This window comes from Pseudarthrobacter sp. NPDC055928 (genome assembly GCF_042270935.1).
Lineage (GTDB): Bacteria > Actinomycetota > Actinomycetes > Actinomycetales > Micrococcaceae > Arthrobacter.
Map to the genome: position 1 here is coordinate 510,594 of NZ_JBHJZH010000001.1, position 56,852 is coordinate 567,445.

Here is a 56,852-nt window from a genome sequence, read left to right on the forward strand (position 1 = left end):
ATGCGGCCAGTGCTTGGGCTTGCGGAGCTCGGCCTTGGTGACCTTCATGCCCTCGAAGTAGTTCTCGGCCTCAATGATGCGCTCGTCCGTGTGGATTTCAAGGTGCAGTGCTTCGGCCGTGGGCACTGCTGTCTCCTGGGCCCTGGTCAGCGGAGACGCCGCGAGATAGACAATCCGTGCGCCAAGGGCCGCACGCTCGCTGAAGTGCGCGGCGAGCGTCTGTGCCATTTCCCGTCCCAGCTCTGAGAGGTGGAATTCGGGCAGCCTGCCGTACAGAACGCCGTCGGGATTATGGACCTCGCCGTGGCGGAGCAGATGGACAGTGGCTTGGGGCATGTTTACCAGTTTCTCAAAGATGGCGTGCTATCCGAAATCTTCTACATCCAGTAGAACTGAAGATTCTCAAAAAATGTTCCGGAAGTGGGAACAAAAGATGCAAATGCATGTTTATACTGGATGCAGCAGTTAGTTGAGACTTCAACAAATGAAGCGTCAACCATTCCCAGTACTACCCGACACACTCCCAAGGAGAAACACCATGTCACTTCCCGCAGACGTCACCACCGGCACCTGGACCCTGGACAACTCACACAGCGAAATCGGCTTCACTGTCCGGCACGCAGGAATCAGCAAGGTCCGCGGCCAGTTCAAGGATGCCGCAGCAACCTTGGACCTGGCTGAGAACGTGGCGGACTCCAAGATCAGCGCCACCATCAAGACGGCCAGCTTCGACTCCGGCGATGTGAACCGCGACGGCCACGTCCGCGGCGAGGACTTCTTCGACGTGGAGAACTTCCCGGAAATCTCCTTCGTTTCCAACGGCCTGGTGGCCAAGGGCAACACCTACGAGCTGACCGGCGACCTGACCATCAAGGGCGTCACCCGCCCGGTGGCCCTGGAAACCGAGTTCAACGGCGTGGCCGTGGACCCGTTCGGTAACACCCGCGCCGGCGTCTCCGCCGAGACCACCATCAGCCGCAAGGACTTCGGCCTGACCTGGAACGCCGTGCTGGAAGCCGGCGGCGTGCTGGTCAGCGACAAGGTTGCCATCAACCTGGAGCTCGCGTTCATCGCGCCCGCTGCCTAATTTTGCCTGCTGCCGCCCGGCCGCCGGATCCACTGAGTGGTCCAGCTGCCGGGCGGTGGCGTTTAAACCGGCATACCGGAGTGCCGCGGCTGTGAGGGATGCCCTGTGTCCGGCGTTCGTGCCCGTAGGTCTATCCTGTGGAAAACCCCTGCCGTTCCCTGCGATTTCGCCGCAAATCTCCTAGATAACAGGGAACCTGCGGTCTACAGTGAGAGCCATGACCAACCCTAGTGAAGTACCGCAGCCTGAGCAGCCGGGCGCCCAGCCGCCTGCCAGCAACGTTCCTCCCGCCGGTTACCAGCCGCCGCAGGGTTACCAGCCACCACCACAGGGATACCAGGCCCCGGGCCAGGCCTACCAGCAGCCCGCTCAACCCGGCCAGCCCCACAGCCAGCCGGGCCAGCAGGGTGGCTTCCACTTCGAGATGCCGACTGACGGCCCCCGAAACTTCAACGATGTGCTGCCCACGGGCGGGTTCTCCGGCATGTTCAACGTCACAGGGCTGCCCACCGAACTCAAGGTGTCCTACTGGATCTGGCTCATCGGCGGCATTTTGGGCGTGTTGGGCGGCCTCCTGGGACTCTTCGGGGCGCTGGCACTGTTCACGGTTGCCCCCGCGGCGGCCATGTTGGTCCTCCTCCTGGTCCTGGTGGCACTGGCCATCGGTGTCGCCCAAATTATCCTCGCGCTGAAGATGAAGGAAGGCCGGGAGTGGGCCCGGCTGGCCCTCACCATCGTGGCCGGTGTCTCGCTGGTCCTCGCCATCATTGGCGGCAGCGTGGGCGATGGGATCGGCAACAACTGGCTCGGCTTCCTGATCAGCGCCGGGGCAACCGTTCTGATGTGGCTGCCCAACTCGCAGGCATGGTTCACCGCAGTCAAGGGCCGCGCCTGACCTGCCGGTTGAGTTGTTTACCGAAGGCCGCAGCCGGCGTACCCGCCAGGCTGCGGCTTTCCCAGCGCTTCGCGCTCTCACCGACTAAGGCGGAATGAAGCCGGAATACCTCTCCGGAATGACCCGCTACGGAGCCGCCCGGGGGTACGGTGGAAGTAAGCCTTGCTGGGGGTAGGGCCAGTGCACCGATCCCGGCAGCCGATCCGCACTTCGACCTGCAAAGGACCGCTCATGAGTACTCCCCCAGTCCAGCCTCCCAACGAGCCCGAATCCGGCGGCCAGCCCCCCACTCCGCGCTACGGCGAGAACGCACCGCAGTTTGGCCAGCCCACGCCCCCTGCCCCGCAGTACGGGCAAAACGCGCCGCAGTACGGACAGAACGCTCCGCAGTACGGCCAAAACACCCCACAGTATGGCGAAACTGGCACACCGGCACCCCAGTACGGCCAGAACCCGCCGGCGTATGGTCAGAACCCGCCGCAGGCCCCGGCCTACGGCCAGCAGCCATTTGGCCAGCAGTACGGACAGTCTCCCTACGCACAGTACCCGTCCGAACAGCCGGCGGCTACGAGCAGCAACGGAGTCCCCCAGCTGGTCAACATTTCCTTCTGGCTCCTGATCGCCTCGGGCGTTATTTACGTCATTAGCATGCTGATCGGCGTTGGCCAGCTGGATGACCCGCTGATGCGAAGCACCTTCGAAGATGCCATGCAAAGTGGCGGCGCCGGCGGCGAGATCCCCTACGAGGACATCAAGGGCGTTATTGCCGGCACACTGGTGGTCTTCGCCATCATCGGAGCAGCGCTCTACGCATTGGTGGCTATCTTCATCCGCAAGGGCAAGAACTGGGCCCGGATCCTCGGAACCGTATTCGCGGCACTGTCCATCTTTGGGCTCTTCCAGGTGCCGAACATCGGAACACTGGGAACGCTGATGGGCATCGCAGCCATCGTCCTGCTGTACCTGCCGGCAGCGGCTCCGTACTTCCGCAAGCAGCAGCCGTTCGCCAACCCCTACGGCCAGCCGGGAAACCCCTACGGCCGCTAGCCTTACGGTCAACCGGAAGACATGCCGGCGCTGACCAACAATAGAAACCACACCCAGCGGGCGTGGATCCCGGAGCCGCAGGATTGCTAGGCGGTCTGGCCCGGGGTCTGCGCCCGCTGCGCGTGGTAGGCCAGGATCTGGAGTTCGGTGGCCATGTCCACCTTGCGGAGGTTTACGGTGTCGGGCACCTGGAGCATCACGGGCGCAAAGCTCAGGATGCTATGGACGCCGGCGGCGACGACGCGGTCACACACGTCCTGCGCCACTGCGGCGGGCAAAGCCAGAACCACCATGTTGGCGCCCGTCCGCTGCAGCACGGTTTCGAGGTCTGCAACGTCGCTGACCCGCAGCCAGCCCACCTCATTGCCCACCACCATCTGGTCGGCATCAAAGATGGCTACGACGTCGAAGCCCCGGGACTCAAAGCCGCCGTACCTGGCGAGCGCCTTGCCCAGGTTACCGGCGCCGACGATAGCCACTTTCCAGTCGTGGGTCAGCCCGAGGGCTGCAGCGATGTGGCGGCTGAGGTACTGGACTTCGTAGCCGACGCCCCGCGTGCCATAGGAGCCCACATGCGAGAGGTCCTTGCGCAACGTGGCGGAACTTACGCCGGACAATTCCGCCAGCGACTCCGAGGATACGCGCTCCACGCCTTCGGCCAGCAAGGTATTAAGCGCCCGAAGGTACAGGGTCAGCCTGGCCACGGCCGCCGGCGGAATCTGCTTGGCAGCGGTTTTGTCGTCCTGTACGCCCGGCGCAACCGACTCGCCTTGGACAGACTGGGGAGATGAATCCAGTGAAGTCACTATCCCCTCCCTTGCGTCGCGTTGTGACTCCACTCTAGAGCCCTGCGCTTGCTGCCAACAAAGCCTGAACCATGGCCCGGAACCAGCCCTACTCCGCCATGGCGCGCCGCAGGACGCGCTCCAGCCGGGCTTCGTCGATCTTCCAGAAATCACGCTGGATGCCGTCCACCAGCACTACGGGGATTTCCTCGGCATAGCGGTCACGCAACTCGGGCAGTTGGTCCACGGGCTGTTCCGCCCACTCAAGCCCCAAGGAGGCTGTTACCCGCCCGACGGCGTCGCGCGCGTCCGCGCACAGGTGACAGTCGGCTTTGGTGATCAGGACAACCTGCGGTTTTGGCATGGTTTAACCGTATCCCCCTTTAGTGGCGGACAGCGCGGCGCACGGCCACGCGGCAGGAGGGGCCGCACGCATTGACTAGACTCGGGGACATGCCCGAGGAGAAGTACGTCGCAGTTCTCACACAGCCGGCTGCGGTACCGCAGACCGGCGAGGCGGCGTTCTTCGACGTCGATAACACCCTCATGAAGGGCGCCAGCCTTTTTCACGTGGCACGCAAGATGCACCAGCGCGGAGCGTTCACCTTGGTCCAGGCCGCCGGATTCGCGTGGAAGCAGTTCAAGTTTGTGACGCGCGGCGAGAACATGGATGACGTCCATGCGGTCCGCGACTCCGCCCTCAACCTCGCCGCTGGAATCACTGTTGAGGACGTGAAGGCTCTCGGCGAAGAAGTCTATGACGAGATGATCGCCTCCAGGATCTGGCCGGGAGCGAAAGCCCTGGCCCAACAGCACCTGCGGGTTGGCCGGCGGGTTTGGCTGGTCACGGCCACCCCCATCGAGGTGGCAACGGTCATCGCCACGCGACTCGGGCTGACCGGTGCGCTGGGCACCGTCGGTGAGGTGGCGGACGGGATGTACACCGGACGCCTTGTGGGCGACATCCTGCACGGCTCTGCGAAGGCTGTGGCCGTCCAGGGCATTGCTGACGCCGAGGGACTGGACCTCAGGCGCTGCTGGGCCTACAGCGACTCCTACAATGACATACCGCTGCTGACCCTCGTGGGACACCCCGTCGCCATCAACCCGGACGCCAGGCTCCGCCGCCATGCCCGGGACAATAACTGGCCGGTGTATGACTTCCGCTCCGGCCGCCGCGCCGCCACCCTGGGCCTCAAAGCCGCCACAGCCGGGGGCGTCGTGTACGGCCTCTGGCGCGGCTTCTCCCGCATCCGCGGCCCCCGCATCTAGGTAGCAGCAGATGTCGTTATGGGCCCTCAAAACGACATCTGCTGCTACCTAGTTGGGTGGGGCAAAACAAAATGCCCGCTGCCGGGAAGGCAACGGGCATTTCACGCAGTTCGAAGTATCTCTACTTCTTATTGCGGCGCTGGTGGCGCGTCTTGCGAAGCAACTTGCGGTGCTTCTTCTTGGCCATACGCTTGCGACGCTTCTTAATAACTGAACCCACGAAAGTTCCTCACAAACTAGATGCAGTACCTGTCTGATGGAAAGGTCCGTGGACAGAGCTACAGACTGAAACAACCGACAGATTCTTACAATGACGTAAAACGTTCCTTAACAGGGTACCGCTTATCCGGGGCACCCACTGACAGGGCCGCTCAGGCGGTCTCGGAGTGGCCGTCCACAACGGCGCCTTTAAGATACTGTTCAACGGCGCTTTCCGGGACCCGGTAGGAACGGCCGAAGCGCACTGCGGGCATTTCACCTGAGTGGACCAGCCGGTACACGGTCATTTTGGAGACGCGCATGACCTCGGCCACTTCGGCCACGGTCAGGAACTTCGCGTTTGAGAAGTTCTGTTCTGCGGACATTTCCCTTATTCCTTTGCTGACGGATGGACAACAGTGACCCCAGGTTTATGCCATTGCGGTGTGCCGATGCTGAGCCATCCACCAACCATGTGCTAGATACTCTAGAGGTTCATGGGGCTATTGTGAAAGTCACTGGGGGTAATCATTTCCCCGTACGGCGCTTGCGTGCCGACGAGGCGAGCTGGTCCAGCACCGACACGGAGACGTCCCATTCCATGCAGGCGTCCGTGACACTCTGGCCGTACACCAGTTCCGAGCGTCCGGCGGCGTGTTCGTTGACGTCAAGGTTCTGCGCACCGCCCACGAGGAAGCTCTCCAGCATAACGCCGGCGATGGCGTCGGCAGAGGGTCCGCCATCCTCCAGCTGCGCACCGATCTCCAGTGCAACTTCGGCCTGGCGGTGGTGGCTCTTGCCGCTGTTGGCGTGGCTGGCATCCACGATCAGTCGTGGGTTCAGCCCCTTGCCGGCCAGCTTGTCGGAAGCGCTTTCGACGTCGGCCGCCGAGTAGTTGGGCCCCTTGCGACCGCCGCGGAGGATGACGTGGGTGTCCGGGTTCCCGGCGGTGGCCACCAGTGCTGCCCGGCCGTCGCCGTCGATGCCCAGGAAAGCCTGCGCCGCCGCGGCAGCTCCGCAGGCGTCGATGGCAACCTGCAGATCGCCGTCGGTCCCGTTCTTGAAGCCGATCGGCATGGAAAGGCCCGAGGCCAGCTGGCGGTGGATCTGGCTTTCCGTGGTGCGTGCCCCGATCGCGCCCCAGGAGATCAGGTCCGCCATGTACTGCGGACTGATGGGTTCCAGGAACTCCGTGGCCGTGGGGAGTCCAAGGGCGGTGACCTGCTGCAGGAACTGGCGAGCCGTCCGGAGCCCGGTCACCATGTCATGGCTGCCGTCCAGGCGCGGATCGTTGATGAGGCCCTTCCAGCCCACGGTGGTCCGGGGCTTCTCGAAGTAGGTCCGCATAACGATCAGCAGGTCTTCCTTGTGCTTCTCGGCCTGGCTGACCAGCCGGCGGGCGTACTCCAGGCCGGCCTTGGGGTCGTGGATGGAGCAAGGGCCCACGATCACCAGGAGGCGGTCGTCCACGCCGTCCATGATGGCCCGGACTTCATCGCGTCCGCGTTCGACGACGTCAGTCACCCGGGCGTCCAGTGGCAGCTCGGCGATGAGCTCCTGGGGCGTGGGCAGGGCCGTGAACTCGCTGACGCGCAAATTGGACGTGGATTTTGCGGCCGGCGTGCCTGCCTGTGCGGCGGCGCGTAGTGAGGGCTCTGTGGATGTGGCGGCTGTTGCGGTGCTCATGGTGGGTCCTGTTCCGGGAAAGGAAGGCGGACCCAGATCAGAGCCCGCCGGGAAATGGCGAAGGGCAGAGAATCATCTCTGCCCTGCTGGCTCTGAAGGAAAGTTGGATGCGTGTCAGTTAGACGCGGGCCCCTCCAGAGCCAACGAAAAATACGCATACCAACGGTTAGTCATAGCCAAGACCATAACCGCACCCGGTGGCCGCCGCAAAATCGTGCCGTAATACAGGGCTCCCAAGCTTGTTCGCAGATCCGAACCGTGAGGGTCAGGATCCGCGAACAAGCTCAGTATTTACCGCTTACACCGGCTCAACCCGCGAGCTTCCGCAGGAACTGCAGCTGCTTAATCCAGTGGTACTCCTGACCGCCTTCGTGGTTGTTGAACCGGTAAACCTCGATGTCCTTGGCCGCCCCGGTGCCCGAGGAGTCAGCCGTGCCCGAGCCGTAGGCGTTGAAGCTGGCAAACACTGTCGAGGGCGGGCAGATGTCATCCATCTGCGCGGCCGAGTAGAGTGCCGGGGCGGTGGCTGAACGGGCCAGGTTGACGCCGTCGAAGTAGTTCAGCACGGCGAGCATGTGCTCGTACCGGTCCCGGTGCCTGCCCAGGAAAGCAGCGATCTCCGGGTAGGGCCCACGGGGCGTGATGTCGATGGCGCGCGGGAAGTCCTGCAGGAACGGGACGTCGGGCAACGCGGCGATGACGCCGTCGAGCCGTCCTGCCACGAGCCCGGCGACGGCCACCACAATGCCACCGCCCTGGCTGACGCCGGCCAGGACCACCCTCGTGGAGTCCACCTCCGGATGGGACTGGGCAGCTTCCACGGCCCGGAAGGCATCAACGTAAACGCGGCGGTAGTAGTAGTCCTCGCGGCTGCCCGCTCCCCTGGTCATCAGGCCGGCGTGCGCCACCTCGCCCGCGGAGGGGTGCGGATCCGCCGTCTCCCCCAGCGTCCCGCCGTAGCCCTGGCCCCGGGTGTCCATGATGAAGTGCGCGTATCCGGCCTGCGCCCACTTGGTGTCCTGGTTGACCAGGCCGCGGCCGCCCGAGTAACCGATGTACTGCACGACGACGGGAAGCTCGCTTCCGGCCGGACGGTTCGCCGGGAGATGCAGCCAGCCTTTGATGGGAGCGCCAGCGTATCCGGCGAAGGTCACATCGAAGGTGTCGATGACCGTCAGGTAGTTCTCTACTGGCTCGAAGGCTGCGTTGAGCGGGAAGGTCCTGGCCTCATCGATGGTGGCGTCCCAGAACTCCTGGAAATCGGACGGCGGCGTGACCTCGGAGGTGTAGCCGCGGAGCTGGGCAAGGGGGAGGTCGAAAAGGGGCATGCTGAAGGTCCTGTCAGATCTGGTTTGGCTGGAACTTTTGGGAATCGTATGTCATGCGGGCTCTCCCGCGGGGATAAAGGACGCCACGTTCAGAATCGTTGCCTGATGCGGCTCCAGATGAAGCTCGCGGGCAGTCCCACGATGGCGGACCAGGACGTCTCTTGCCGTCGGGGAGGTCAATGCTGCGCCGGTCAGTTGGCCGTCGTGCCATTCCAGGTCCACCTCCACACCCGGGCGTGCGCGGAGGCGGTGCGCGGCGCCGTCGGGCAGTTCCCGGGGCAGCGCCGGCAGCAGCTCGATTTCCGGCATACCGTTCGAGGTGCGGTGGCTCTGGACGAGGCATTCTGCCAAGCCGCCCACAAAGCCGAGGTTGCCGTCGATCTGGAAGGGTGGGTGCGCCCCGAACAGGTTGGGGTACAGTCCGCCGCTTTGGCCGCCGCGGTCCGTTGCCATGTCCCGGAAGTACAGCCTGAGGAGGTCACTGACTTTGTCCGGCTGGCGGAGGCGGGCCCGGAGCAGGATTTTCCAGGTAAGCGACCAACCGGTGGATTCGTCGCCGCGGCCGTCCAGGCTGGTACCCACAGCGGCTTCGAGGGCGGGCGTCAGGGGCGTGTCCCCGGGGTAGGCCAGGTACAGGTGACTGACGTGGCGGTGTTCCGGCTCCCACTCTTCCGGGTCGGCCAGCCACTCGCGGAGCCTGCCGCCACGGCCGGGTACAGGCTCCGGAAGGCGCGACAGGGCAGCTTTGGCCTCGGCCAGTACCGGGTCCGCTTCAACTCCCAGGTCCTCGGCGAGGGAGCCCAGCATGAGGAACACGTCACGGATCAGCGTCAGGTCCATGGTGGACGATTCCGCGGCCGCCGCCCGAGCATTGCTACCGTCCGGGCCCGGTGCCGTGAAACTGTTTTCCGGCGAAGTGGAGGGGCTGGTGCCCAAGGTACCGTCCGGGAACTCCAGCAGCAGATCCAGCGCGAATTCGGCTGCGCCCCGGATGGCGGGCCAGGCAGTGTCCCGGGCGAAGCTTTCTCCGGCAGCGGTGTCGGCTTTTGCGGAGTCGAGCCTTGTGCTGTCGGGTGCGCCAAAACGCAGGTGCTCCCACAGGTGTCGGACCAGCCACAGCCCGGCCATCGGCCAGAACGACCATTCCGGCGAGTGCGAGCCATGGCCCACGGGCTTGCTGTAACCCCAGATATCCGAATTGTGGTGCACCGCCCAGCCGCGGGCGCCGTAGTACTCCCTGGCGGTGGCCGCGCCGGTCTCCTGCAGCGCCTCGATGAGTGCGAACAGGGGCCCGGCGCACGGAGCGAGACCTGTGGGTTCGGCTCCCCAGTAATTCATCTGCAGGTTGATGTTGGTGGTGAAATTGGAGCTCCACGGGGCCTGCAGCTGGTGGTTCCAGATGCCCTGCAGGTTGGCCGGCGTCCCGCGCCAGGCCGTTCCGCCGCGTGCTCCCGCCGCCCCGGTCCGCGAACTGGAAATCAGCAGGTAGCGCCCGTAGTTGAAGAGCAGCGCCGCCAGCCCGGGGTCCGCGGCGAGGGGCCCTTCAGGGTGGGTGTTGGCTGCGGCCAGGCGTTGGGCGGTGTTGACGCCCGCCCAAGCCGGTCCATTGATGGTGACGCTGCAGGCATCGTAGAGCTCCGCGTGGGTGTTTTCGTGGTGGGCAAGCAGCGCCTCCGGCCCCGCAGCCATGGCAGTGGCGAGGGTTTTGTGGGCAGCGTGCGCCGCCTCTGCCGCTGTACCCTCGGGCTGCCGGCCCAGCCCGCGGAATGTAGTCTCCGTGGTGACATACAGGACGGCGCGGCGTGCCCCCATGGCGGCCAGGCCGCCGTCGTCCGTTGCTGCTTCGGTGCCGTTATGCTCCCAAGCCGCCACTACCGTGCCCTGGAGGCTCAGGGAATCGTCGTCGGAATACTCCACGGCGCCGCCGTCGTGCGAGGGTGGGACATCGCTGGGAAGCTTCAGTTCAAGGCCTGTCGACGACGGCCCCGCCGTGGGTGCCCCGGTCCGCCGGAGGATGCGAAGCTGTGAGTCCAGGCGCAGGGTCAGGTCCAGGCCCTGCGGTGCCTCTGTTTCCACCATAATCACCAGCACGGACGGGTCGTGGGAGGCAAAGGCCTCCACGCTGACGTTGCGGCCATCCACTTCGTAGCGGGTGGAATTGACGGCGCGGGCCAGGTCAAGGGATCGGCTGTAGCCGGCATGGTCCGCTGCAGCCGGGCTGCCCTGATCGCCGGAGAGGGCAATGGTGAGGAAAAGGTCCGCGAACGGCAAGTAGGACTGCGCATGGCGGTGCTGCAGTTCTTTCAGTGTTTCGTGGGCAGAGGTGAAATCGCCCTCCTGGATCAGCCGCCGGGTTTCGGCAAGGATACGGTCGGCCCGTTCGCGGCTGAAGTGTGGTTGGAGGTCCTGGCTGTGCGGTGATCCGGACCAGGCGGACCCGTCGTTCAGCTGGAAGAGATGCTCCCGCGCCCCGCCGGCTGCCCCTTCCGCAAGCGCCCTGCCGCCGAACACCATTGCTCCGAGCCGCCCGTTTCCCAGTGGCAGGGCTTCGAGCCAGTTCGCAGCCGGGGAATCGTAGGCGAGGGTATGTTCTGTACGCACGGGATTAGATCCTAGGGGAATAAATCACACGAAAATAGGGGTTTGGGCAAGCGATTTCCCGCCGCCGCTCCCGCGTCCTGCGGGAACGCGCAAACGGGCACCACGCCCTGCGCGCGAACGTACACTTGACGCCCCGGCCCGGAAGGCCCAAGTGTACGTTCGCGTCAGTGTCGCGGACCGGTCCTAAAGCCTCGAGAGCTCCGGGCTGAACGTCTGCAGCGCATGCGAACCACCCACCAAACTGCGCAGTTCCCTCAGCCCACCAGTGACCTGCCCGGCTGCCCTGGCCTGGACCAGGACGTTGCCGAGGGCGGTGGCTTCGACGGGTCCGGCGATCACGGGCTTGCCCGTGGCGTCGGCCGTGAGCTGGCAGAGCAGCCGGTTCTGGGAGCCGCCGCCCACCACGTGGACCACGTCCACGGTGCGGTCGGCGAGGCGCTCGGCGTCTCGGATGGTGCGTGCGTAGCCGATGGCGAGGCTGTCCATGATGCAGCGGGTGATGGCCGCGGGGTCGTCGGGGAGGATGTCCCCGATGCGGCGGACCGCTGCGCGGATGCGTTCGGGCATGTTGTCCGGGGCGATGAAGTAGGAGTCGTCCGGATTGATCTGCGGCCCGCCCGGGGGCAATGCCGCCGCGGCCGTGAGCAGCGCCGGGAGGTCCGGGGTGAATCCTTCTGCGGCCCAGGTCCGCTGGCACTCGCTGAGCAGCCAGAGCCCGCCCATGTTCCGAAGGTAGCGGATGGTGCCGTCCACGCCGCGTTCGTTGGTGAAGTTCGCTTCCCGGCTGGCCTCAGTGAGGACCGGGTGCTTCAGTTCCAGCCCCACCAGCGACCAGGTGCCGGAGGAGATGTAGGCGAAGTTCTCCTCTTGGGCGGGCACGGCGGCGACGGCGGAGGCGGTGTCGTGCGAGCCGACGGCCACCACCTTGGTGCCGGCCGGCAGGCCGATCTGTGAGGCGATCCCGGGCAGCAGTGTGCCGACGGTTTCGCCCGGCTGGACCAGCGGCGGAAACAGCTTCCGGGGCAGGCCCAGGGCGGTGAGGAACTCCGTGGCCCACTCCCCCGCGACGGCGTCGAACAGGCCGGTGGTGGAGGCGTTGGTCGCCTCAGTGCGGCGCTGACCTGTGAGGAAGTAGGCGATCAGGTCCGGGATGAGCAGCGCCTGCACCCCGGACAGGTCCGGCTCGGCGGCCAACTGGTAGAGGGTGTTGAACTGCAGGAACTGCAGTCCCGTGGTCCCGTAGAGGCGCGCCGGGTCCAGTTTCCGGTGCACGGGTGCGACGGCGGCCCGGCTGCGGTCATCGCGGTAACTGTACGGCTGGGCGATGAGTTCCCCAGCCTTGTTGACCAGGCCGTAGTCCACCGCCCAGGTGTCGATCCCGATGCTCGTGATCGTTTCGTCCTGCACGGCTGCCACGGTGGCGGCCGCCGAGAGGCCCGCCAGTACCTCAGCGAACAGGGCGTCGAAATCCCAGCGGAGGCCGCCGTCCATCTCCACCACACCGTTGGGGAACCGATGTACCACTTCCAGCTCAACGCTCCGCGCGCTCCCGGGATGACCGGCGTCGTCCTTGATCCGGCCCAGGATGACCCGGCCGGAGGAGGCGCCAATATCGACGGCGGCGAAGACACTGCCGGCGGAAGTACCGCCGCCGTCGACATCGCCAAACGATGTGCTCATCGGAGGAAGGCTGCTGCCACTCCGGCGTCCACGGGGATGTGGAGTCCGGTGGTGTGGGACAGCTCGGCGCTGGTCAGGACCGCGGCGGCGTTGGCCACGTGCTCGGGCAGGACTTCGCGCTTGAGCAGGGTGCGCTGGGCGTAGTACTTGCCCAGTTCCTGCTCGTCCACGCCGTAGACCGCGGCGCGTTTGGCGCCCCAGCCGCCGGCGAAGATGCCTGAGCCGCGGACCACGCCGTCGGGGTTGATGCCGTTGACGCGGATGCCGTACTCGCCCAGTTCGGCCGCGAGGAGCCGGACCTGGTGGGCCTGGTCTGCCTTGGTAGCGGAGTAGGCGATGTTGTTCGGGCCTGCGAACACGGAGTTCTTGGAGGAGATGTAGATGACGTCCCCGCCCATGTCCTGGGCGATCATGACCCTGGCCGCGGCCTTGGCCACCAGGAAGGAGCCCTTGGCCATGACGTTGTGCTGCAGGTCCCAGTCTTTCTCGGTGGTTTCCAGCAGCGGCTTGGAGATGGACAGGCCGGCGTTGTTGACCACCAGGTCCAGTCCGCCGAAGGCCAGCACGGCGGCGTCGATCGCTGCGATGACCTGGGCCTCGTCCGTGACGTCGGCCTGGACGCCGATGGCGACGTCGGAGCCGCCGAGCTCCTCGGCGACGGCCTGGGCGTTCTCCAGGTTCAGGTCAGCGATGACCACGCAGGCGCCTTCCGCGGCGAGGCGGGTGGCGATGGCCTTGCCGATGCCCGATGCCGCACCCGTGACCAGTGCGATGCGGGTGGCGTGGGACTTGGGCTTGGGCAGGCGTGCCAGCTTGGCTTCCTCCAGCGACCAGTACTCGATCCGGAACTTCTCTGATTCCTCGATCGGGGCGTACGTGGAGATCGCTTCGGCACCGCGCATGACGTTGATGGCGTTGATGTAGAACTCGCCGGCAACCCGGGCGGTCTGCTTGTTCGCACCGTACGAGAACATGCCCACGCCAGGGACCAGCACGATGGCCGGGTCCGCGCCGCGCAACGCCGGGCTCTCCGGGGTGGCGTGGCGGTCGTAGTAGGCCTGGTAGTCCTCGCGGTAGGCGGTGTGGAGCTCCTGCAGCCGGGCGATCGAATCCTCGACCGAGGCGTCCGCGGGGAGGTCCAGGATCAGCGGCTTGACCTTGGTGCGCAGGAAGTGGTCCGGGCAGGACGTACCCAGCGCACCCAGGCGTGGGTGCTCTTCCGCGGCCAGGAAGTCAAGGACGACGGCGTCATCGCTGAAGTGCCCCAGCTGCGGCTTGTCCGTGGACGCCAGGCCGCGGATCACCGGTGCCAGCGCGGCGGCCTTGGCTTTCCGTTCGGCTTCGGGCAGCGCGCCGTAGCCCGGGAGTTTGGGCCCGAAGGGTTCAGCCTTGCCATTGTCCTTGATGTACTTCTCGGCCTGTTCGATGATCCACAGCGAATTCTGCTCGGCTTCTTCACTCGTGGCGCCCCAGGCGGTGATGCCGTGGCCGCCCAGGATGGTGCCGATGGCCTGCGGGTTGGCGTCCTTGATCGCGGCGATGTCCAGGCCCAGCTGGAACCCGGGACGGCGCCACGGAACCCACACCACCTTGTTGCCGAAGATCTTCGTGGTCAGGGCCTCGCCGTCCACCGCGGTGGCAATGGCGATCCCGGAATCCGGGTGCAGGTGGTCCACGTGCGCGGCGTCCACCAGGCCATGCATGGCGGTATCGATCGACGGGGCGGCGCCGCCCTTGCCGTGCAGGCAGTAATCAAAAGCGGCCACCATCTCATCTTCACGTTCAACGCCCGGGTACACATTCTTCAGGGCGTTCAGCCGGTCCAGGCGCAGCACCGCAAGGTTCCCTGCCTTCAGCGTGCCGAGGTCCCCGCCGGATCCCTTGACCCAGAGCAGCTGGACGTCCTCGCCCGTGACCGGGTCCTTCTCCGCGCCCTTGGCCGAGGTGTTGCCGCCGGCGAAGTTGGTGTTCCGCTTATCCGCGCCCAGGCGGTTGGAACGCGAAATCAGGTCTTCAACAGTCTTGTTGCTGGTGTTTTGCATGTTCATGCCTAAGCGCCCCATCCGGCTTGCTGGCCGCCGACGCGGTCCTCGTTGATCTGTTTCTGGTAACCGCTGGCCTTGAACGCGGCCATCGGGTCCGCGGGCAGGCCGCGGGATTCACGCCATTCGGCCAGGATGGGCCGGACGTCGGTGTAGAAGGCGTCGTTGAACACGGCGTTGGCAGCCAGGACATCCCCGGTGCGCTGGGCCTCGCCCAGGGCTGCAGTGTCCACAAGCAGGGCCCGGGCAGTCATTTCCTGGACGTTCAGGACCGAGCGGATCTGGCCCGGGATCTTCTCTTCCAGGTTGTGGCACTGGTCCAGCATCAGCGCGACGCCGGAGTCTTTGCCGAAGCCGCCGCCGCGGATGACCTCGTACATGATGCGGAACAGCTGGAACGGATCCGCCGCCCCCACGATCAGGTCATCATCGGCATAAAAGCGGGAGTTGAAGTCAAAGGAACCCAGCTTGCCCAGGCGCAGCAACTGCATCACGATGAACTCGATGTTCGTGCCCGGCGCGTGGTGCCCGGTGTCCAGGCAAACGAAAGCCTTCTCGCCCAGGGCAAGGGTCTGCGCGTAGGACGTGCCCCAGTCCGGAACATCGGTGTGGTAAAAAGCGGGTTCGAAGAACTTGTACTCCAGCACCAGGCGCTGTTCATCGCCCAAGGCCGAGTAGATCTCCTGCAGCGACTCGGCCAAACGGTCCTGGCGGCCGCGGAGGTCGTCCTGGCCCGGGTAGTTCGTGCCGTCCGCCAGCCAGATCTTCAGGTCCTTGGACCCCGTGGCGTGCATGATCTCTATGCAGTCCAGGTGGTGCGCGATCGCGCGGCGGCGGACGGTCTCGTTGGAGGAGGTCAGGGAGCCGAATTTGTACTCGTCATCCTGGAACGTGTTGGAGTTGATCGTGCCCAGACCCACGCCCAGGACCTCCGCGTACTCCTTCAGGGCGGCGTAGTCATCCACCTTGTCCCACGGAATGTGCAGAGCCACAGTAGGGGCCAGGCCAGTGAGCTCATGCACCTTCGCGGCGTCAGCGATCTTCTCCTGCACCGTCCGCGGCGTGCCCGGCGTACCGAACACCTTGAAACGCGTGCCTGAATTTCCATAAGCCCACGAAGGGACCTCAATGGCAAGCTCCCCGAGCCTGCCCAGCGCCGTTGCTACGTCATTCATGATGGGTTCTTTCCGGTTTTATGTGTTGCTGTGGTCTGGATGGTGTTGCAGCGGCCCCGCTGCTGGGGCCGGTGAGGTTCAGCGGGCGGCGGACTCCGCTGCCGCCAGCTGGTCGTCAAGGTTGAAGACTTCTTCGAGGACCTGGAACCCTTCGTCGGGTGCCTGGTCCGTGTTATTGAACAGACTGGCCATCTCGGCCTGCCAGCGGGTGTTGACCTCGGTCAGCGCCATCCGAGCCCGGACGGCGTCGAAGTCGTCGCACTCCACGTAGCCCACAAGAAGCCCGTCCTCGCCCAGGAACAGCGAGTAGTTGTTCCAGCCGGCGTCCTTCAGGGCACGGAGCATCTCAGGCCACACGGCAGCGTGCCGCCGCCGGTACTCGTCGATCAGTCCCGGCTGGACCGAGGAGCGGAAACACACCCTCATCTGCGACTCTCCTGAACTTTCCGTTGTTTGAATCGTTTCATTGTTACGATTCAAAGTACTCTTGAAGGCAAGTAGGTGTCAAGCAATTTCCAGACCGCAATCGGGGACCACGGGAAAAGTGCTGCACACGGCATACAAGCCATGGAGAATGATGAATCGCTCAGCCAGCATCAAGGACGTCGCAAACCACGCCAGCGTTGCCGTGGGCACGGTCTCAAATGTCCTGAACTATCCGGACAGGGTTTCCCAGCGAACCAAGGAGCGTGTGCTCCGTGCCATCGACGAGCTGGGCTTCGTCCGCAATGACGCCGCCCGCCAGTTGCGTGCCGGCCAGAGCCGCACCATCGGACTGATCGTCCTCGATGTTGGCAACCCCTTCTTCACGTCCGTGGTGCGCGCCGCCGAAGACGCCGCGGCGCTCCTTGGCAGTGCCGTGCTGCTCGGCGACAGTGGCCACAACGCCAGCCGCGAATCCAACTACATCGACCTCTTCCAGGAACAGCGCGTCCAGGGCCTCCTCATCTCCCCCGTCGGCGACGTTACCGACCGGCTGGACCTGCTCCGTGAACGCGGTGTGCCCACCGTCCTGGTGGACCGCCTGGCCGACGAGAGCAAGTACAGTTCAGTCTCCGTGGACGACGACGCCGGCGGTTACCTGGCTGCGCGGCACCTGTTGGACACCGGCCGCCGTCGGCTCGCCTTTGTGGGAGGCCCCACCTCCATCCGCCAGGTAGCCGACCGCCTGCAAGGCGCCCAGCGGGCGGTCAAGGAGGAACCCGATGCCACCCTTGAGGTCCTTGATTCCGACGGGCAGACGGTGTTGGCCGGCCGGAGCGTTGGCAACATGCTCGTGGAGCGCGGAGACCTGCCGGATGGCATCTTCTGCGCCAACGACCTGCTCGCCCTGGGCGTGATGCAGTCGCTGACCATGACGCACACGCTGAGGATTCCCGAGGACATCGCCCTGATCGGCTACGACGACATCGACTTTGCCGTCTCAGCCGTGGTGCCGCTTTCCTCTATCCGCCAGCCCACCGAGGCGCTGGGACGAACCGCCATTGAACTACTGGCCGAAGAAGTGGAATCCGAGAATCCCAGGCACCGCGCCGTGGTGTTTACTCCGGAACTGGTGGTCCGTCAAAGCACCGGACCGGCGGAGCGGTCCACCGCCGGCTGAGGAGCGAGCACTTCGAGCAGTTCTGGAGAAGCCACTGCGGCGTACGGACACTAGCGTGGGTCCCACCAGACCATGACGGAAGGAACCCGAAGTGACGGAAAAACCAGCCACCACCAAGTCCTACGAAGGCTTCGATGCGGAAGAACGCGCGGCAATGAAGGAACGCGCCCAAGAGCTCAAGACCGAGTCGCGAAAGGGTGCGCGCAGCGCCAAGGCAGACGGAGAGGGCGAAGTTCTCGCGAAGATCGCCGAAATGTCGGAACCGGATCGGGCCATCGCGGAGCGCCTCCACGCCATCATCAAGGAACACGCACCGGAACTCGCGCCGAAAACCTGGTACGGGATGCCTGCTTACGCCAAGGACGGCAAGGTGGTCTGCTTCTTCCAGCCCGCCGACAAATTCAAGGCCCGCTACGCAACGCTGGGATTTAGCGACCCCGCGAACCTGGACGATGGCAACATGTGGCCCACTTCCTACGCACTGACCGAACTCACCGCCGCCGATGAAGCGATGATCGTCAGACTCATGAAGAAGGCGATCAGCTAGAAACGTAGGGGCGGTCCTTCGCGCGGCGTGCATGGGCTGCTTCAGTTCTCTCTTGCCAGTTCGTCCCAACGGTGGGATTCTGCTCGAAGGAGAGAGAGGTCCGTGAGTCCATGGCACAGGGCACGAAGATCGACGACGGCGCTGTCGGCGAGCTGCAGGCATCCTTTCAGGGCGAACTCGTCCGTCCGGATGATGCTGGTTACAACGAGCATCGCAAGGTGTGGAACGGATCGATTGATCGCCATCCCGCCTTGATTGCCCGCTGCACCGGCGTTGCAGATATCCGGGCCGCGCTCCGGCTCGCCCGCTCACAGGATCTTCTCGTCGCCGTGCGGGGAGGGGGTCACAGCTTCCCTGGCCTGTCAGTGTGCGACGACGGCATGCTCATCGATCTCGGGCCGATGAAGGGGATTCGAGTAGATCCTGAGGCACGAACGGCACGTGTCCAGGCCGGTGTGCTGCTTGGCGAACTCGACAGCGAGACGCAGGAGTACGGTCTCGCGGTTCCTTCCGGGATCGTCACTCATACGGGAGTGGCTGGCCTTACCCTGGGCGGCGGCATCGGGTGGGTCATGCGCAAGTACGGACTCACCATCGACCAGCTGTTGTCCGTAGACATGGTCACCGCTGACGGCGAGGCGGTCAGGGCCAGCGCGGATCAGAACTCCGATCTCTTCTGGGGGGTGCGGGGCGGCGGCGGGAACTTCGGCATCGTCACTGAGTTCGAGTTCCGCCTTAATCCTGTGGGCCCCTACGTCATGGCGGGCCCGGTCTTCTGGGCGATGGAAGATGCCCCGGAAGTGCTGCGGTTTTATCGCGACTGGATCGCGGACTGCCCCGATGAACTAATGACGATTGCCGTGCAGCGCAGGGCGCCGGCGCTTCCGATTGTGCCGCCCGAACTGGTGGGCAAGCTCGTCCTGGCGGTCACTGCATGCTATGCGGGACCGGTCGAGGAGGGCGAACGGGTCCTGCGGCCGCTCAAGGAATTTGGTTCACCGGTTCTCGATCTTTGCCGGCCAAAGCCGTTTCTGGAGCATCAGAAAACATTCGATCCGTCCTACCCCCACGGCTGGCACTACTACGTCAGGTCCTGCGACGTCGCAGCGCTCAGCGACGACGTCATTGACATCGTCGTCGAGCACGGCAGCCGCATCACCTCGCCGGTTACCAGCATCGCCCTCTGGCAGATGGGCGGCGCGGTGGGGCGCATCGACGAGGGTGCCACCGCGTTCAATGGCCGCCAGGCCGGATTCACCTTCAACATCAACGGCAACAGCAAGACCGCCGAGGGCTTCGCCGCTGAGCGCCAGTGGGCCCGGGACTATTGGTCGGCCCTCGCCCCCCACCACACCAGCGTCTACGTGAACTTCCTGATGGAAGAGGGCGAGGAGCGGGTCAGGCAAGCTTATGGCGCAGCGAAGTACGACCGGCTCAAAGCACTCAAGCGCAAGTACGACCCCACGAACTTCTTCACCTTGAACCAGAACATCAAGCCGGACTGAGCCCTTTCTCCTGACGGAAGCCGCCTAGGAAGCGCTTGGGATCGGACGTGCGGGGCGGCTGTCGGGGACAACGAGGACTGGCCGCTGCTGGTGGCGGGCAAGGAACGCGGACACTGATCCTTCGAGGAGGCGGTCCACCCAGGCCAAGGACCCTGGCCTATCGGCGCCCACGATGATCAAGGATGCTCCTGTGTTCTCGGCCAAGCGGCTTAGTGCCTTGGGAACGTCGCCGTTCAGCACTCGGAAGGACCAGGTCTCCCCCGGCTGCCCGAGTAGCATTTCGAGTTTCCCTTGCAGCTGGTTGGCGGGATAGTCGGTTTCCTCGTTGACGTTCGGGTCCAGCGACAGGGCTGTCAGTTGGCCTTCAGGCTCCCATTCTGTGAGGTAACTGGCTGGGTCCACGAAGGCGCAGACAAGATGCAACCCCAGGGCGCCCGCGAGCTCAGCGGCGGAACGGACCAGGTGCTTCGGAAAATTCCAGCCGACACCAAGCACGAGCGGCCCCTCCGGCCATCCATCATCGGGCACGGGTGGTTCCTGGGCTCGGGGTCAGCGCCGCGCCGGCCATCGCTAGTTCCCGGAGAGCTCCGCATAGAGCTTCTGGACCCTGGCTTTGATGTCGTCCCGGACCAGACGCATGCGTTCCATGCCTTCTATGCCGCGCTCGGAGGGTTCATCGGTCTCCCAGACCTCAAAGCGCGTCCCTTCGCGGGGTTCGAGCTTGGCTTCGGTTCCCAGGACGATGACGGCATCCACGGCGTCCAGGACGTCATCGGTGACTGGCTTGGGGTGTTCCCCGGTGATGTCGACGCCGAGTTCGGTCAGGGACTCAACGGCCTGGGGATTCAGGGCCTTGCCGGGTTTGGTGCCGGCGGAGTAGACAATGATGGACCCGCCGGCCAATTGACTCATAAGGCCCGCGGCCAACTGGGATTTTCCGCCGTTCTTGCTGCAGACAAAGAGCACGGATGGGGTCTTCGTCGCGCCGGACGTTTCCTGGGTCATGAGTGGGTGGTTTCCTTTGTGAGTGAGGCGACCAGGGCTTTGACCCGGTCGTGGATCTGGTCCCGGATCTCCCTGACCACATGGAGGGGCTGGCCGGCCGGGTCGGGAAGGTCCCAGTCCTCGTACCGCTTTCCGGGATAGATCGGGCAGGAATCTCCGCAGCCCATCGTAATCACCACGTCGGAGGCGCGCACGACGTCGTCGGTGAGCGGTTTGGGGTAGTTCTGAGAGAGGTCAAGGCCCATCTCGGACATCACGGTTACCACAGCGGGATCAAGTTCCGCCGCAGGCAGGGAGCCGGCGGAGCGGACGTGGATCCTGCCCTTTGCTTCAACCGTGAGCAAAGCGGCGGCCATCTGCGACCGTCCGGCGTTCTGCACGCAGACGAACAGGGCCTCCGGAACCTCGGCGGTGATGGCGCCCTTGGATTTTGCCAGGGCGTTGAGCCGGTCGCTGGCGAAATGCTCGGTGGTGGCGGGCAGGTACGTGGTGATCTTCGCGGTGCGGGCCAGTGCGGTGTAGGACTCGAAAACGTAGCGTTCGACGGTTTCGACGGCGAAGACTCCGGCGAACCTCTCCCCAAGGCGGCTGCTGATCCGCTGCAGGAGCTCAGTGTTGTCCTGCAGGCCCAGGCTGGTTTCGCGGTGTTCGGTCATGACATCACTCCAAAATGGTGGTTTCCGACGGACGATGTTCAGTTATTGCCGGAGCGTCCATGGGACAACCCGGTAGGGAAGCCAACCAGCACCGGTTCGGGGGCGGAACAACAGCCTGCCTCTGAACCGACACTGCCTGCGGAGGAGACAGCCGGGACGTCGCAGCTGGTGCCGCCGTCGGTGGAGCAGACGCCCGTCTCGGGGAGTTCGAGCTGGACTGTATCGGCCGCTTCGCGGTCTCCGGCGAGGGCTGCGACGACGGACCGCACCTGTTCATAGCCGGTGGCCAGCAGGAACGTGGGCGCCCGGCCGTACGACTTCATTCCTACGATGTAAAAGTCCTGGTCAGGGTGGGCCAGCAGCTTGGCTCCATGCGGAGGGACGGTGCCGCAGGAGTGGAATTCAGGGTCGATCAGCGGGCCCAGCGCCTTGGGAGCCTCGACGGCCGGATCCAGGTCGAGGCGGAGTTCGCGCAGGATCTCCAGATCGGGGCGGAAGCCGGTGCAAGGGACCACGACGTCGGCGTCAAGGGTCCGGCCGTCGACGGCTTCGACGGTGACGGCGGAATCAAGTGCTTTGAAGGAAGCTATTCCGAAGCCGGTGTGGAGTTCGATGGTTCCTGCCTCGACGAGGCGGCGCAGTCGCGATCCGAGCTGGCCGCGGGCTGGCAGGCCGTCGGCGTCACCGCCGCCGTAGACCTTCTCGGCAGACGCGCCGCGGACCGCCCATAAAATGCGGGTTTCCGGGTCTTCCTTAGCCAGGTCGGCGAGGCTGATGAGGGTGTTGGCCGCGGAGTGCCCCGCGCCGACGACCAGGACGCGGCGTCCAGCGAACGCTGAACGGTCACGGCCGGTCACGTCCGGTAGCGGAGAGGAAATCCGATCTGCGGCGGTAACTTCCCCGACGGCCGGCAGCCCGGATGTGCCCAACGGGTTACGGCGGGACCAGGTGCCCGAGGCGTCAATGACCGCTGCTACGGTGTGCTCGCGGGTCTCGCCGTCCTCATGTTCCACCCGGACGACGAACGGCGTGGCCTCCCGGTTGCGCGTGTGGGTCTTGTCCATCCCGGCACGGGTCACGGCGGTGACCCTGCTGCCGGTCTGCAGCCGGGAGGAAATCGCCGGCAAAGCTGCCAGCGGCGCCAGGTAATTGTCGATGAGTTCACCACCGTAGGGAAGGGCCGTCGGCCGGGGCGATGCCCAGCCTGCGGCTTCGAGCAGGCGGACTGCGGCGGCGTCGAGGTTGAACCGCCATGGTGAGAACAACCGGATGTGGCGCCATTGCGCGATGGCGGCACCCGCCGTCGGGCCTGCTTCGAAGATCAGCGGCTCGAGGCCGCGCTCGAGCAGGTGCGCCGCGGCGGCCAGTCCCACGGGGCCGGCGCCAATCACTGCAACGGGAAGGTTCTTCGCTAAATCCATGGTGTCCTCTGTTCCATCTGTGGGTGTGACGGTTCTTCTCCCAACTAGGTAGCAGCAGATGTCGTTTTGAGCGCCCATAACGACACTTGCTGCTACCTAGTTGGGTGGAGGGAGGGGAGGTCAGCAGCAGTCCTGATCTTCGTCGCAGCAATCATCGCCGCAGCATCCGGTGTTCATTCAGCTCACCTCCTCCCCCGGGTTGGGGCCTAAGCGTGGGTGGGTTCCTCCACCAGCGCAGTGGCAATGCTGTCCGCGTCATCCAGCGCGGCGAGGTAGCGTTCGGCGTCGAGGGCCGCGGCGCAGCCGGTTCCGGCTGCGGTGATGGCCTGACGGTAACGGTGGTCCACGGCGTCCCCACAGGCGAACACGCCGGTGAGGTTGGTGACCGTGGTGGGCGAGTCGACCTTGATGTAGCCCTCGGCGTCAAGCTCCACCTGACCGGCCACGAGTTCTGTCCGTGGCAGATGGCCGATTGCCACGAAAATGCCGGTGGCGGCCTGTTCACGGGTTTCGCCAGTGCGCGTGTCGGTCAGGGTCACGCCGGTGACCTTGCCATCGCCATGGATGGCGGTGATGGCGGAGTTCCAGGCGAAGCTGATCTTCGGGTTGTCCTTGGCCCGCTGGGCCATAATCCGGGAGGCGCGGAGCTCGCCCTTGCGCACGACGACGGTCACGGACTTTCCGAAGCGGGTCAGGAAAGTCGCTTCTTCCATTGCCGAATCCCCGCCGCCAACCACGATGATGTCCTGGTCGCGGAAGAAGAACCCGTCGCACGTGGCACACCAGGAGACGCCGTGGCCGCTGAACTTCTTCTCCTCTGGCAGGCCGAGTTCCTTGTAGGCGGAGCCCGTGGCGAGGATGACGGCCGGGGCCTCATGCGTCTCGCCGGCGCCGGTGACCACGCGTTTCAGGTGACCGGTCAGCGTGACCTCAGTGACGTCGTCGAACATTACCTGCGCGCCGAAGCGCTCCGCCTGCTGCTGCAGCCCGTCCATCAGTTCAGGCCCCTGGATGCCGCCGGGGAAGCCTGGAAAATTCTCCACCTCCGTGGTGTTCATCAGGGCACCGCCGGCGGTGACCGACCCGGCGAGGACCAGCGGCTTCAACCCTGCCCGGGCGGCGTAGATGGCGGCCGTGTAGCCGGCGGGGCCCGAGCCGATGATGATCAGCTGTTCCCTGTTCGCAGTGTCGCTCACGAAGGTACCTCCTGGTTCGGGGACGGGGTTACTTGGCAGCCGGGATGAGGGAATCGATAAGGCCCTCGATGCGGGTCTTGATCTCGTCGCGGATCGGGCGGACGGCGTCCACGCCCTGGCCTGCGGGATCCTCCAGGACCCAGTCCTCGTAGCGCTTGCCGGGGAAGTACGGGCACTCGTCACCGCAGCCCATGGTGATCACCACGTCCGATTCCTTGACGGCCTCGGTGGTGAGGACCTTGGGGATCTCGGCGGACATGTCTATCCCGAGCTCTGCCATCGCCTCGACGGCAGCGGGGTTGACCTTGTCTGCCGGCTGAGACCCGGCGGAGCGGACCTCGATCTCTCCCTTGGCCAGCGTGGTGAGGAACGCGGCGGCCATCTGGGAGCGGCCGGCGTTGTGGACGCAGACGAAAAGAACGGAAGGCTTCTTGGCAGTTTCGGTGCTCACGCGGTTCTCCTGGAACATTGATAGTCGTCGATACAGTGAGTATCGGGCCATACATTGATGATTGTCAATATTTGATTGAAATAGGCCGGGTCAAGCGGAATCAGGCGGCCAGCACCCGCGGCGCCAGGTCACTGACGCGGTGGGAGATATCCATGAAGGCGTCCTCGAAGGCGTTCTCAGTGCTGAGGCGCAACGGATCCGGGACCGACCAGTGGGCATCACCGAGTCCAACGAGTTCCTCGTGGGCGTTATCGCACACTGTCACCATGAAGTCCCCCTCCTCCGCCACCTGGTCCAACCGGCGCGGAGGAACTTCCGCGAGTTCCACGCCGTGCCGGCGTGCCACCTCAATGGCCCCGGGAGCGATGCGGTCCGCGGGATGCGTTCCCGCCGATATCGAAGGAATTTTGCTGACCTGCCGCCAGAGCGCGGCCGCGAGCTGGGACCGGGCGCTGTTGCGGGTGCAGACGAACAGCACTCGGCGGGCGCCGTACCCAGCCCCCGGCACGAGGCCCTCCAGGGCGCCGGCGGCAAGGCCCACATAGCTGCGGCGCTTGTCAGCCTCGGAGCGGTGGCGAGTTGCCAGCCCCGCCCCTTCCAGCGCGCGAAGATGGTGGGACAGCAGATTCGACGGCATCCCCAGCTCTGCCTGCAATTCCTTCGGAGAGAAATCCCCCAGGGTGAGCAAGTCAACGATGCGCAGACGCGCAGGATCGGCAAGGGCGGCATACTTGGCGACCCGCTCGCGAAATTCGTTCACCTCAATAGACATTGATTCAATTTTGACTGAGTGAATTCTTTCCGTCAAGCTGTTGCCATGACTTCACACCAGCCGCCGCTTTGGCGTCGCGCCGTCGCCGAGCTGCTCGGCACCAGCCTGCTTGTGGCCGTGGTGGTCGGCTCCGGGATCTCAGCCCAGCAGCTCTCCCCCGGCGACGTCGGCCTGCAACTCCTGGAGAACAGCACTGCCACCGTGCTGGGGCTGACTGTGCTGATTCTGATGCTCGGCCCCGTCAGCGGTGCCCACTTCAACCCTGTGGTCTCCCTCGTGGACTGGGTCCTGGGTCGGCGCAGCGGCACAGGACTGACGCTGCCTGAGCTCGGTACGTATGTAGCTGCCCAGACCGTGGGGGCGATCACCGGCAGCATGCTGGCTAATGCCATGTTTGACGTTGGCACGTCCATCTCCACCAAGGATCGCGTCAGCACGGGGCATCTGCTGGCTGAAGTTGTCGCCACCGCGGGACTCATCCTGCTGATCTTCGCCCTGGCAGCCACGTCCCGCGGCGTCCTTGCTGCCCCCGCGGTGGGCGCTTACATTGGAGCTGCCTACTGGTTTACGTCCTCGACGTCATTCGCGAACCCGGCCGTGACAGTCGGGCGCATCTTCAGCGACACCTTCGCCGGCATCGCCCCACCCTCTGTTCCCGGCTTCATCGTGGCGCAACTTGTGGGCGCCGCCGTCGGACTTGGCCTTCTCCTCATCCTTTTCCCCTCCGCTGCCCGCGCTGCGGACGACGTCGTGCTTCCGCATGATTCCCGCGCCGCAGGTTCATAGCCTGCCAATTCCAGGCACCACGCCCCGCCCTTCTTACATTGATGACCGTCAATATTGGGGCATAATGGGTCCATGAACCTGCTGCCCGTACTTGAGCCGGCCACCGACGACGCCTGCTGCGCTCCGGCGGGGACGCCTGCCCTGGGGGCTGAGGAAGCGAAGCAGAAAGCCCTGGTCTTCAAGGCACTCGCGGATCCGAACCGGCTGCGGCTGCTGTCCATCGTGAAGGCTGAATCGTCCGGCGAGTCCTGCGTGTGCGACCTCACCGATCCATTGGACCTCGGCCAGCCCACGGTCTCCCACCATCTGAAGATTCTGGTCGAGGCCGGACTGCTTCACCGCGAAAAGCGTGGCACGTGGGCCTATTACTCACTGGTACCGGGGGCCTTGGAAGAGGCGGCCGGAATCCTGGCAACCCTGTGACTGTGCCGGAACAGTCCGCTGTGGCGATACGCCCCATGCGCGACGTCGATTGGCCGGATGTCCAGCGGATCTACAGCGAAGGAATTGCCACCGGCCACGCCACCTTCGAATCAGAGGCGCCCGATTGGGAACGGTTCAACAACTCAAGACTGCTCCGCCACCGGTGCGTGGCCGAAAACGCTGAAGGTGGAATCCTTGGCTGGGCTGCCGTCTCCCCGGTCTCTGCACGCCCCGTCTACTCCGGCGTGGTGGAACATTCCGTTTATGTCGCAGCCGTTGCACGCGGACTCGGCCTGGGGGCAACGCTGCTCCGGGCCCTGGCGGAATCCACGGAGCGCGACGGCATCTGGACCATCCAGGCCAGCGTTTTTCCCGAAAATGAGGCCAGCCTCAAGCTGCACCTCGCGAACGGTTACGTCGTCGTCGGACGCAGGCACCGCATCGCCCGCATGGCACACGGGCCACTCAGTGGGCAGTGGCGCGACACAATCCTCATCGAACGCCGGTCAACCGCCATCTGAGAAGGTTCCGTCAGTGGTCGCTCCTGCCTGCCCGCACGACTATCGTGCAAGGCATGGTGATGATACGTGAAGCCCGGGCGGACGACTTCAGGGGCCTCGCATCGCTGCGGGCCACGTGGGCAGCTGAGCAGGATCCAACTACTCCCCATGACCCCTGCTTTGTAGATGCCTACCTCAACTGGATGGAAGCGAACCCGCGCAAGTTCTTTGTGGCCGAGCAGGATAACCAGTTGATCGGCATGCTCAATTTGCTGGTCTTCCAGCGGATGCCCAAGCCCGGCAAGCAAGCTTCGTGCTGGGTTTATCTGGGCAATGTCTACGTACTTCCGGCTTTTCGGAACGGCGGCGTCGGGAGGAAACTAGTGGCGGAATCCATCGAGTTCTCCGAGCGCATTCGTGCGGCACGCATGGTCCTCTCCCCTTCTTCCGAATCGCAAAGCTTCTATCGGCGGCTTGGCTTCGGACCAGCAGAGGAACTCAGGGTTCGCGCGATCCAGGCGTAGCGGGCCCTAGATCTTCTCCACCCTGAAATTCCGGTAGGCGGCCTTCAACGGTGCCATCTGGCGGAAGCCGATGCGGCCGCCGCCCAGCACTTTTCCGGACGGGTCCGACCATTCAAAGAGGGGCAGCCCGTTGATGGCGAACGACACAAGCGGCCCGTCCTTCACCACTTCCAGCAGGTAGAAATCGACGGCGTCCTCGGTGGGCGGCAGCGGATCCGCGCCCTGGGCTACCAGTTCAAAGCCGGCACTTTTCCGGAGGTTGCAGGTACGGAAGGCCCGTTCGGACTCGTATTTGTGGCGGAAGTAGGAGACGTGGAGGGCATCGATATCGCCGGAGTGGTACTGCGGGTAGTAACCGGTCCTCGGTGCCAGGTCAGCCGAGAACAGGTCGCGCCCGCCCTGGCCCACGGCCGAGAAGAACAGCATGGCAAGGCCAGGTTCGGCGAGGGGAAGGAACTCCCAGCTGATCCGGATGCCGTCCGGGAACTCCTCCGGGCACCAGAACGTCCAGTGCGCCTGGTCCCCGAACTCCTCATCGTCCAGCGCACCAGACAGCGCAAGTGCGCCATTGTGGCTGCCCAGGCTCAGCGGCCCTTCCGCTACCCAGCCCGAAACATCCGCCGGTCCGGCGAGGGGGTTGCTGTACAGCAGTCCGGCACCGGCCTGCGCCGCGCCCACCTAGCCCCTTCCCGCTGTCGTGAAATCCTCAGCCATCAGTCCCGCCGTCGAGCTTTCCTCGAAGCCTGGCTGTCCGAGGCCGAAGCCGAGCCGTCCCAGCTGGGTGGCAACTTCCTCCGCCACCAGGGACGCGCCGCGTTGGGAGAAGTGCGTGTTGTCTGCCAGCCCGGCTGGCCAGAAGGCGTGCTCGCCTAGCCCGAAATGGCAGAACAGGGACTGCGACTCCTCAACCCCCAGCTCCAGGTACAGCCCGCGGGTCCAGGCGTTAAGGTCGACGGCGGGCAGTTGCAGTTCGAGAGCGATCTCCCGCACCACTTCGGGGTAGTCCTCCAGGCTTTCTTCCAGGACAGCATCCGACGGCGGCGAATCCAGGAAGTGCCGGCGCTCCACGGAGGTGCAAAGCACCGGCACGGCACCCAAGGCCCGGACTTCCGCCACCATGGTGCGCAGGTTGGCGGCATAACCGGTCCGGGCTGCGAGATGGACCTTCTTCTGGTCGTTGTGGCCAAACTGGATCAGGACCAGGTCGCCCTCAGCGGCGGTTTCCAGGAGCTGTCCCCAGAGCCCCTCCTCACGGAAGGACTCCGTGCTGGCCCCGCCCTTGGCGAAGTTGTATACAGCGGCCCAGGAGTATACGTGCCGGGGCAGGTGCGCGCCCCAGCCACTCATGGGGTACTCCTGGGTGGGACAGTTGGCCACCGTGGAATCTCCGGCGAGCAGGATTTTCATACTGTGCTTTCTGTTGGTTTGAGTCGGCGCTCCGATGCGGCGTCAGCCCTTGACCGAGCCGATCAGCATGCCTTTGGCGAAGTGCTTTTGCAGGAACGGGTAGAAGATCAGGATGGGCAGGGTGGCCACCACGATCACGGCGAACTTGATGCCCTGCTCCGGGGGGATGTAGTTCGGGTCCACGTTGCCGGTACCCAGCAGGTCCGAGGAAGCGGTGACCTGGCGCAGGTACATCTGCAGGGTCCACTTCGAGTTGTCACTCAGATAGAGCAGGGGTGACATGAAGTCGTTCCAGATCCCCACGGCGTAGAACAGCGCGAACGTTGCCAGCACGGGTTTGGAGAGCGGGAGCAGGATCCGCCAGAGGATTCCGACTTCGGTGGCGCCGTCCATCTTCGCGGACTCTTCCAGCTCGGCGGGGAGCTCCTGGAAGAAGTTCTTGATGATGATCAGGCTGAACGGGTTGATCGCCGCCGGCAGGATCAGCGCCCAGTAGGAGTTGAGCAGGCCCAGGTCCTTGACCAGGAGGAAGGTGGGGATCATGCCGCCGGAGAAGACCATGGCGAAGACCACCAGGGACAGGATCAGCTGCCGGCCGCGGAGGTTCCGTTTGGCCAGTGGATAGGCCATGGTCACGGTCAGGATCAGCTGCACCACGGTGCCGACGGCGGTGACCAGGACTGTGGTGACCAGGGCGCGGATGAACGCAGGAGTGGAGAAGATGTATTCGTAGGCGCCCAGGGAGAACTGTTCGGGCCAGACGAAGAAGGCCCTGCGGGTGATTTCGGCTTCGGTGGCGAAGGAGCCGGCGAACACATAGACGAACGGCAGCAGCGTGATGACGCCGATCAGGGTCAGGAACACATAGTTGGCGGCGTCGAAGATCCGCCCCCCGGTGGTGTTGTGAATCTTCATTAGAACAGTCCGCTCTGGTTGAATCGCTTGGCCAGGGCGTTGGTGCCGAAGATCAGCACAATGCCCACCAGTGACTTGAACAGGCCCACCGCGGTGGAGTAGCTGTAGGCGCCCTGGGTGATGCCCACGAAGTAGACATAGGTGTCGAAGACGTCGGCAACATCGCGGTTCAGGGCGTTGGTCATCAGGTAGATCTGCTCAAAGCCGGTGTTGAGCATCTGCCCGATCGCGAGGATGAGCATCACGATGATGGTGGAGCGGATCCCCGGCAGCGTGATGTGCCAGACCCGGCGGAACCGTCCGGCGCCGTCGATGATCGCGGCCTCGTACTGGTCCTGGTCCACGGTGGCCAGGGCTGCGAGGAAGATGATGGTCCCCCAGCCGGTGTTCTTCCAGATCTCCTGCAGCACAATCAGCGGCCGGAACCACGCAGGGTCGGAGAGGAAGTCAATGTCCGTTCCCAGCACGTTGTTGATGAACAGGAAAAGCGGGCCGAAGTCCAAGGCGAACAGCAGGAAGCTCAAGGACGCCACGATGGTCCAGGACAGGAAATGCGGGATGTAGACCAGCGTCTGGACGGTGCGCTTGAGGATGGAAAGGCGGACCTCGTTCAGCAGCAACGCCAGCACGATGGTCAGAGGGAAGGCGATCCCCAGGTTCAGGAAGGCCAGGATCAGGGTGTTACCCAGCAACCGGGCGAAGTCAGGGTTCGAGAAGAAGTCCTGGAAATGCTGGAACCCCACCCACGGGCTGCCGTTCACCCCAAGGAACGGGACGTAGTCCTTGAACGCGATGGACACCCCGTACATCGGGGCGTAGCGGAACACCGCGAAATACACCACACCCGGCAGCAGCAACAGATACAGCCACTTGTAGTGCGCGAAATGGACCGAAAACTTGCCGCGGGTCCGCGGAGCGGGGGCAGGAGACTGCCCCCGCTCCGCGGCCTGGGCGTCGATGACAGGGGCCGACATTTACTTGCTGTCCTGCCAGAGCTTGTTGATTTCTTCCTGGACCTTGTCGCCCCCGCTGGTCTTCCACAGCTTGATGGCGTCCTTCAGGCCCTGCTCATCGATCTGGCCGGCCAGGTACTTGATGCGGGCGTCGGCCACAATGTTGTCCAGCTGCGCACCCTTGGCCACGTAGGTGGGCGAAACGAAAGCAGCGGCCGGGTTGTAGACGGCACTCTTGAGGTCCTCAGCCATGACCTCAATACGCCGGTCGAAGACTTCCTGCTCGTACTCGGAAGCCTGCTTGACCGGGTAGAAGTTGTTGCCCGTGACGTTGGTTCCCAACTGGGCGTAGCTCTTGATATCGGTATTGACTACCTTGCCCTCAGGGGTCTCAGGCTTGATGGTGGCGGCCTTGCCGTCTTCGAGGGTGAAGTTCACGCCCTCGATGCCGTTGTTCAGCAGGACGGCGGTGTCTTTGGAGTTCATCTTGTCCAGGAACTCCAGTACTGTCTTCAGCTCAGCCTCGGTGCGGACGCTGGTCTTGGGGATGGCCAGGAAACCGGAGTAGCCGTCGGTGGGATGCGTGTGCAGTTCACCATCCGGGCCTTCGAGCCCACCAACAAAGCCCACCTTGTTCTCGAAGTCGTTCGGGTTGGCCTGCTTGAACAGGTTGATCAGGACGCTGACGCGAGAGTCGACGTCCACGATGATCCCACCCTTGCCGTTGAAGAACGGCTCGTTCCACTTGGTGCCATCGAAAGTGGCGAAGTCAGGGTTGATGAGCTTCTCATCCACCATCTTCTTGACGAAGCGGTTGGCTTCGATGAACTCTTCGGTCTCGAAGCTCGGGATCAGCTTCCCGTCCCGCTCGGTCCAGCGGTTGCCGGCGCCGTACCAGGTCTCGATCATGTCGTAGGGGCTGTTGGACCCCAAGGCACCCCACTTCGGGATGGTGATGCCCCAGGTGTCGGCCTGGCCGTTGCCGTCCGGGTCCTGTTCAGTGAAGGCCTTAGCCACCTTGTAAAGGTCCTCGGTAGTCTTCGGAGCCTCCAAGCCCAGTTTGTCCAGCCAGTCCTGGCGGAACATCACGGCCGAGCGGATCGGATTGCGGGCACGGAAGACACCGTAGACCTTGCCGTTAATGCTGGCGTTCTGTTCCACCTCCGGGAAGGTGGACTTCAGGTTGGGGTACGCGTCGAGCTTGTCGGTGAGGTCCCAGAATGCCCCCGCCTCGGCGTTTTTGACGAACCCCGGGGACTTGCTCTGCACCACCAGGACGTGCGGAATCTCGGATGACGCCAGCGTGATGTTCATCTTGTCCTCGTAGGAGGCGTTGGGCGTCCAGGTGATATTAACGTCCTTGCCGGTGAGTTCTTCCAGTTTCTGCTGCACGGCCCCATCAGGTGTGGGCGGCTGCGCTTCCAGGAACGGAGCCATCACATTGATGGTGGCCAGGTCCGCTGACTGAGTTTCCCCGGCACCGCACGCGGTCAGGGTCAGGGCCGTGGCGGTCACGACGGCGGCGGCCAGGCTGAATTTCCTAGTGATCATGTTGTTCCTTTTCCACTTCTTTGGGGTTGGTTCCGGTATTTTTCCGGCGGATCAGTTGGTGCGGTTCACGTGTAACTTCGTGCCGGCTGGGGCCAGCATTTGATACGTTTCACTGCAGCTCACAAGGACTTTGCGTGCGCTGAGCAGGGCAACCTCCCGGTGGCTTCCGAAGGAGGCCGCGCCTTGGTGCAGCCCGGTGGCGTACGGCTCATCCAACGGGTGCCCCCTGGGGCGTGGAATGTCCGACGGCGGTGCTGCCGCCACCCGTGCGGGCCCCGGCATTCCCGGCCCCCTCCTCCGCCAGGGCAAGGGCCGCGACGGAGTCGTCGTTGGCGGCAAAGAACCGGTCGCACAGCCAGCCGGTCACGTACAGCCAGGCGCCGATACTGAAGAACGGGATGAGTCCCGGCAACGCGCGGCTCGCGTAGACAGCCGCAGCCGTGACGAACAGCAGGATCACGGTGCCCGCCAGATGGCGGATAGCGAAGCGGGAGCAGGTCATCAGGTACTGGCCCAGAGGCAGTTCGTAGCGGGCATACATGGGGAAGAGGTAGCAGGCCGCACCGGCAAGGAAGATAGCCGCCACAAATGTGCCGGCCGCGACCAGTTGGGACATCAGGTCCCTCCCGCCGGACGAGTAGTTCCAGTTCATGGCCAGGGCCAAGGCCACCGCCATGACGGGCAGCGCCAGCGCGTTAGCACGGACGAAGTTCGCGCAGTACTCCTTGGCAAAGGACCTGAGCAACGGCGCTGCTTCTCCCCGGGCCCTCCGCCGGACCAGGATTTGCGCCGCAGCCGTCGCCGGTCCGGCGCCGAGTACGCCAAGGCCAAACAGCGTGAAGAGGATCCACAGCAGGTTAAGGCAGGCGATCCACAGCAGGGTGTCAAAGAACGAGTAGGCGCGTGAACTGAAATTTCCAGCCAGCATGGCAAAGCTCCCTTCGGTTCTCCGTCGTTGCAGAAACGCTTCCAGAGTGGCGGGCGTCACGTGAGTAATCGGTTTCTCGCAATCTAGACCCCTCATGCCGGGCAGGTCAAGCTAGTTTTTGAATCGTTACATTGCTGGACTCACCACCCCGGCGTGGTCCACACTGGATCTTGGAAAGCGCTTGCTGGGAAACCTCCTGCAAGGGCCAGGGCGTTTCGGCCCCGTTCCCGCGTGCCAACGCCGGCATGAAGGGAGCGGCGCAACGTCTGCTCCGGCGCCATCCCGATGCTGCCGCCGGACCTGAGTTTTGATGCCTGCGGGCAGAAACGGAGACCGATGGGAAAGCCAGCCGGCACAGCCGCCGAGTCACAGTCCCGAAATGAAGAGCCTGTCCAGGCCGACGAGCCTGCCCCCTCCCATCGATGGAGCCCCGAACCCGCGGCTGGGCCTCTACCACCGGCCCGAGTGGCGCTGGTCGGCGTCCACGGCTTCGGCACCCATCACCTGCGCAACCTTGAGCGACTGCAGGCTGCCGGCGTCGTCGAACTCGTTGCGGTTGCCGATCCCCAGCCTCCGGCGCCGGGATCCGTTCCGGACACTGCGGCCGTTTTCCCCGGGCTCACCGACTTGCTTGCCGCCACATCAGGCCTGGAACTTATCATTGTGGCCACCCCCATCCAGACCCACGCCCCGCTGGGCCTCGCCGCGCTCACCGCCAACGCCGACCTGTACCTGGAGAAGCCGCCGGTGGCGTCCCTGGCCGACTTCAACACCCTCTGCGATGCCGCACGGGCATCAGGCCGGAGCGTGCAGATCGGCTTCCAGAGCCTGGGCTCACACGCGCTGCAGGCCATCGAGGAACTACTGGCCAGCGGAGACATCGGCACGCTGCAGGGCATCTCTGCCACCGGCCGCTGGGTCCGCGACAAGGCCTACTACCAGCGCTCCCGCTGGGCCGGGAAACGAAGCATCGACGGCGTCGACGTGGTAGACGGCGTGGCCACTAATCCCCTGGCACATGCCGTGGCCACCGCGCTGCGCATCGCCGGCGCCCGCACGGTCGAGGACGTTGCTTCCGTGGAAACGGACCTCTACCATGCCAACGACATCGAATCCGACGACACCTCCGTTATCCGGATCCGCACCAACACGGGACTGCCCGTCACGTGTGCGCTCACTATCTGCGCCACGGAATCTGTGGAACCGTATGTGACGCTGCAGGGCTCCCAGGGCGAGGCAGTGTTCCACTACACCGAGGACCGCCTCACTGTACGCACGCCCTCAGGGGAAACCGAGCAGGTCTTCGGCCGGGACGACCTCACGGAGAACCTCATCGCCCACCGCCGCGAAGGCACAGCACTGATCAGCCCGCTCGTGGACAGCGGCGCCTTCATGCTGGTGCTGGAAGCCATCCGGACGGCACCCCAGCCAGCCCTGATCAGCCCTGACTATGTCCAGTGGGAAGGTGACGGCGACGCCGCCCACGCCGTCGTCGTCGGAATCGAGGAGGCGCTGGAGCGTGCCACGCAAGAGCACGCAACCTTCAGCGAACTCGGACTTCCCTGGGCACTTCCGGCGTACGGATCTGCTTCCTGATGGGCCTCTCCCCCGTCCAGGAAACAACCCCGACTCTTACCCGTCGAGGCGAACTGCAGGCTTCCGGCTTGCTGACTGACGGCCTGACCCCCTGCCTCACTGCTTCCCTGCGGCCGGTATTCGGGTGGCGGGTGAACCAGCCGCAGGATGCCGATCCCGCCGCGGCCCGCCAAACCGGCTACGAAATTGCCGTCAAGGATTCGGCGGGAGCCGAAGTCTGGTTCTCCGGCCCCGTTCCCTCGGCCCGCCAATCCGGGGTTCCTTATGGCGGTCCGGACCTGGCCGAGGATGCGGATTACACCTGGCGGGTCCGGGTGAGCGACGCCGGAGGCAATCCCGGGCCATGGTCTGAAGCAGAGCCATTCAGCACCGGACTTTCGGACCGTGCGTGGGGTGCCGATTGGATCCACCGGGCACCTGGCGGCCAGGCTCCGCTTGAGGTCCTCGAAGGCGCCCTCCGAGTTGCCGGCTCGCCGTTCCTTTCGGTTCCATGCACTCCCGCTCGCCGTTTCACACTGGAGGCCCGCCTCAGGCCGGTCATGGGTTGGGCCGGATTGCTCTTCCGCAGCAACGGCGCGGGCACTGGACTGTTACTGGAACTGGACACCGCGGGCCACGTAGTACTCCGCCGCGCCCCCGCTTGGGAAATCCCCGCCGCCGCCACTCCGGCTACCGAGGTCTTGGCCAGCGCCCAGCTTGACCGCAGAGCCGTGGCCAGCCAGGACAGGCTGCCCGGCAAGGACCTGTTCCCCGGCACGTGGCAGGACCTGGCTGTGGCCGACGACGGCACCACTATCACCGTTGCCCTCGACGGCGTTGAGCTGCTCACCGTTAATGAGCCGCTCCCCGCCGGGTTTGAGGGCCGTTTCGCCCTGCACCAGGGTCCGCGTAGCCAGGCCGAGTACGCTTCGCTGCGGATCGCGGCCGGGCCGGATACAGCTGTTGCTGGCGGCGAAATTTCGGAGAATGCAGTACTCCTGGACCACCAGTTCAGCAACAGCCCTGACGAGGCCCGCGCGTTCCTGGGGCACTGGGCCCGCACCACGGCACACCGGCAGCCCGATGAATGGACGCTTTTCCGCGGCACTCTCCGGCTCACGGGGACCGTCGCCCGGGCACGCCTTTTCGCTGCAGCCAGCCATCACGCGCAGATCGCCCTGGGCGGAACTGCCTGCCTCAGCACCACTTCCTTCGCCTACCCCGGTGAGGGATATTACGACGCCGCCGACGTCACCGCGCTGCTCGCTGCTCAGCCTCCGGGACCGCCCGAACCCTCGGGAGAGCAACACCAGCCCGGCAAAAGGGCGCAACCAGCCCCGCTTGACCAACCCGTCGAGGTTCCCCTGACCGCCCTCCTGCACTGGTATGGCCCCGGCCAAGGCAGGGCCGCTGGCCTGCCCGGCCTGCTGGTCCGGCTCAGCGTGGACTACACGGACGGCCGCCGCGAAGTCTTCGGCTCCGGCCCGGACTGGACGGCCACCGAGGCGCCGTACCGGCAGGCCGGCTACCGCAACGATGAGGGCGATCCCGTGGAACACTTCGACGGGCAAGCCGCGGCAACGCTGGATGCCGGCCAGGACATGCCACCGGCCCTGAGCTACGGCCGCCACCCGGTCCCACAGTTTCCGGCGCTGCACCCCCGGCGAACCTCCATGTCCGAGACGTTTGTCGCCCCGCAGTCCTTCTTGACCGCCACTGACGGCACGCTTGTGGCTGACTTCGGCAAGGTCATCCCGGCCCGCCCGGAAGTGGACTTCCTCACGGGCGTGTCCGGGCGGACGCTGATCATCCGGGCAGGCTACACCCTGGACGCGGACGGCCGGGTAGACCGAGGCAAAACGGCCAGCCAGAACACCGATATGTCCTTCCCGTACACGCAGGCAGACGGACTGCAGCAGTTCCGCGCCACCGTGCATCTGGGCTTCCGCTATCTGGAACTCCCCGGCGTGGAGGCCTCGGACCTGTCCCGGGTGGGCGCCGTCGTCGTCCACGGCCGGCACCCGGACGAGGGAAGCTTCAGCAGCTCCGACCCAACCCTGGACTCGGTGTTCGGGCTGCTGCGCGACTCCGCGCTGCACGGAATCCAGGAACAGTTCGTGGACACACCCACACGGGAGAAAGGCCAGTTCCTGGCCGACGCCGTCAACATCTCCTACGCCACCATGGCCCTGTTCGGCGAACACGCCTACACCGCCCAGGCACTGCGCGAATTCGGCTGGTCCGCCTCCCGTTACTGGACCAACGGCGAGGACCTGGGCCGCTACAACGCCGTCTACCCCAACGGTGACGGCAAACGGGACATCCCCGACTTCTCGCTCATGATGCCCGAATGGGCCGAGGAATACCACCACCGCACCGCAGACCTCGCCCTCGTAGCGGAACTGCTCCCCCACCTCCGGAACACCGCGGACTACGCCCTGCGGTACCTCGCCACGGACAGCCCGACGGCGGGACTGGTCACCGACCTCGGCGGCGGCTCCGGCCCCTACCTGCACGGCATCGTGGACTGGCCAGCCCCCGGCCGCTTCGGCTACGACATGGATTGCGCCGCCAAAACCACGGTCAACGCCCAGGCCTACTCAGCGCTGATCTCCACGGCACGGTTGTGCAGCCTGGCCGGGCAGGAGGACGCGGCCGTCCGGTACGCCGGCCACGCCGGCGCCCTCGCGGAAACCATCCGCACCCGCCTGCGCGTGAACGGCGTGATGATTGACGGGCTGCACGCCGACGGAACCCCCAGCACCCACGCCTCCCAACACGCCACGTCCTTCCCGCTGTCCCTCGGCATCACCGACCCTTCCCACGCAGCCGCTGATGCGCAAAGGATCGCAGGCCAGGGCATGCGGCAGGGACCCATGACCGTGCACCGCCTGGTCCGAGCACTCCTGGCCCAGAGGCAGATCGACGCGGCCCTGGACCTACTCACGTCTGCGGACCAGCCGGGGTGGGCGCGGCTCCTCAGGCAGGGCGCCAGCTTCACGTGGGAAGCCTGGGACCTCGTCGACGGCACCGACTACAGCCAGTCCCACGCTTGGTCGGCCTCCGTGGTTAAGGAGATCCTGGAGTTCCTGCTAGGCGTCCGGGTCACCGTACCCGGAGGCAGTGAGGTGCTCATCGAACCGCCGATCTGCCGACTGGAACATGCCAAAGGACGAGTCCCAGTGCCCAACGGCGCGGTATTTGTCAGCTGGCGGCGGACATCCGCCGGCATGCAGCTCGAATGCACGGTTCCGGCCGGCGTCACGGCGACCGTACGGCTGCCTGCCGGCACCTACGCAATCCAAGGCCCGACGGCGGGACCCGCCGTCGTGCGTTCCGGTCCAGGCGGTGCCGCGCACCACGGCGCCGGGGGCGGAACCGCTGACCTTGGCAATCAGGCGCCGCGTGATTTCCGGATCCACAGTGGCACGTGGACCTTCACGCCAGCCAAGGAATCCTCACCAGCGTCCCCCATCCCAACTAGGTAGCAGTTGATGTCGTTTTGACGGTCCAAAACGACATCAACTGCTACCTAGTTGGGCCAGTCCGACGTGAATTCCTCCACAGCAGGAAGCCAATGACAAGGGCAGAGAACATGCCCAGGACGCCGGTGACCACCAGGCCCGTGCGGACGCCGAACTGTTCAGTAAGCCAGCCGGCCAGGAGGCCACCCAGGGCGTGGCCGCCGAGCAGCAACGGCAGGTACAGGGCCATGACCCGGCCGCGGACTTCCGGGCCGGCTTCAAGTTGGACGGCAGTAGCGGCACTGGTCAGGAACAGGAGGGTCATCAGGCCCACCACCACGAGCATCACTGTAAAGAGAACCAGGTTGGGCATCAGCGCCGCCACGAGTTGCGCCAGGCCAAACAGGCCGGCAGCGGCCACGATCCCCTTCCGCCCAAAAGTCCGGAGGCGGGCGGCCAGCAGGGCGCCAGCCAGGGCACCGACGGCACTCACCGTATTGAACAGGCCAAAACCTTCCACGCCGTTATGCCACACACGTTCCGCAAAGGCCGCCAGCACTACCGGTCCGTTCATGCCAAAGGCACCCAGCAATCCTGCCAGGGCAATAATGAGCAGCAGCGAAGGCCTGTCCCGGACATACCGGAACCCGGCCAGGAGCTGGCCGTGTCCGCGGACAGCCGGGGCGTCCGTGTGCAGGAGGGCGGGCCGGATGCCGGCAATCATGCCCAGGACCAGCAGGCCGAGGAAGGCGTTCGACGCGAAGGCCGCCGCGGATCCGGCGTAGGCGATGACCGCCCCGCCCAGGGCTGGCCCGGCCATGGCGCCGAGCTGGCCGATGGCGTTGTTGAGGCCGATTGCCGGCCGGAGGCCGGCGTCGCCCACTACTTCATTGACGAAAACCTGCCGGGCAGGACCGTCGATCGCGGAGGTGATGCCCAGCGCGATGCAGCTTCCATAAACAATCCATACGGTGATGTTGCCGGTGGCGGCCGAGGCTGCCAGTCCCGCGGCCAGGAGGACAATCACGGACTGGCAGACCATCATGACGCGGCGCTTGGGGAAGATATCCACCAGCAGGCCGCTGAGCGGACCCACGATCAGCATGGGCAGGAACTGCAGTGCCACGGCGACGCCAACCGCAGCCGGGCTGCCTGTCAGCTGGAGCACCAGCCAATCCTGGGCCAGGCGCTGCATCCAGACACCCATGCTGCCGGCCAGGGTCATCCCCATATAGAGGCGGTAGTTGTGCTGCGTCAGCGGAAAGTACCAGCGAACCGGGCCTTTCCGGTGACGAAGGGACTCTGCGGACTGGGGGCGGTCGGAAGACACGTCGGACTCAACTCGGTAGGAAAGGTGAAAGGAAGAGAATTACTGGACGCGGGTGGAACGCATTTTTACCGACGCCGCAGCCAGGATCAGTGTGCCGGGCACTACCACGAAGAGCGCTACAAGCATCCACACGAAAACAACGGCGGCGAACAGTGCGGCCACGAGGAGGAGGGAGCCGGTCCAATCGCGGAGCGACAGGGCCTTCGCGGTTTCCAGGGCGTAGGACCAGGACGCGGACTTGGAGGCGGACGACGGCGGCGCTTCAGCGGGTGCGCCGGGGGCCGCCGGGGTGTTGCGGGCGGCGGAGGCAGGGCCGGCAAAGTCGGACCAGGCTGCGGTGGTGCGCAGGAGCAGGACCGCACCGGCCGTTGCCAGGATGAGCGTCGCCGGGAGGACCACGGCACTGCCGGGCAGTTGCCCAACTGTTGCGAGCAACAGGTTCAGGACAATCACGACGGCGGCTGCCGCCGTCGTGATTCCCAGTTTCCAGCTGCCGGGCAGGGCAGCCTTGAAGGTGCCCCAGAGGCCGCGGAGGGAATCGTCCCGCCCGGAGAGGTGCCGCTCAAGGTGGGCGATACCGGCCGCGTAGGCAGCAGGAATGGTGACAAGCGGAATGGACAGCACCAGCACCAACAGTCCGGCCAGCAGGGTCTCGGAAAACAGTGCGAAGCGGTTTACCGGGATCGGTTCATTGCGGCCTGAAGCGGGTGTGGTGCTGTCCATAGTGCTCATATTCTCTATCAGCCCTTGAGGCCTTGGGTGGAGACGCCTTCAACGATGTAGCGCTGGAACACCAGGAAGAAGATCAGTACGGGCAGCAGGGCCAGGACGGACATGGCGATCATCGCTCCGTAGTCCGAGGACTGGGTCTGGTCCACGAACAGGCGCAGGGCCAGGGGCAGCGGGTACTTTTCCGGGGTGTTCAGGTAGAGCAGGGGGCCGAGGAAGTCGTTCCAGCTCCAGATGAAGGAGAAGATCGAGGTGGAGATCAGCGCCGGCTTCATCAGCGGGAGCATGATGGAGGTGAAGATCCGCACGTGGCCTGCACCGTCGATGCGTGCCGCCTCGTCCAGTTCGGCCGGGAGGTTGCGCATGAACTGGACCATGAGGAAGACGAAGAACGCGTCGGCGGCGAGAAATTTGCCGATCAGCAGCGGAATGTAGGTGTCCACGAGGCCGAGCTGGTTGAAGATGATGTACTGCGGGATGATCACCACGTGGAAGGGCAGCAGGAGGGTGGCGATCATCATGCCGAAGAAGATGCTGCGGCCGGGGAACTTGATCCTCGCGAACGCGTACGCAGAGACGGACGCGGAGAGGATGGTGCCGACGACGGCGCCGATGGCCAGGATCAGGGAGTTGGTGAAGAACTGCAGGGTGGTCACCCCGCCGATTCCATCCATGGCCGTGATGAAGTTGTCGAAGCTGAAGTTGTTGGACCACAGCGAGGTGTTCGTTCCGCCGATTTCGGAATTCGGCTTGAAGGACGAGGCGATCATCCACAGGCCCGGGTAGAGGACTATTGCCGTGAGGGCGATGGCGACGATGTGGAAGGCCACGCTCTTGGCCCGTTTGGTCCCGACCGATTCGGCCTTGGGGTTGTAGTGCGGCGACTGCGCGTCCGGTGTGGACTGGGTGGGGGTTGCCATGGTTGTCATTTTGCGTCTCCGCTGTAGTGGACCCAGGACTTGGAGGTGCGGAAGATGATCAGGGTGATGATGCCGACGACAATCAGGAGCAGCCAGGCCATCGCCGAGGCGTAACCCATCCGGAAGTCGCTGAAGCCGCGCAGGTACAGGTAGAGGGTGTAGAAGAGGGTGGAGCCGGCGGGGCCGCCTTCACCGTTGGAAATGATGTAGGCCGAGCTGAAGATCTGGAACGCGTGGATGGTTTCCATCAGCAGGTTGAAGAAGACCACCGGGGAGAGCATGGGCCAGGTGATGTTGAAGAACTTCCGTACCGGGCCGGCACCGTCCATCGAGGCCGCTTCGTACAGGTCAGCCGGGATCTGCTTGAGGCCGGCGAGGAAGATCACCATCGGGGCACCGAACTGCCAGACGGTCAGCAGGATGAACATCGGCATGGTCATGGACGGGTTGCCCACCCAGCCGCCGAGGTTGATCCCGAAGAAGGACAGGCCCTGGTCCACCGGACCGGAATCACCGAACATCGCCTTCCAGACGATGGCGATGGAAACGGACGCGCCGATCAGGGACGGGGCGTAGAACGCGGACCGGTAGAAGCCCTGGCCCTTGCGCGCACTGTTCAACAGCATCGCCACGGCCAGCGCGGCGGCGAGCTTGAGCGGAGTACCGAAGACCACGTAGCCGACGGTCACGCCCACCGACTGCAGGAACCGCTCGTCCTGGAACATGGTGGTGTAGTTGTCCAGGCCGATCCACTTGGGCGGATCGAAGAGGTTGTAGTTGGTGAAGGACAGGTACAGCGAGGAAACCATCGGACCTATGGTCAGGACGATGAATCCCAGCAGCCAGGGCAGCAGGAAGGTGTAGCCGGCGCGGGCGTCCGCCCCCCGCTGCCGCGACTTGCGCGGCTGCGAGGGAGCGGACTGCGTCGAACGCCTGCTCAGGGTTGGGCTTTGAGTCACGAGTTCAATCCGTCAGTTGGGAACGCAAGGGCAGATAATAAAACTGCTCAGGCGTTCTGCTTGATGAGGTCTTCGGCTTCCTTGAACCACGCGTCCGCTGCGCCGTCCACGGTGACCTTGCCGTAGTTCAGCTCGGAGCTGATGCGCTTGAAGGAAGCTTCCAGCGTGCCGAAGCCGACGATGGGCGGCTCGGGGGCGTCCTTGAGGTACTTCTCGATGGACTTTTCGTAGTCAACAACCAGCTTGTCGGTGCCCTCAAAGGTGGTGCCGTCGCGCTGGGTCTTGGAGGCCGGAACGCCTCGGGAGGTCTTGAAGATCTGGCCAACCTCGGGGTCGTTGACCATGAAGTCGATGAACCGGGCAGCGGCGTCCTTGTACTTGGTCTTGGCGCTGGCGACCATCAGCATGGAGGGCTTCAGGAACAGGCCCAGGTTATCCGGATCGTCGGAGGGAACCGGTACGAGCTTGAGCTCCTTGGCGCCGCTGTCCGCGAGGTAGCCGGCCATGAAGTTATCCCAGGTGACCTCAGTGGCGGTGACGTTCGAGCCGAACGGGGACTTCGGAGCGAGCTGGGTGGTGCGTTCCTCGGAAACGATGGCGGGGGTGCCGCGAAGGTCGGCGGTGAGGTTCCACCATTTCTTCAGGTCATCCTTGGTGAAGCCAAGCTTGCCCTCATCGGTGAAGGCGGCGATGTCATTCTGGCGGAGCCAGATGTTGAACATCCACCAGACGGAGGTGTAATCGGTGCCGCCGAAGAGCGCGCCGTTGCCCTTGGATCCGACCTCGGCCAGGAACGCGTTGTATTCCTTGTAGGTCCAGGTGCCGTCCGGTTCGGCGATGCCGAGTGAGGCGAGCTTGGCGGGGTCGTAGTACACGGCAAAGGCGTTGGTGCTGGTGGGAATGCCGTAAGTCTTGCCACGGATCTGGCCCGAGGGCAGGAGCGACTTGTCGAAGGCGTCCGTGTTGATCTTGACCGTGCCGAGGTCCAGGAGCTGGTTACGCTGGCCGTAGTCCCGCATGTAGGACAGGTCCCACTGCATGACGTCGGGCAGGCCACCGCCGGCGGCTTCGGTTGCACGCTTCTGCCAGTATCCGGCGAAGTCGGTGAAGTTGCCGTTGACCTTGATGTCCTTGTTCTTTTCTTCGAACAGGGCAATGGCCTTACGGGTGCGCTCAGCACGGTCGTCGTTGCCCCACCAGGTGTAGTTGATGGTGACGGGGTTCTCCGCGGAGCCGGTTTCCCCGGCGGTTGTGGAGCCGGTACCGCAGGCCGCGAGTGCAGCGGCAGATGCGGTGCCGATGGCCACGGTGGTGAGGAAATGCCTTCTGTTGATCATGAGAGCCTCCTTGCTCGTTCCGTGTAAGCCCAAACCCATTTATCTACAACGCGAGCAGTGAGCTGGCTTACACACCTTCTGAAACGATACAATAGCCGGATTATTGGTAGCGGGCAAGCGTTTTCCAAACATCTCTTTTCATGTACGTTTTATTCCAAGCATCAGACAAAGGAGTCACATGACTTTGCAGGAACGATCAGGCCCGGCGAGTGTCTGGGACGCTGTCGAAGGGATCGCCTACGGCGGCGACTACAACCCTGAGCAGTGGCCCGCCAGTGTCCGGTTGGAAGACCTGGAGCTGATGAAGGAAGCCGGCGTCACCTTCCTCAGCGTTGGAATCTTCTCCTGGGCACTGCTGGAACCTGCCGAAGGCGAATACGACTTCGGCTGGCTGGACGAAGTCCTGGACAACCTCGCCGCCAACGGGATCAAGGTTGCCCTGGCAACGGCAACGGCCGCTCCCCCGGCCTGGCTGGTTCGCAAGCACCCCGAGATCCTGCCAGTCACGGCTGACGGGACCGTGCTGGGACCGGGCTCCCGGCGGCACTACTCGCCGTCGTCGGCCGTTTTCCGCCGTTATGCAACGGGTATCACCCGCATCATCGCCGAACGCTACAAGAACCATCCCGCCTTGGCGCTGTGGCACGTAGACAACGAACTTGGCTGCCACGTTTCCGAGTTCTACGGCCCGGAGGACGCCGCCGCGTTCCGCAGCTGGCTGGAACGCCGCTACGGCAGCATAGCTGCCCTCAACGCAGCTTGGGGAACGGCATTCTGGTCCCAGAACTACGGTTCCTTCGACGAAATCCTGCCGCCCGCCGTCGCCCCCTCCACCCTCAACCCGGGCCAGCAACTGGACTTCCAGCGCTTCAACTCGTGGGCGCTGATGGACTACTACCGCGAGCTGGTGGCGGTGCTTCGGGAAGTCACTCCCAACATTCCGGCCACCACCAACCTGATGGCCTCCAGCGCCACCAAGTCGATGGACTACTTCGAGTGGGCCAAGGACCTGGACGTCATCGCCAACGACCACTACCTCGTGGCCGCCGATCCCGAGCGCCAGATCGAACTCGCGTTCAGCGCGGACCTCACCCGAGGTATTGCCAGCGGCGACCCATGGATCCTGATGGAACATTCGACGTCGGCCGTCAACTGGCAGCCGCGCAACCAGCCCAAGATGCCCGGGGAAATGCTGCGCAACTCCCTGGCGCATGTGGCACGCGGGGCGGATGCCGTCATGTTCTTCCAATGGCGCCAAAGCTTTGCCGGGTCGGAAAAGTTCCACTCGGCCATGGTTCCGCACGGCGGCCGGGATACGCGGGTGTGGCGCGAAGTGGTGGAGCTGGGGTCTGCACTGAAGCGGCTCGCGCCAGTCCGGGGTTCCCGCGTGGAGTCCAAGGCTGCCATCGTTTTCGATTACGAGGCATGGTGGGCCAGCGAGATCGACTCCAAGCCAAGCCAGGACGTAAAGTACCTCGACGTCCTGCGCGCATTCCACCGTTCGCTGTTCCTGCGCGGGATCTCCGTGGACATCGTCCACCCCTCCGCCTCGCTGGAGGGGTACGACCTGGTCCTCGTCTGCACCCTGTACTCCGTCACCGACCACGCGGCCACCAACATCGCGGCTGCCGCTCACGCGGGCGCCACGGTTCTGGTGACCTACTTCAGCGGGATAGTTGACGAAAAGGACCACATCAGGCTGGGTGGCTACCCTGGCGCATTCCGTGACCTGCTGGGCATTCGTGTGGAGGAGTTCCATCCGCTGTTGGCGGACTCCCAACTGAAGTTGAGCGACGGCGGTGTCTCGTCCGTGTGGAGCGAGCACCTTCACCTGGCCGGGGCGGAAGCGCTTCAGACGTTCACCGATTACCCCCTTGAGGGTGTGCCCTCGCTGACCCGGCATGCTGTAGGGTCCGGGGCTGCGTGGTACCTGGCCACATTCCCCGACCATGACGGTATCGAGTCAGTGGTGGACAGGCTGCTGGCTGAATCCGGAGTTGCGCCTCTAACGCAGGCAGATTCCGGGGTGGAACTCACGCGCCGCCGCGCCGCAGACGGCAGCTCCTTCCTCTTCGCCATCAACCACTCGCGCTCTTCCGCCTCTGTCCGGGCCGCCGGAACGGACCTGCTCAGCGGAGACCGATTTGGCGGCACGATTGAGGGCGGTGGCGTGGCGGTGATCGCGGAGGACTAAGGCCCTTCTTTTCGTTGGCGGTCTAGGAACAGCAAGATTGTCGTACCCCTTTGGCAGGGTATTCCTATGGAAGTTCTTAGGGTTCAGCGGGTGGGGCACGGCGGCGCAGCCGCCCTGCTCACCCGCGCTGACACGCCTGTTGGGGGCGCTTCCAGGGGCAGGGCGTTCGACGGCGGCGTCAGGGCTGCCCGGTCCGACAAGCAGTTCGTTCCAACCTCGGAGGTAGCTGCTTCGTGCCTGCCCAGCCCGGCCGGGCCGCCGGATGCTTCGGTGCTTGCGGAGGCCATCGCCGTCGTGAAAGCTGCCGCGGCGGCCGGGCCGGGCTTCCTGGCAATGGCGGGCTACGCGGAAGCCGCCGAGTACGCCAGCCAAGTCGAGGACCTCTCCCGGTCGGTGGAGTACCTGCAGGTCCTGGGTGCAGGCGCAGTGGACCGCACCCGCACTCAGGCCATCGCCGACGCAGCAACCGCACGGACCCGGAACGGCGGTTCCTGGATCACCGGGTGGGATAACGGCACCGAAACGCTTGATGAGACCGACGCTTCCTGGCCTCATGGCACGGCCGATCCCGCCACCTTTGGCCGCGCCGGCTTCACCGCACAGTCTGTTCCGCCTGTTCCGGTGTCGCCGGCCGATGACGGTTGCAAGAACACCGCCGAGTTCCTGCGTGCCCGGCTCCGGGTCAGCGTCTCCGAAGCCCACCGCCGGATCAGTCTCGCCGCCGCGGTGCTGCCCCGGACCGGGATCACCGGAGATACCCAGCCCGCCGAACGCCCCGAACTCGCTACCGCCGTCGCAGCAGGGACCGTCGCGTCCCGCCCCGCAACCATCATTACCCTGGCACTGGACCGCGTCCGGCACCACGCCTCCGCGGACACCACCACCCGGATGGAACACGCCCTAACCCGCACCGCCGCAGAAAACGACACCGACTTCCTCACCCGAATCGCCCGCCGCTGGACCGAGGCGATCGACCAGGACGGCACCGAACCCACCGAACACGAACTCCGCCACCGGCAGGGCGCCTTCCTCCGCCAGGCCCGCCGCGGACTGCACCATGTGGAAATCTTCGCCACCCCCGACCAATACGAACACCTCATCACCGTCATGAACACCGCCACCAACCCCCGCACCCAGGCAGGCAATCCCCACACCACCACCGGTACCGGCGGCAGCGACGCCACCAGCACCCCAGACAGCGGGGCCGGCAGCACCACGGACGAGGGGGACAACGGGGATACCGGTGCCGCCCCTCAATCCGACCTGGACCGGCGCACTCGGCCACAACAACTTCTCGACGGCCTCGTCGGCGCCTGCAAGGCAGCACTGGCCACCGGCACCCTCCCCGCAACCGGCGGACTCCGCCCCCAAGTTATGGTCACCATCGATTACCGCGACCTCCTGGACCGCCTTGAACACGCCACCACCCAAGGACCCCGCTACCGCCCTCAACCAACCAACCCCACCCTGAAGCACCACAACACTCGCGAAACCGGCAGGGTCCCCCGCACCGGGACCCCGGATCACGGCAGCATTCCCGGCACCGGATCGTTCGCGTTCACGGGCCCCGCCGCCCCCGCCACGGTCCGCAAAATCGCCTGCGACGCCGACATCATCCCCGTCCTGCTCGGCAGCGAAGGACGCATCCTGGACATCGGCCGCACCACCCGGATCTTCCCGCCGCACATCCGCAAAGCCATCACCGCCCGCGATCACGGCTGCGCATTCCCCGGCTGCAACGTCCCTGCGCCCTGGTGCGAAGCCCACCACATCACCTACTGGTCACACGGCGGATCCACCAGCACCGACAACGGCACCCTGCTCTGCACCCATCACCACCACCTCGTCCACAAAGAACAGTGGCAAATCCAGGTTAAAGCCGGCATCCCCTGGTTCATCCCCCCACCCCACATCGACCCCCACCAAAAACCCCAACGCAACCACCACCAAACATAGGCAGCCCAGGTCCAACGCAGATCAAGGCTGCCCGGTAAGGCTGTACCCGCAGTCGAGCCGCCAAGTCGACGTAACGCCCGGCAAGCTGATTCCGCACGCCAAGGAAATCCGGAGCCTCCCAGAAGAGGCCATCTGGGCAATACTGGACAGGTGATCAGGGAGGCCAAGCCAGAAGACATCTCCGGTATCCGTGACATTGAGATCGCCGCCGGAGTACTCTTTCGCGGGCTCGGGATGGACGCCATAGCGGACGACACCCCACCGTCTCAGAGCGATCTGGCGCCCTACCTGCGCGATGGCAGGGCTTGGGTGGCCACAGACCCGGCCGACAATCCCATCGCGTACATCCTCGTAGACGTTATTGACAGCAGGGCCCACATCGAACAGGTCAGCGTCCACCCTGCGCACAGCCGCAAAGGCCTCGGCAGCGCCCTCATCGACCATGTGGAACGCTGGGCCGCCGCACGCAGCCTCCAGGGAATGACGTTGACAACTTTCAGCGACGTCCCATGGAACGCGCCCTACTATGAGCGCCTTGGCTTCAGGACCCTGCCCGAAGAAGCCTGGTCCGACGGTCTAAGGGAGATCGTGCGGGAGGAAGTCCGGCATGGGTTGGGCGCGTGGCCGCGCGTAGTGATGGAAAAAAGGTCGACTATGCGAAACAGCTCCGTCCCGGCAGGGATCCAGTGGTTCCTGCCGGGACGGAGCTGCCACCCGCCGTCGGACGTTCTTAGAGGATGCTAAGGACTTCCGGAGCCTTTACAGCGGTGTGCGGACTAGACGGGTGTGCGCTTTAGCTACTGATTGCCGACTTCATTTCGTCGTGGGCTTTCTTGCCGGCCTCATCCGTTGAGAGCCTGTTGAAGAGGACCTCTGAGGTGTACCGCTTGATGATCTCCTGGATTGCACCGGCGCCCTTCGGCGGCGCGGCAGGAGCCTCACCGAGCTCGCCCTTGATCTGGTCGATGAACTTGACCACCTTGATGTCAGCGGGAGTCAGCTTCGATTCAATGGCATCGCGGACGTCTGTGTTGGGGTACACGCCACGGTCAGCCAAGAGAGCTTCTCCGGCTTTCTCATTGTTGGCCAGGAAGTCAATGAATTTGGCCGTTTCCTCAGGGTGCTTGGTCCGGGAGGAAGCGGACCAGAACTGGGATGCCTTGTACCAGAGCTGTGTGTCGGCAGCCTTCCCGGTCTTGGAGGGGAACCGCAGGATCTGGAGGTCACTTCCAGCCGCTTTCTCGAGTGCCGGCAACTGGTTGGACCACCAGAAGGCCAGCCCGTTCTTGCCGGTGGCCAGGCCGCTCTGGTCCAGCGGCGCGGCTTCGGCTTCCACAACTTCCGACGCCGACGGAACGGCCTTCTTCTCGCTAAGCTCCTTCAGGAACTCCCACCACTGGGCAATATCGGCCGGCTCGAAACCCAGCTTGCCGTCGGAGGTGTAGAGGGATTTGTCGTTCTGGCGCAACCAGACGCCCAAGGATGCCTCGTCCGTGCCGTAGGCGGCAGAGCCGTACGTGCCCTTCGGGGACTTCTCGGTGATCTCGGCGGAGATGCGGCCGAAGTCTTCCCAGGTCCAGGTCGTGTCATCCGGAAGCGGCACGCCGGCGGCCTGGAACACGGCCGGGTTGGCGATGATCGTGGCCGCGTTGATGCCTGCAGCAATCCCGGTCAGGCCATCCTCGCTCTTGCCCGCATTCAGGGCGGCCTCGTCCAGCTTCGACGTGTCGATCTGGTACTTGGAGAGATCCAGCAGGGCGCCGCGGCTGGAGTACTCCGTGATGTACTTTTCGTCCATCTGGATGATGTCCGGAGCGTCGTTGGCGGCTACCTGGGTGGCCAACTTGTCCCAGTAGCCGCTCCAGTCGCCGTACTCGGGCTTGATCTTGATCTTGGGGTTCTCGGCCTCGAAGGCAGCGATTGCCGCCTGCGTCAGCTGGGCGCGCTTGTCGCTGCCCCACCAGGAAAAGCGCAGTTCCACGGTGCCGTCGGCACTCTGTGGAGCGGCTCCCCCGCCGCAGGCGCTCAGGGCAAGAACGGCGGCGGCTGCAGCAGCCACCACGCCTGTCTTGCGGAACCTGCGGTGTGCGCCGTTGGAGGGTGTCTCTGCCGAATGGTTCCGGGCAGCAGACTCAGAACGGGGAAAAAGCGGCACTGGATACTCCGATCTTCTTTGATCATGTTGCTGGGGATGTGAAAACGAGGAAACGTTTTCTTAAGTCTGATACTACAAGTTGGATACTTGTATTACAAGAGGTTTCCCGGAAGCTGTTCGCGGCCTCTCCTAAGAGGAAAGCGCGACGTCGAATGTTCCGTAGGCAGGGACGCGCGGCTGCCTGCCTAAGCCCCAACCCCTAACAGCCGACGGCCCGTCCCTTGGCGGGACGGGCCGTCGGTTCGAGTCGGTTTCGAGTCGGTTTCGAGCGACGGGCTCGTAGGAGGCAGCCGCCGGTGAGGGCTATTTGATGCCGGTAGTGGCGATGCCCTTGATCAGGAACCGCTGGCCGAAGAGGAAGACCAGGAAGACCGGCAGCAGGGACACGATGGACATGGCGAACAGCGAGCCCCAACTGGTGGCGGACTGCGAATCCACAAAGGCGCGCAGGGCCACCGGAACAGTGAACATGTCAGGGTCCGTGAGGTAGATCAGGGCGCCAAAGAAGTCGTTCCAGGTCCAGATGAACGTAAAAATAGTGGTCGTGGCCAGTGCCGGCACCATCAGCGGCAGGATGACGCGCAGGAAGATGCGGGGGTGGCCTGCACCATCGATGCGTGCGGCCTCGTCCAGGTCCTTTGGAATACCGCGGATGAACTGGACCATCAGGAAGACAAAGAACGCCTCGGTGGCCAGCAATTTCGGGACGATCAACGGCCAGAAGGTGTTCACCCACCCGATCTGGGAGAAGAGGATGTACTGCGGCACGATGACCACGTGGAACGGAAGCATGATGGTCAGCAGCATGATGCCGAAGAAGAGCTTCTTGCCGTTGAACTGCAGCCGGGCGAAAGCGTACGCGGCCATCGAGCAGGAGATCAGGTTGCCCAGGATGGAGCCAATGACCACGATCGCGGAGTTGATCATGTAGTGCCCGAAGGGGTGGGTCAGGGCTGACCAGCCGTCGGTGTAGTTGCTCATCTCCAGGCTGTTGAGCCAGAGTCCCGGTTCGCGGAAGATCAGCTCGTTGGCCCGGAGGGAAGAGACCACCATCCACAGCAGCGGGTAGATCATCAGGGCCCCGGCGAGGATCAGGATGGCATGCTTGCCCAGGGCTTTGGTCCGCTGTTTCCGGCTGAAGGCCAGGGTCCCGCGGGATTCCCGGGGTTTACGGTGATTCGTAGGCTTGCCGGCGCCGGAAGTCTTCCTGTCCGGGGCGGGCAGCGTCTGCAGCTTAGTCGTCATAGAAAACCCAATACTTGGAAGCGATGAAGTTGATGGCGGTGAACACACCGATGATGACCAGCAGGAACCAGGCCATGGCCGAGGCGTAGCCCATGTCGAACTGGCCGAAGCCCTTTTGGTAGAGGTACAGGGTGAAGAACATCGTGGAGTCGGAAGGTCCGCCGTTTCCGCCCGAGACGATGAACGCCTGGGTGAACGACTGGAACGAACCGATGATCTGCAGGACCAGGTTGAAGAAGAGGATCGGGCTCAGCATTGGCATCGTGATCTTCCAGAACTGCTGAAGAGTGCTGGCGCCGTCCACCTTCGCGGCCTCGTAGTACATCACCGGGATCTGTCGCAGACCGGCCAGGAAGATGATCATCGGGGCGCCGAACGTCCAGACGTGCAGCAGGATGATGGAGCCCAGCGCCGTGCTGGGGTCTGAAATCCAGCCGGGGCCCTGGATGCCGAACATCGCCAGGACCTGGTTGACCAGGCCGGTGGTGCCGAAGATCTGCTTCCAGAGGATAGCGACAGCCACCGAGCCGCCCAGGAGGGACGGCAGGTAGAACACGGAGCGGTAGAACGGCAGGCCGCGCAGGCCCTTGTCCAGGACCAGCGCGATCAGGAGCGCCACGGCCAATTGGAGCGGAACGCCGACCAGGACGTAGGTGAATGTCACGCCAAGTGAGTTGTGCAGCCGGGCGTCCGAGAACATCCGGGTGAAATTATCCAGGCCCACCCATTCCGGCGGCTGGAGGAGGTTGTAGTCCGTGAAGGACAGGTACAAGGACATCAGCATCGGGCCGATGGTGATGGCAACCAGGCCCACCAGCCACGGCAGCAGGAAGATGTAGGCGGCCTTATTGTCCCGGCCGTTGGCCTTCTTCTCTTCGGCAGTGGCCTTGCCCTTACGCCGGGAAATCGAGCTCAGTTCACTGATGGCGCTCATTGCGGCGACTCCATTTCACGCAGCAGGACCGCCGGTGCCGGCAAGCCTGCCGGCCGGGGCGTCCTGGAGATGTGTTTATCGGCCATGTGGTCTCCTTTGGTCATCGTGGCCCTCCACGTCTGGGGTGTGATCGCCGGGGCGATCGGGATGCGTCCCGCCTCCGGTGGCGGACTTCGGGTGCTGCGCGGAGCGGCTGAGGCTGTTTCCGCGGTCCGGTTCTGCCGCCGCCGGACGGGACGTGTAAAAAGCGGCTCCGTACCAAAGTAAACGGTTTCTTGACTCCTGTATAGCCCTTTGTTAGCTTTTGAGAAAGCGTTTTCTGTTACCAGGATCACTCTATCCACACTTCGACACCCGAGGGGCACAACAATGCGGTTTGGTCTCCATAAGTCTTTACTGGGCATCGCCGGAACGACGGCGGCACTCGCGTTGGTCCTCACCGGCTGCGGGGGCAACCCTGAAGCCGGAAAAGTGGGCACCGTGGAAGATCCGGTCACCATCCGGTTCGCCTGGTGGGGGAACGACTCCCGCGCCAAGACCACCCTGGAAGTCATCAAGGACTTCGAAGCCGCCAACCCCACCATCAAGGTCCAGGGCGAAAACACCGAGTTCAGCTCGTACTGGGACAAGATGGCCACGCAGATCGCTGGCGGCACCACCCCCGATGTCTTCGCCATGAGCGGTTCCTATCCCAGCGAGTACTCCAGCCGCGGCGTCCTGCTGGACTTGGACAAAGTCAAGGACCAGTTGGACACCTCCAAGTTCGCCGAGGGCACTGTGGACCTGGGGAAGATCGACGGCACGCAGTACACCATCACCGCCGGGGTGAACTCGATGTCGATGGTCATCGATCCCGTGGTCTTCGAAAAAGCCGGCGTGGAACTCCCGGATGACGAGACCTGGACCTGGGACGACTTTGCGGATATCGCCGCGGAAATCACCAAGAAATCGCCGGCGGGAACTTTCGGCACCACCCCCATGGCCAACGATTCGTTCCTGGCAGTGTGGGCACGCCAGAACGGCGAAGACCTCTACACCGAGGACGGCAAGAAGATGGGCATCAGCGAGGACACGCTGACCAGGTGGTTCGAGCTGAACAAGAACCTGATGGAAACCGGCGGGGCGCCGTCGGCCTCCCAGACGGTGGAAGACGGATCCGCACAGCCTGAACTGACCCTGATGGGCCAGGGCAAGCAGGCTATGAAGATCTCCTGGAGCAACCAGATGACCTCCTACTCGGGCTCGCCCCTGGTCATGATGAAGATGCCCGGTGAAAGCAAGGAACCGGGCGCCTGGCTGCGCTCGTCCATGGAGTACGCCATCTCGTCCAAGTCGGCCCACCCCAAGGAAGCGGCATTGTTCATCAACTACCTGGTGAACAACATGGATGCAGCCAAGAAGATCAAGAGTGACCGCGGCATGCCCGCCAACACCGAGCTGAAGGCCGGCATCACCCCGCTCCTGAAGGATTCCCAGCAGAAGGAAGCCGCCTACCTGGATCGGATCGCTGAGTTGAACATTGCAGCGCCGAAGCCGTTCCCCGCAGGGTCATCCGCAACGCTCGAAGTTTTGAACCGATTCAATACGGATGTACTCTTCGGTAAGGTTTCCCCGCGGGACGCCGCCAAGGGCATGATTTCCGAGGTCAACCAGAACCTCGGCTGACCGCCGCCGACGCCCACCAGTCCCCTATCGAACAACAGGCAGGCCAGTGACTACACCAGAGGAGCCCACGCGGCCCAGCGCCATTGGGGGCTATGAGGACTGGCCCGGCTATGTCCGGCACCAGCCCCGCCACCAGGCCGCCACCCCGGAAGCCCAGGAGCTCGCGGATGCCCTGGGCGTCCCCGCCGCCGCCCCTCCGGCCGATGTCACCGTCCACTGGGAGGAAACGTACGACGGCGTCACCACCTCCCAGCTCAGCTGGCAGTTGGGCTTCGGCCCCCGCAGTACGGGCTGGCTCGTGCGCCCGGACGGGGCTTCCGGTGCCCTGCCGGGTGTGCTCGCCCTGCATTGCCACGGCGGAAACAAGTTCGGCGGAGCGGACCGGCTGGTGGAACTTCCGCAGTCCCATCCTGCCGCCGCGGCGGCGCGGGCGGGCCACTACGACGGCCAGGCACTGGCTACGGAGGTGGCCCGCGCCGGCTTTGCCGTGCTGGCCCATGACACGTTTGCGTGGGGCAGCCGCCGGTTCGACCTCTCCGTACCGCCGTGGCGAACGGCCGCAGCGCTGGACGCGAGGAAGTCGCTATGGCGGGAGGACGGCGTCGTACCAACCGATGCGGACCTGTACAACGCCGCCGCGGGCATCCATGAAGACACCGTGGCCAAGGCCGCTGGCCTGCTGGGCACCAGCCTGGCAGGAATGGTTGCCCATGACGACCTCGCGGCACTGGACATCCTTGCCTCCCTGCCGGGGGTGAATCCGGAGCGGCTGGGCTGCATTGGCTTCTCCGGCGGCGGCGGCCGGTCGCTCGCGCTGGCTGCGCTGAGCCCGCGGATCAAGAACTACGTGGTGACCTGCATGATGGCCACGTTCGAGTCACTCCTGCCCGCCTACCTGGACGCCCACTCCTGGCTGCTCCAGACGCCGGGGCTCTGGAAACTGGGCGACTGGCCGGAACTCACCGCAAGATCCGAAGCGGAGGGTTTCCTGGTGCAGTTTGCCCTGACGGACCAGCTTTTCCCCGAAAGCGGCATGCGCGAGGCCCACCTAATACTGGAGTCACTGCACCCGCCCGGCGCCTACACAGGAAGTTTCTGGCCAGGCGGTCACGTCTTCACCGCCGGGATGCAGAATGAAGCCATCAGGTACTTAGCCAGAACTCTAGGCGCCGAAAGCCCCGCCACCCAGCACCATCTAACCCTTTCCACTCCCATCGGCACCGAGGACCATCGATGACTCAACAATCCGCCTTCGCGGCACCTGGCACCACAACGCCGCACTCCGCCGCGAAACCCGGCACCGACTCAGCTCCAACTGACCGTCCGCGGATAGCCCTGGTGGGCGTCCATGGCTTTGGTGAGCGGCACCTGGCCAACCTGGCCCGGCTGGAGGCGGCCGGCGCCGTCGAACTGGTGGCGGTGGCTGATCCTCATCCGCCGCAGGAGGGGACACTGGGGGCTTCCGTGGCGGTCTTCACTACCCTGGAGCAGTTGCTGGCGTCGGGAACGGCCCCGGATGTGGTCATCCTGGCCACCCCGATCCAGACCCACGCTCCACTGGCGTTGACTGCACTGGCGGCAGGCGCGGACGTATACGTGGAAAAGCCCCCCGTCGCTTCCATGGCGCAATTCCAGGAGGTTTTGGATGCGGCCAATGCGTCGGGAAAGCTGGTCCAAGTGGGCTTCCAGAGCCTGGGGTCCCTGGCCCTGCCCGCGATCCGCGAGTCGATCGCTTCCGGCGAGATCGGGGATGTCCTCGGTCTGAGCGCCCAGGGCATGTGGCTGCGGACCAAGGGCTACTTCCAGCGGTCCCGCTGGGCCGGGAAACGCAGCCTCGATGGCACCGACGTTGTGGACGGCGTGGCCACGAACGCCCTGGCGCATGCCGTAGCTACCGGGCTACATCTGGCCGGTGCGCATACCGTTGCCGACGTCGCCTCAGTGGAGACTGACCTTTACCGGGCCAATGACACCCAGAGCGACGACACCTCCGTGATCCGCGTCCGCACCGCGGCCGGGCAGACCCTGCTGTGCGGCCTAACGCTCTGCGCCCCGGAGCAGCAGAACCCTTCCGTGACGGTCCACGGCACTCAGGGGGACATCATGTTCTTCTACACGGAGGACGAAGTAGTCACCACCACGGCAGCCGGCGAGCGCCGCGAGACCTTCGGGCGGACCGACCTGCTGGAGAACCTGCTCGATGCCCGCAGCACCGGCGCTCCCCTGCTGTGCAGTCTGCCGGACACAGGTGCTTTCACGTCCGTGCTGGAAGCCATCCGCACGGCTCCCGACCCGCAGGAGATTCCCGCCGCGCACCTCACCTGGGAAGGCGCCGGCGACGACGCACACCCCGTAGTAAACGGCATCCCTGAACTCATCGAGCGCGCGGCCAAGGCCCAGGCGACGTTCGCCGAACTCGGCGTCCCCTGGGCCCGCAGTGTGCCTCCGGTGCAGACCTTCGACCTCGCCGGTGGGCCTGTGGCCGAGTACCAGGACGGCAGCCACATCCGCGCCGTTTCCTCGCCCCGCCCCTACCTCCACCCGGTCCGCACCCTCAGCGGGACCGTCGTCACCGATCATCAGCCGCTGGACCATGTGTGGCACCTGGGTGTGGGCGTGGCTTTGCAGGACGTGGACGGCGTCAACTTCTGGGGCGGCCGTACCTACACCCGGGCAGCCGGCGAATACGTCTGGCGGCCGGACCATGGCACCATCGTCCGCACGGACCAGACGCAAGGCGGAACCGCCGTCGAACAGTCCCCGGCGGGCGGCCGGCTGGCCGAATCCCTGTCCTGGAACGGGCCCGACGGCGCTCCCGTCCTGACCGAGCAGCGCACCTGGACGTGGGCCTTGGCAGGCTCCTCCGCCTGGCGGCTCAGCCTCGACTTTGCGCTCTCCCCCGCGGGCGATAACCCGGTGAGCCTGGGCAGCCCCGGCTCCAACGGCCGCCACCAGGGCGGCTACGGCGGGTTCTTCTGGCGCCTTCCGGAATGCTCCGGGGCAGCGGTCTGGACGCCATCGGGCACCGGTGAGGCCGCCGTGCACGGAAGCGTCACGCCGTGGCTCGCCTGGTCCGGCAGGTTCAGTTCGGAAACTGACGACGGCGGCACGCTGGCCGAACCTGCGGGCGGCGGTACCGCCACTCTCGTGTTCGTCGCCGCGGCGGATTCCACGGATCCGTGGTTCGTCCGGGTGGACGGCTACCCGGGTGTTGGCCAGTCACTGGCCTGGGACGCCCCGGTGATTGCCCAGCCTGGCACGCCGGTGCGCCGCAGCGTCACCGTGTTCATCGCCGACGGAATTTTGGGCACGGAAGACATTGAGACATTGATCAAAACGCAGGGGGACAATTCATGAGCCAGACCACCGCCACACCCGCGCCACACCATTCGCCGCCCGCCGGCAAACGGACAGCACCCGCCTCCACAGCCGACCGCGAGGTCAAACGGC

The 56,852-nt window shown here is 64.7% G+C and carries 53 protein-coding genes (2 of these 53 cut by a window edge); 20 read left to right on the forward strand and 33 right to left on the reverse strand.

What is annotated here, in order from left to right; translation table 11 throughout:
* A protein-coding gene (locus tag ACFC25_RS02460) for a histidine phosphatase family protein (RefSeq protein WP_337351601.1) crosses the window boundary here: on the reverse strand, nt 1-336 show its start. It extends 345 nt beyond the left edge of the window; only the first 336 of its 681 coding nucleotides appear in the window; it begins with the start codon at nt 334-336; its stop codon lies off the left edge, out of view.
* A 202-nt stretch (nt 337-538) separates the two neighbouring features.
* Between ACFC25_RS02460 and ACFC25_RS02465 the strand changes: the two genes are divergently transcribed.
* The 3 genes from ACFC25_RS02465 (at nt 539) to ACFC25_RS02475 (ending at nt 3,029) form a co-directional block, all read left to right on the forward strand.
* A complete protein-coding gene (locus ACFC25_RS02465; RefSeq protein WP_376043831.1) occupies nt 539-1,087 on the forward strand; it encodes a YceI family protein in 549 nt (182 codons plus the stop codon).
* A gap of 217 nt (nt 1,088-1,304) precedes the next feature.
* Nucleotides 1,305-1,982 carry a hypothetical protein gene (locus ACFC25_RS02470; RefSeq protein ID WP_337351599.1) on the forward strand — a complete coding sequence of 226 codons (678 nt, stop codon included), beginning with the start codon at nt 1,305-1,307 and terminating at the stop codon, nt 1,980-1,982.
* 231 nt (nt 1,983-2,213) lie between these two features.
* The gene (locus ACFC25_RS02475; RefSeq protein ID WP_376043833.1) at nt 2,214-3,029 is read left to right on the forward strand and encodes a hypothetical protein; all 816 of its coding nucleotides are present in this window, start codon (nt 2,214-2,216) and stop codon (nt 3,027-3,029) included.
* A gap of 86 nt (nt 3,030-3,115) precedes the next feature.
* Here the strand turns inward: ACFC25_RS02475 and ACFC25_RS02480 are convergent, their stop codons facing one another.
* Both ACFC25_RS02480 and ACFC25_RS02485 read right to left on the reverse strand, forming a co-directional pair.
* A complete protein-coding gene (locus tag ACFC25_RS02480) occupies nt 3,116-3,835 on the reverse strand; it encodes a redox-sensing transcriptional repressor Rex (protein ID WP_376043834.1) in 720 nt (239 codons plus the stop codon).
* An 88-nt stretch (nt 3,836-3,923) separates the two neighbouring features.
* Nucleotides 3,924-4,178 (reverse strand): glutaredoxin family protein, encoded by a 255-nt coding sequence (locus ACFC25_RS02485; RefSeq protein ID WP_337346057.1) that lies wholly within the window; start codon nt 4,176-4,178, stop codon nt 3,924-3,926.
* A gap of 89 nt (nt 4,179-4,267) precedes the next feature.
* Here ACFC25_RS02485 and ACFC25_RS02490 point away from each other — a divergent pair, with 89 nt between their 5' ends.
* Nucleotides 4,268-5,086 carry an HAD-IB family hydrolase gene (locus ACFC25_RS02490; RefSeq protein ID WP_337346056.1) on the forward strand — a complete coding sequence of 273 codons (819 nt, stop codon included), beginning with the start codon at nt 4,268-4,270 and terminating at the stop codon, nt 5,084-5,086.
* Nucleotides 5,087-5,207: 121 nt separating this feature from the next.
* On the opposite strand, the gene ACFC25_RS02495 is transcribed toward ACFC25_RS02490, so the two are convergent.
* The 9 genes from ACFC25_RS02495 to ACFC25_RS02535 all read right to left on the reverse strand — a co-directional run bounded on the left by ACFC25_RS02495 (nt 5,208) and on the right by ACFC25_RS02535 (nt 16,222).
* Nucleotides 5,208-5,306 carry a 30S ribosomal protein bS22 gene (locus ACFC25_RS02495; RefSeq protein ID WP_003792170.1) on the reverse strand — a complete coding sequence of 33 codons (99 nt, stop codon included), beginning with the start codon at nt 5,304-5,306 and terminating at the stop codon, nt 5,208-5,210.
* A 151-nt stretch (nt 5,307-5,457) separates the two neighbouring features.
* Nucleotides 5,458-5,670, reverse strand: a complete 213-nt coding sequence (locus tag ACFC25_RS02500) for a helix-turn-helix domain-containing protein (RefSeq protein ID WP_058931377.1) — start codon at nt 5,668-5,670, stop codon at nt 5,458-5,460.
* Nucleotides 5,671-5,812: 142 nt separating this feature from the next.
* Nucleotides 5,813-6,970, reverse strand: a complete 1,158-nt coding sequence (locus ACFC25_RS02505; protein WP_376043837.1) for a 3-deoxy-7-phosphoheptulonate synthase — start codon at nt 6,968-6,970, stop codon at nt 5,813-5,815.
* Nucleotides 6,971-7,278: 308 nt separating this feature from the next.
* Complete coding sequence (locus tag ACFC25_RS02510; RefSeq protein WP_376043839.1) at nt 7,279-8,298, reverse strand: acetylxylan esterase; 1,020 nt, start codon at nt 8,296-8,298, stop codon at nt 7,279-7,281.
* A gap of 51 nt (nt 8,299-8,349) precedes the next feature.
* The gene (locus ACFC25_RS02515; protein WP_376043841.1) at nt 8,350-10,899 is read right to left on the reverse strand and encodes a glycoside hydrolase N-terminal domain-containing protein; all 2,550 of its coding nucleotides are present in this window, start codon (nt 10,897-10,899) and stop codon (nt 8,350-8,352) included.
* A gap of 183 nt (nt 10,900-11,082) precedes the next feature.
* Complete coding sequence (locus ACFC25_RS02520; RefSeq protein WP_376043842.1) at nt 11,083-12,579, reverse strand: rhamnulokinase family protein; 1,497 nt, start codon at nt 12,577-12,579, stop codon at nt 11,083-11,085.
* Nucleotides 12,576-14,627 carry a bifunctional aldolase/short-chain dehydrogenase gene (locus ACFC25_RS02525; RefSeq protein ID WP_376043844.1) on the reverse strand — a complete coding sequence of 684 codons (2,052 nt, stop codon included), beginning with the start codon at nt 14,625-14,627 and terminating at the stop codon, nt 12,576-12,578. The genes ACFC25_RS02520 and ACFC25_RS02525 overlap by 4 nt, the downstream gene beginning before the upstream one ends.
* Nucleotides 14,628-14,629: 2 nt before the next feature.
* A complete protein-coding gene (gene rhaI / locus ACFC25_RS02530; protein WP_376043846.1) occupies nt 14,630-15,796 on the reverse strand; it encodes an L-rhamnose isomerase in 1,167 nt (388 codons plus the stop codon).
* A 78-nt stretch (nt 15,797-15,874) separates the two neighbouring features.
* Entirely contained in the window at nt 15,875-16,222 is a 348-nt protein-coding gene (locus ACFC25_RS02535) for an L-rhamnose mutarotase (RefSeq protein WP_376043848.1), read from the reverse strand.
* 151 nt (nt 16,223-16,373) lie between these two features.
* Here ACFC25_RS02535 and ACFC25_RS02540 point away from each other — a divergent pair, with 151 nt between their 5' ends.
* The 3 genes from ACFC25_RS02540 to ACFC25_RS02550 all read left to right on the forward strand — a co-directional run bounded on the left by ACFC25_RS02540 (nt 16,374) and on the right by ACFC25_RS02550 (nt 19,451).
* Nucleotides 16,374-17,399, forward strand: a complete 1,026-nt coding sequence (locus tag ACFC25_RS02540; RefSeq protein ID WP_337346281.1) for a LacI family DNA-binding transcriptional regulator — start codon at nt 16,374-16,376, stop codon at nt 17,397-17,399.
* Between the two features lie 91 nt (nt 17,400-17,490).
* Nucleotides 17,491-17,946 carry an iron chaperone gene (locus ACFC25_RS02545; RefSeq protein WP_376043850.1) on the forward strand — a complete coding sequence of 152 codons (456 nt, stop codon included), beginning with the start codon at nt 17,491-17,493 and terminating at the stop codon, nt 17,944-17,946.
* 110 nt (nt 17,947-18,056) lie between these two features.
* The gene (locus ACFC25_RS02550) at nt 18,057-19,451 is read left to right on the forward strand and encodes an FAD-binding oxidoreductase (RefSeq protein ID WP_376043852.1); all 1,395 of its coding nucleotides are present in this window, start codon (nt 18,057-18,059) and stop codon (nt 19,449-19,451) included.
* Nucleotides 19,452-19,475: 24 nt separating this feature from the next.
* On the opposite strand, the gene ACFC25_RS02555 is transcribed toward ACFC25_RS02550, so the two are convergent.
* The 7 genes from ACFC25_RS02555 to ACFC25_RS02585 form a co-directional block, all read right to left on the reverse strand.
* Nucleotides 19,476-19,979 (reverse strand): universal stress protein, encoded by a 504-nt coding sequence (locus ACFC25_RS02555; protein ID WP_337351588.1) that lies wholly within the window; start codon nt 19,977-19,979, stop codon nt 19,476-19,478.
* A gap of 42 nt (nt 19,980-20,021) precedes the next feature.
* Nucleotides 20,022-20,456 (reverse strand): low molecular weight phosphatase family protein, encoded by a 435-nt coding sequence (locus tag ACFC25_RS02560; RefSeq protein WP_337346046.1) that lies wholly within the window; start codon nt 20,454-20,456, stop codon nt 20,022-20,024.
* Complete coding sequence (locus tag ACFC25_RS02565) at nt 20,453-21,112, reverse strand: arsenate reductase ArsC (protein WP_376043854.1); 660 nt, start codon at nt 21,110-21,112, stop codon at nt 20,453-20,455. The genes ACFC25_RS02560 and ACFC25_RS02565 overlap by 4 nt, the downstream gene beginning before the upstream one ends.
* Before the next feature lie 38 nt (nt 21,113-21,150).
* The gene (locus ACFC25_RS02570) at nt 21,151-22,533 is read right to left on the reverse strand and encodes an FAD-dependent oxidoreductase (RefSeq protein WP_376043856.1); all 1,383 of its coding nucleotides are present in this window, start codon (nt 22,531-22,533) and stop codon (nt 21,151-21,153) included.
* Between the two features lie 206 nt (nt 22,534-22,739).
* Nucleotides 22,740-23,729 carry a thioredoxin-disulfide reductase gene (gene trxB, locus ACFC25_RS02575; RefSeq protein WP_337346043.1) on the reverse strand — a complete coding sequence of 330 codons (990 nt, stop codon included), beginning with the start codon at nt 23,727-23,729 and terminating at the stop codon, nt 22,740-22,742.
* 28 nt (nt 23,730-23,757) lie between these two features.
* Nucleotides 23,758-24,180 (reverse strand): arsenate reductase ArsC, encoded by a 423-nt coding sequence (locus ACFC25_RS02580; protein WP_337346042.1) that lies wholly within the window; start codon nt 24,178-24,180, stop codon nt 23,758-23,760.
* Nucleotides 24,181-24,280: 100 nt separating this feature from the next.
* Entirely contained in the window at nt 24,281-24,952 is a 672-nt protein-coding gene (locus tag ACFC25_RS02585) for a helix-turn-helix domain-containing protein (RefSeq protein WP_337346041.1), read from the reverse strand.
* 45 nt (nt 24,953-24,997) lie between these two features.
* Between ACFC25_RS02585 and ACFC25_RS02590 the strand changes: the two genes are divergently transcribed.
* The 4 genes from ACFC25_RS02590 (at nt 24,998) to ACFC25_RS02605 (ending at nt 27,185) form a co-directional block, all read left to right on the forward strand.
* Nucleotides 24,998-25,738, forward strand: a complete 741-nt coding sequence (locus ACFC25_RS02590; RefSeq protein ID WP_376043858.1) for an aquaporin — start codon at nt 24,998-25,000, stop codon at nt 25,736-25,738.
* 72 nt (nt 25,739-25,810) lie between these two features.
* Nucleotides 25,811-26,161, forward strand: coding sequence for a metalloregulator ArsR/SmtB family transcription factor (locus ACFC25_RS02595; RefSeq protein ID WP_337346039.1), 351 nt, complete (start codon nt 25,811-25,813; stop codon nt 26,159-26,161).
* A 35-nt stretch (nt 26,162-26,196) separates the two neighbouring features.
* Complete coding sequence (locus ACFC25_RS02600) at nt 26,197-26,682, forward strand: N-acetyltransferase family protein (protein ID WP_337346279.1); 486 nt, start codon at nt 26,197-26,199, stop codon at nt 26,680-26,682.
* Between the two features lie 53 nt (nt 26,683-26,735).
* Entirely contained in the window at nt 26,736-27,185 is a 450-nt protein-coding gene (locus ACFC25_RS02605) for a GNAT family N-acetyltransferase (RefSeq protein ID WP_376043859.1), read from the forward strand.
* A 6-nt stretch (nt 27,186-27,191) separates the two neighbouring features.
* On the opposite strand, the gene ACFC25_RS02610 is transcribed toward ACFC25_RS02605, so the two are convergent.
* The 6 genes from ACFC25_RS02610 to ACFC25_RS02635 form a co-directional block, all read right to left on the reverse strand.
* Nucleotides 27,192-27,863 (reverse strand): DUF1961 family protein, encoded by a 672-nt coding sequence (locus ACFC25_RS02610; RefSeq protein ID WP_376043861.1) that lies wholly within the window; start codon nt 27,861-27,863, stop codon nt 27,192-27,194.
* Complete coding sequence (locus ACFC25_RS02615; protein ID WP_376043863.1) at nt 27,864-28,592, reverse strand: rhamnogalacturonan acetylesterase; 729 nt, start codon at nt 28,590-28,592, stop codon at nt 27,864-27,866.
* A gap of 42 nt (nt 28,593-28,634) precedes the next feature.
* Nucleotides 28,635-29,507 (reverse strand): carbohydrate ABC transporter permease, encoded by an 873-nt coding sequence (locus tag ACFC25_RS02620; protein ID WP_337346036.1) that lies wholly within the window; start codon nt 29,505-29,507, stop codon nt 28,635-28,637.
* Nucleotides 29,507-30,481 carry an ABC transporter permease gene (locus tag ACFC25_RS02625; protein WP_376043865.1) on the reverse strand — a complete coding sequence of 325 codons (975 nt, stop codon included), beginning with the start codon at nt 30,479-30,481 and terminating at the stop codon, nt 29,507-29,509. Before ACFC25_RS02625 ends, ACFC25_RS02620 begins: the two co-directional genes overlap by 1 nt.
* Nucleotides 30,482-32,011, reverse strand: coding sequence for an extracellular solute-binding protein (locus ACFC25_RS02630; RefSeq protein WP_376043867.1), 1,530 nt, complete (start codon nt 32,009-32,011; stop codon nt 30,482-30,484).
* A 208-nt stretch (nt 32,012-32,219) separates the two neighbouring features.
* Complete coding sequence (locus tag ACFC25_RS02635) at nt 32,220-32,939, reverse strand: DUF624 domain-containing protein (RefSeq protein WP_337346033.1); 720 nt, start codon at nt 32,937-32,939, stop codon at nt 32,220-32,222.
* A 336-nt stretch (nt 32,940-33,275) separates the two neighbouring features.
* Between ACFC25_RS02635 and ACFC25_RS02640 the strand changes: the two genes are divergently transcribed.
* Together ACFC25_RS02640 and ACFC25_RS02645 are read left to right on the forward strand one after the other, a co-directional pair.
* Nucleotides 33,276-34,535: a Gfo/Idh/MocA family protein gene (locus ACFC25_RS02640; protein ID WP_376043869.1), complete on the forward strand. Its 1,260-nt coding sequence runs from the start codon at nt 33,276-33,278 to the stop codon at nt 34,533-34,535.
* Nucleotides 34,535-38,002: a family 78 glycoside hydrolase catalytic domain gene (locus ACFC25_RS02645; protein WP_376043871.1), complete on the forward strand. Its 3,468-nt coding sequence runs from the start codon at nt 34,535-34,537 to the stop codon at nt 38,000-38,002. The genes ACFC25_RS02640 and ACFC25_RS02645 overlap by 1 nt, the downstream gene beginning before the upstream one ends.
* A 40-nt stretch (nt 38,003-38,042) precedes the next feature.
* Here ACFC25_RS02645 and ACFC25_RS02650 read toward each other — a convergent pair whose 3' ends face one another.
* From ACFC25_RS02650 to ACFC25_RS02670, 5 genes are read right to left on the reverse strand one after another with little or no spacing between them, the layout of a single operon-like run.
* Complete coding sequence (locus ACFC25_RS02650) at nt 38,043-39,308, reverse strand: MFS transporter (RefSeq protein WP_376043873.1); 1,266 nt, start codon at nt 39,306-39,308, stop codon at nt 38,043-38,045.
* Between the two features lie 39 nt (nt 39,309-39,347).
* Complete coding sequence (locus tag ACFC25_RS02655) at nt 39,348-40,040, reverse strand: Poxvirus protein I5 (RefSeq protein WP_376043875.1); 693 nt, start codon at nt 40,038-40,040, stop codon at nt 39,348-39,350.
* 8 nt (nt 40,041-40,048) lie between these two features.
* Nucleotides 40,049-40,966: a carbohydrate ABC transporter permease gene (locus tag ACFC25_RS02660; RefSeq protein WP_376043876.1), complete on the reverse strand. Its 918-nt coding sequence runs from the start codon at nt 40,964-40,966 to the stop codon at nt 40,049-40,051.
* Nucleotides 40,963-41,916 carry a sugar ABC transporter permease gene (locus ACFC25_RS02665; protein WP_337346027.1) on the reverse strand — a complete coding sequence of 318 codons (954 nt, stop codon included), beginning with the start codon at nt 41,914-41,916 and terminating at the stop codon, nt 40,963-40,965. The genes ACFC25_RS02660 and ACFC25_RS02665 overlap by 4 nt, the downstream gene beginning before the upstream one ends.
* Nucleotides 41,917-41,963: 47 nt before the next feature.
* A complete protein-coding gene (locus tag ACFC25_RS02670; RefSeq protein WP_337346026.1) occupies nt 41,964-43,253 on the reverse strand; it encodes an ABC transporter substrate-binding protein in 1,290 nt (429 codons plus the stop codon).
* Between the two features lie 178 nt (nt 43,254-43,431).
* On the opposite strand from ACFC25_RS02670, the gene ACFC25_RS02675 reads away from it, so the two are divergent.
* The 3 genes from ACFC25_RS02675 to ACFC25_RS02685 all read left to right on the forward strand — a co-directional run bounded on the left by ACFC25_RS02675 (nt 43,432) and on the right by ACFC25_RS02685 (nt 48,147).
* A complete protein-coding gene (locus ACFC25_RS02675) occupies nt 43,432-45,447 on the forward strand; it encodes a beta-galactosidase (RefSeq protein ID WP_376043877.1) in 2,016 nt (671 codons plus the stop codon).
* Between the two features lie 66 nt (nt 45,448-45,513).
* Nucleotides 45,514-47,403, forward strand: coding sequence for a DUF222 domain-containing protein (locus ACFC25_RS02680; protein ID WP_376043879.1), 1,890 nt, complete (start codon nt 45,514-45,516; stop codon nt 47,401-47,403).
* A 150-nt stretch (nt 47,404-47,553) separates the two neighbouring features.
* A complete protein-coding gene (locus ACFC25_RS02685) occupies nt 47,554-48,147 on the forward strand; it encodes a GNAT family N-acetyltransferase (RefSeq protein ID WP_376043881.1) in 594 nt (197 codons plus the stop codon).
* Between the two features lie 49 nt (nt 48,148-48,196).
* Here the strand turns inward: ACFC25_RS02685 and ACFC25_RS02690 are convergent, their stop codons facing one another.
* From ACFC25_RS02690 to ACFC25_RS02700, 3 genes are all read right to left on the reverse strand, one after another.
* Nucleotides 48,197-49,558 carry an ABC transporter substrate-binding protein gene (locus tag ACFC25_RS02690; RefSeq protein WP_376043882.1) on the reverse strand — a complete coding sequence of 454 codons (1,362 nt, stop codon included), beginning with the start codon at nt 49,556-49,558 and terminating at the stop codon, nt 48,197-48,199.
* A 303-nt stretch (nt 49,559-49,861) separates the two neighbouring features.
* The gene (locus tag ACFC25_RS02695; RefSeq protein ID WP_376043884.1) at nt 49,862-50,803 is read right to left on the reverse strand and encodes a carbohydrate ABC transporter permease; all 942 of its coding nucleotides are present in this window, start codon (nt 50,801-50,803) and stop codon (nt 49,862-49,864) included.
* Nucleotides 50,793-51,737, reverse strand: coding sequence for a sugar ABC transporter permease (locus ACFC25_RS02700; RefSeq protein WP_337346020.1), 945 nt, complete (start codon nt 51,735-51,737; stop codon nt 50,793-50,795). The genes ACFC25_RS02695 and ACFC25_RS02700 overlap by 11 nt, the downstream gene beginning before the upstream one ends.
* 369 nt (nt 51,738-52,106) lie before the next feature.
* On the opposite strand from ACFC25_RS02700, the gene ACFC25_RS02705 reads away from it, so the two are divergent.
* The 4 genes in view from ACFC25_RS02705 to ACFC25_RS02720 are tightly spaced (at most 46 nt apart) and all read left to right on the forward strand, a layout consistent with a single transcriptional unit that may run on beyond the window.
* Nucleotides 52,107-53,402 (forward strand): ABC transporter substrate-binding protein, encoded by a 1,296-nt coding sequence (locus tag ACFC25_RS02705; RefSeq protein WP_376043885.1) that lies wholly within the window; start codon nt 52,107-52,109, stop codon nt 53,400-53,402.
* Between the two features lie 46 nt (nt 53,403-53,448).
* Nucleotides 53,449-54,639 carry an acetylxylan esterase gene (locus ACFC25_RS02710; protein WP_376043886.1) on the forward strand — a complete coding sequence of 397 codons (1,191 nt, stop codon included), beginning with the start codon at nt 53,449-53,451 and terminating at the stop codon, nt 54,637-54,639.
* A complete protein-coding gene (locus ACFC25_RS02715) occupies nt 54,636-56,759 on the forward strand; it encodes a DUF6807 family protein (protein WP_376043888.1) in 2,124 nt (707 codons plus the stop codon). Before ACFC25_RS02710 ends, ACFC25_RS02715 begins: the two co-directional genes overlap by 4 nt.
* A protein-coding gene (locus ACFC25_RS02720; RefSeq protein WP_376043889.1) for a M24 family metallopeptidase crosses the window boundary here: on the forward strand, nt 56,756-56,852 show its beginning. 1,043 nt of this gene lie beyond the right edge of the window; 97 of the gene's 1,140 nt are visible here — the first part of the coding sequence; it begins with the start codon at nt 56,756-56,758; its stop codon lies off the right edge, out of view. The genes ACFC25_RS02715 and ACFC25_RS02720 overlap by 4 nt, the downstream gene beginning before the upstream one ends.

Coding starts and splice junctions, on each gene's coding strand:
- ACFC25_RS02695 (WP_376043884.1), bottom strand. CDS start 50,803: ATGACGACTAAGCTGCAGACGCTGCCCGCCCCGGACAGGAAGACTTCC.
- ACFC25_RS02475 (WP_376043833.1), top strand. CDS start 2,214: ATGAGTACTCCCCCAGTCCAGCCTCCCAACGAGCCCGAATCCGGCGGC.
- ACFC25_RS02500 (WP_058931377.1), bottom strand. CDS start 5,670: ATGTCCGCAGAACAGAACTTCTCAAACGCGAAGTTCCTGACCGTGGCC.
- ACFC25_RS02505 (WP_376043837.1), bottom strand. CDS start 6,970: ATGAGCACCGCAACAGCCGCCACATCCACAGAGCCCTCACTACGCGCC.
- ACFC25_RS02540 (WP_337346281.1), top strand. CDS start 16,374: ATGAATCGCTCAGCCAGCATCAAGGACGTCGCAAACCACGCCAGCGTT.
- ACFC25_RS02470 (WP_337351599.1), top strand. CDS start 1,305: ATGACCAACCCTAGTGAAGTACCGCAGCCTGAGCAGCCGGGCGCCCAG.
- ACFC25_RS02640 (WP_376043869.1), top strand. CDS start 33,276: ATGGGAAAGCCAGCCGGCACAGCCGCCGAGTCACAGTCCCGAAATGAA.
- ACFC25_RS02590 (WP_376043858.1), top strand. CDS start 24,998: ATGACTTCACACCAGCCGCCGCTTTGGCGTCGCGCCGTCGCCGAGCTG.
- ACFC25_RS02465 (WP_376043831.1), top strand. CDS start 539: ATGTCACTTCCCGCAGACGTCACCACCGGCACCTGGACCCTGGACAAC.
- ACFC25_RS02705 (WP_376043885.1), top strand. CDS start 52,107: ATGCGGTTTGGTCTCCATAAGTCTTTACTGGGCATCGCCGGAACGACG.
- ACFC25_RS02585 (WP_337346041.1), bottom strand. CDS start 24,952: ATGTCTATTGAGGTGAACGAATTTCGCGAGCGGGTCGCCAAGTATGCC.
- ACFC25_RS02680 (WP_376043879.1), top strand. CDS start 45,514: ATGGAAGTTCTTAGGGTTCAGCGGGTGGGGCACGGCGGCGCAGCCGCC.
- ACFC25_RS02655 (WP_376043875.1), bottom strand. CDS start 40,040: ATGAGCACTATGGACAGCACCACACCCGCTTCAGGCCGCAATGAACCG.
- ACFC25_RS02490 (WP_337346056.1), top strand. CDS start 4,268: ATGCCCGAGGAGAAGTACGTCGCAGTTCTCACACAGCCGGCTGCGGTA.
- ACFC25_RS02600 (WP_337346279.1), top strand. CDS start 26,197: ATGCGCGACGTCGATTGGCCGGATGTCCAGCGGATCTACAGCGAAGGA.
- ACFC25_RS02605 (WP_376043859.1), top strand. CDS start 26,736: ATGGTGATGATACGTGAAGCCCGGGCGGACGACTTCAGGGGCCTCGCA.
- ACFC25_RS02715 (WP_376043888.1), top strand. CDS start 54,636: ATGACTCAACAATCCGCCTTCGCGGCACCTGGCACCACAACGCCGCAC.
- ACFC25_RS02700 (WP_337346020.1), bottom strand. CDS start 51,737: ATGAGCGCCATCAGTGAACTGAGCTCGATTTCCCGGCGTAAGGGCAAG.
- ACFC25_RS02615 (WP_376043863.1), bottom strand. CDS start 28,592: ATGAAAATCCTGCTCGCCGGAGATTCCACGGTGGCCAACTGTCCCACC.
- ACFC25_RS02675 (WP_376043877.1), top strand. CDS start 43,432: ATGACTTTGCAGGAACGATCAGGCCCGGCGAGTGTCTGGGACGCTGTC.
- ACFC25_RS02560 (WP_337346046.1), bottom strand. CDS start 20,456: ATGACCCAGGAAACGTCCGGCGCGACGAAGACCCCATCCGTGCTCTTT.
- ACFC25_RS02550 (WP_376043852.1), top strand. CDS start 18,057: ATGGCACAGGGCACGAAGATCGACGACGGCGCTGTCGGCGAGCTGCAG.
- ACFC25_RS02595 (WP_337346039.1), top strand. CDS start 25,811: ATGAACCTGCTGCCCGTACTTGAGCCGGCCACCGACGACGCCTGCTGC.
- ACFC25_RS02520 (WP_376043842.1), bottom strand. CDS start 12,579: ATGAGCACATCGTTTGGCGATGTCGACGGCGGCGGTACTTCCGCCGGC.
- ACFC25_RS02565 (WP_376043854.1), bottom strand. CDS start 21,112: ATGACCGAACACCGCGAAACCAGCCTGGGCCTGCAGGACAACACTGAG.
- ACFC25_RS02535 (WP_376043848.1), bottom strand. CDS start 16,222: ATGAGGGTGTGTTTCCGCTCCTCGGTCCAGCCGGGACTGATCGACGAG.
- ACFC25_RS02635 (WP_337346033.1), bottom strand. CDS start 32,939: ATGCTGGCTGGAAATTTCAGTTCACGCGCCTACTCGTTCTTTGACACC.
- ACFC25_RS02670 (WP_337346026.1), bottom strand. CDS start 43,253: ATGATCAACAGAAGGCATTTCCTCACCACCGTGGCCATCGGCACCGCA.
- ACFC25_RS02485 (WP_337346057.1), bottom strand. CDS start 4,178: ATGCCAAAACCGCAGGTTGTCCTGATCACCAAAGCCGACTGTCACCTG.
- ACFC25_RS02510 (WP_376043839.1), bottom strand. CDS start 8,298: ATGCCCCTTTTCGACCTCCCCCTTGCCCAGCTCCGCGGCTACACCTCC.
- ACFC25_RS02525 (WP_376043844.1), bottom strand. CDS start 14,627: ATGAACATGCAAAACACCAGCAACAAGACTGTTGAAGACCTGATTTCG.
- ACFC25_RS02660 (WP_376043876.1), bottom strand. CDS start 40,966: ATGACAACCATGGCAACCCCCACCCAGTCCACACCGGACGCGCAGTCG.
- ACFC25_RS02570 (WP_376043856.1), bottom strand. CDS start 22,533: ATGGATTTAGCGAAGAACCTTCCCGTTGCAGTGATTGGCGCCGGCCCC.
- rhaI (WP_376043846.1), bottom strand. CDS start 15,796: ATGAATGACGTAGCAACGGCGCTGGGCAGGCTCGGGGAGCTTGCCATT.
- ACFC25_RS02645 (WP_376043871.1), top strand. CDS start 34,535: ATGGGCCTCTCCCCCGTCCAGGAAACAACCCCGACTCTTACCCGTCGA.
- ACFC25_RS02620 (WP_337346036.1), bottom strand. CDS start 29,507: ATGAAGATTCACAACACCACCGGGGGGCGGATCTTCGACGCCGCCAAC.
- ACFC25_RS02630 (WP_376043867.1), bottom strand. CDS start 32,011: ATGATCACTAGGAAATTCAGCCTGGCCGCCGCCGTCGTGACCGCCACG.
- ACFC25_RS02625 (WP_376043865.1), bottom strand. CDS start 30,481: ATGTCGGCCCCTGTCATCGACGCCCAGGCCGCGGAGCGGGGGCAGTCT.